The 57,671-nt window shown below is 35.3% G+C and carries 51 protein-coding genes and 1 other annotated feature (1 of these 52 running past the window's edge); of the genes, 21 read left to right on the top strand and 30 right to left on the bottom strand.

Translation table 11 applies throughout. The features are described from left to right. From A9G03_RS01885 to A9G03_RS01875, 3 genes are all read left to right on the top strand, one after another. Nucleotides 1-367, top strand: partial view of an epoxyqueuosine reductase QueH gene (locus A9G03_RS01885; RefSeq protein ID WP_065798280.1) — the 3' portion only. The gene continues 353 nt to the left of window position 1, outside the view; the window shows 367 of its 720 coding nt (coding positions 354-720); its start codon lies beyond the left edge, outside the window; it ends in the stop codon at nt 365-367. 292 nt (nt 368-659) lie between these two features. After that, nucleotides 660-4,934, top strand: coding sequence for an acyl-CoA dehydratase activase-related protein (locus A9G03_RS01880; protein WP_065798279.1), 4,275 nt, complete (start codon nt 660-662; stop codon nt 4,932-4,934). A gap of 556 nt (nt 4,935-5,490) precedes the next feature. Then, entirely contained in the window at nt 5,491-5,754 is a 264-nt protein-coding gene (locus A9G03_RS01875) for an HPr family phosphocarrier protein (protein ID WP_065634652.1), read from the top strand. Between the two features lie 114 nt (nt 5,755-5,868). On the opposite strand, the gene A9G03_RS01870 is transcribed toward A9G03_RS01875, so the two are convergent. Beyond that, nucleotides 5,869-7,230, bottom strand: a complete 1,362-nt coding sequence (locus A9G03_RS01870; protein WP_065634651.1) for an APC family permease — start codon at nt 7,228-7,230, stop codon at nt 5,869-5,871. Between the two features lie 364 nt (nt 7,231-7,594). Here A9G03_RS01870 and A9G03_RS01865 point away from each other — a divergent pair, with 364 nt between their 5' ends. Beyond that, a complete protein-coding gene (locus A9G03_RS01865; RefSeq protein ID WP_065798278.1) occupies nt 7,595-8,029 on the top strand; it encodes a PTS sugar transporter subunit IIA in 435 nt (144 codons plus the stop codon). Then, nucleotides 8,022-9,431 (top strand): PTS fructose transporter subunit IIC, encoded by a 1,410-nt coding sequence (locus tag A9G03_RS01860; protein ID WP_065798277.1) that lies wholly within the window; start codon nt 8,022-8,024, stop codon nt 9,429-9,431. Before A9G03_RS01865 ends, A9G03_RS01860 begins: the two co-directional genes overlap by 8 nt. Before the next feature lie 66 nt (nt 9,432-9,497). Here the strand turns inward: A9G03_RS01860 and A9G03_RS01855 are convergent, their stop codons facing one another. Further along, entirely contained in the window at nt 9,498-11,180 is a 1,683-nt protein-coding gene (locus A9G03_RS01855; RefSeq protein ID WP_065798276.1) for an amidohydrolase, read from the bottom strand. Nucleotides 11,181-11,328: 148 nt separating this feature from the next. Here A9G03_RS01855 and matP point away from each other — a divergent pair, with 148 nt between their 5' ends. The 3 genes from matP (at nt 11,329) to cysB (ending at nt 15,559) form a co-directional block, all read left to right on the top strand. Beyond that, the gene (gene matP, locus A9G03_RS01850) at nt 11,329-11,793 is read left to right on the top strand and encodes a macrodomain Ter protein MatP (RefSeq protein WP_065634669.1); all 465 of its coding nucleotides are present in this window, start codon (nt 11,329-11,331) and stop codon (nt 11,791-11,793) included. Nucleotides 11,794-11,823: 30 nt separating this feature from the next. Beyond that, nucleotides 11,824-14,424, top strand: a complete 2,601-nt coding sequence (topA, locus tag A9G03_RS01845) for a type I DNA topoisomerase (protein ID WP_065798275.1) — start codon at nt 11,824-11,826, stop codon at nt 14,422-14,424. A gap of 163 nt (nt 14,425-14,587) precedes the next feature. Continuing rightward, nucleotides 14,588-15,559, top strand: a complete 972-nt coding sequence (cysB, locus tag A9G03_RS01840; RefSeq protein ID WP_065798274.1) for an HTH-type transcriptional regulator CysB — start codon at nt 14,588-14,590, stop codon at nt 15,557-15,559. Between the two features lie 88 nt (nt 15,560-15,647). Here cysB and hisIE read toward each other — a convergent pair whose 3' ends face one another. From hisIE to A9G03_RS01795, 9 genes are all read right to left on the bottom strand, one after another. After that, nucleotides 15,648-16,277: a bifunctional phosphoribosyl-AMP cyclohydrolase/phosphoribosyl-ATP diphosphatase HisIE gene (gene hisIE / locus A9G03_RS01835; RefSeq protein ID WP_065798273.1), complete on the bottom strand. Its 630-nt coding sequence runs from the start codon at nt 16,275-16,277 to the stop codon at nt 15,648-15,650. Then, the gene (gene hisF, locus A9G03_RS01830) at nt 16,271-17,047 is read right to left on the bottom strand and encodes an imidazole glycerol phosphate synthase subunit HisF (protein ID WP_065798272.1); all 777 of its coding nucleotides are present in this window, start codon (nt 17,045-17,047) and stop codon (nt 16,271-16,273) included. Before hisF ends, hisIE begins: the two co-directional genes overlap by 7 nt. Next, on the bottom strand, nt 17,029-17,781 hold the full coding sequence (gene hisA / locus A9G03_RS01825) for a 1-(5-phosphoribosyl)-5-[(5-phosphoribosylamino)methylideneamino]imidazole-4-carboxamide isomerase (RefSeq protein ID WP_065798271.1): 753 nt from the start codon (nt 17,779-17,781) through the stop codon (nt 17,029-17,031). Before hisA ends, hisF begins: the two co-directional genes overlap by 19 nt. Before the next feature lie 2 nt (nt 17,782-17,783). After that, a complete protein-coding gene (gene hisH / locus A9G03_RS01820; RefSeq protein ID WP_065634642.1) occupies nt 17,784-18,371 on the bottom strand; it encodes an imidazole glycerol phosphate synthase subunit HisH in 588 nt (195 codons plus the stop codon). Further along, on the bottom strand, nt 18,371-19,438 hold the full coding sequence (gene hisB / locus A9G03_RS01815; protein WP_065798270.1) for a bifunctional histidinol-phosphatase/imidazoleglycerol-phosphate dehydratase HisB: 1,068 nt from the start codon (nt 19,436-19,438) through the stop codon (nt 18,371-18,373). Before hisB ends, hisH begins: the two co-directional genes overlap by 1 nt. 8 nt (nt 19,439-19,446) lie before the next feature. Then, nucleotides 19,447-20,505 (bottom strand): histidinol-phosphate transaminase, encoded by a 1,059-nt coding sequence (gene hisC / locus A9G03_RS01810; protein WP_065634640.1) that lies wholly within the window; start codon nt 20,503-20,505, stop codon nt 19,447-19,449. Nucleotides 20,506-20,520: 15 nt separating this feature from the next. After that, nucleotides 20,521-21,816 carry a histidinol dehydrogenase gene (gene hisD, locus A9G03_RS01805; protein ID WP_065798269.1) on the bottom strand — a complete coding sequence of 432 codons (1,296 nt, stop codon included), beginning with the start codon at nt 21,814-21,816 and terminating at the stop codon, nt 20,521-20,523. A 4-nt stretch (nt 21,817-21,820) separates the two neighbouring features. Continuing rightward, nucleotides 21,821-22,720 carry an ATP phosphoribosyltransferase gene (gene hisG, locus A9G03_RS01800; RefSeq protein WP_065634638.1) on the bottom strand — a complete coding sequence of 300 codons (900 nt, stop codon included), beginning with the start codon at nt 22,718-22,720 and terminating at the stop codon, nt 21,821-21,823. Between the two features lie 37 nt (nt 22,721-22,757). Next, nucleotides 22,758-22,883 (bottom strand) — a sequence feature (His leader region). Nucleotides 22,884-23,074: 191 nt separating this feature from the next. Further along, nucleotides 23,075-23,467 (bottom strand): Lrp/AsnC family transcriptional regulator, encoded by a 393-nt coding sequence (locus A9G03_RS01795; RefSeq protein WP_065634637.1) that lies wholly within the window; start codon nt 23,465-23,467, stop codon nt 23,075-23,077. A gap of 107 nt (nt 23,468-23,574) precedes the next feature. On the opposite strand from A9G03_RS01795, the gene A9G03_RS01790 reads away from it, so the two are divergent. Further along, a complete protein-coding gene (locus A9G03_RS01790; RefSeq protein WP_065798268.1) occupies nt 23,575-24,126 on the top strand; it encodes a cysteine hydrolase family protein in 552 nt (183 codons plus the stop codon). Nucleotides 24,127-25,256: 1,130 nt separating this feature from the next. Here the strand turns inward: A9G03_RS01790 and A9G03_RS01780 are convergent. Further along, nucleotides 25,257-25,670, bottom strand: a complete 414-nt coding sequence (locus A9G03_RS01780) for a DoxX family protein (RefSeq protein WP_065798266.1) — start codon at nt 25,668-25,670, stop codon at nt 25,257-25,259. Between the two features lie 140 nt (nt 25,671-25,810). Here A9G03_RS01780 and A9G03_RS01775 point away from each other — a divergent pair, with 140 nt between their 5' ends. From A9G03_RS01775 to A9G03_RS01765, 3 genes are all read left to right on the top strand, one after another. Next, a complete protein-coding gene (locus A9G03_RS01775) occupies nt 25,811-26,713 on the top strand; it encodes a LysR family transcriptional regulator (RefSeq protein ID WP_065798265.1) in 903 nt (300 codons plus the stop codon). A gap of 128 nt (nt 26,714-26,841) precedes the next feature. Next, nucleotides 26,842-27,723: a DUF4261 domain-containing protein gene (locus tag A9G03_RS01770; RefSeq protein WP_065798264.1), complete on the top strand. Its 882-nt coding sequence runs from the start codon at nt 26,842-26,844 to the stop codon at nt 27,721-27,723. A 73-nt stretch (nt 27,724-27,796) separates the two neighbouring features. Next, nucleotides 27,797-28,687: a DUF4261 domain-containing protein gene (locus tag A9G03_RS01765; protein ID WP_065798263.1), complete on the top strand. Its 891-nt coding sequence runs from the start codon at nt 27,797-27,799 to the stop codon at nt 28,685-28,687. 133 nt (nt 28,688-28,820) lie between these two features. Here A9G03_RS01765 and A9G03_RS01760 read toward each other — a convergent pair whose 3' ends face one another. The 3 genes from A9G03_RS01760 to A9G03_RS01750 all read right to left on the bottom strand — a co-directional run bounded on the left by A9G03_RS01760 (nt 28,821) and on the right by A9G03_RS01750 (nt 31,387). Next, nucleotides 28,821-29,105, bottom strand: coding sequence for a hypothetical protein (locus A9G03_RS01760; RefSeq protein ID WP_065634630.1), 285 nt, complete (start codon nt 29,103-29,105; stop codon nt 28,821-28,823). A gap of 233 nt (nt 29,106-29,338) precedes the next feature. Further along, a complete protein-coding gene (locus A9G03_RS01755) occupies nt 29,339-30,166 on the bottom strand; it encodes a phosphoenolpyruvate hydrolase family protein (RefSeq protein ID WP_065798262.1) in 828 nt (275 codons plus the stop codon). Nucleotides 30,167-30,178: 12 nt separating this feature from the next. Further along, nucleotides 30,179-31,387 carry a Tm-1-like ATP-binding domain-containing protein gene (locus A9G03_RS01750; protein WP_065798261.1) on the bottom strand — a complete coding sequence of 403 codons (1,209 nt, stop codon included), beginning with the start codon at nt 31,385-31,387 and terminating at the stop codon, nt 30,179-30,181. Between the two features lie 181 nt (nt 31,388-31,568). Between A9G03_RS01750 and A9G03_RS01745 the strand changes: the two genes are divergently transcribed. Further along, on the top strand, nt 31,569-32,201 hold the full coding sequence (locus A9G03_RS01745) for a TetR/AcrR family transcriptional regulator (protein ID WP_065798260.1): 633 nt from the start codon (nt 31,569-31,571) through the stop codon (nt 32,199-32,201). 558 nt (nt 32,202-32,759) lie between these two features. On the opposite strand, the gene A9G03_RS01740 is transcribed toward A9G03_RS01745, so the two are convergent. Continuing rightward, complete coding sequence (locus A9G03_RS01740) at nt 32,760-33,221, bottom strand: MarR family winged helix-turn-helix transcriptional regulator (protein WP_065634626.1); 462 nt, start codon at nt 33,219-33,221, stop codon at nt 32,760-32,762. Between the two features lie 3 nt (nt 33,222-33,224). Continuing rightward, nucleotides 33,225-33,656, bottom strand: coding sequence for a hypothetical protein (locus A9G03_RS01735; RefSeq protein WP_065798259.1), 432 nt, complete (start codon nt 33,654-33,656; stop codon nt 33,225-33,227). A gap of 763 nt (nt 33,657-34,419) precedes the next feature. On the opposite strand from A9G03_RS01735, the gene A9G03_RS01730 reads away from it, so the two are divergent. Next, complete coding sequence (locus tag A9G03_RS01730; protein ID WP_065798258.1) at nt 34,420-34,749, top strand: hypothetical protein; 330 nt, start codon at nt 34,420-34,422, stop codon at nt 34,747-34,749. A 220-nt stretch (nt 34,750-34,969) separates the two neighbouring features. On the opposite strand, the gene A9G03_RS01725 is transcribed toward A9G03_RS01730, so the two are convergent. Further along, nucleotides 34,970-35,368, bottom strand: coding sequence for a SulA-like leucine-rich domain-containing protein (locus tag A9G03_RS01725; protein WP_065798257.1), 399 nt, complete (start codon nt 35,366-35,368; stop codon nt 34,970-34,972). 105 nt (nt 35,369-35,473) lie between these two features. Then, nucleotides 35,474-35,851 (bottom strand): fluoride efflux transporter CrcB, encoded by a 378-nt coding sequence (gene crcB / locus A9G03_RS01720; protein ID WP_065634622.1) that lies wholly within the window; start codon nt 35,849-35,851, stop codon nt 35,474-35,476. Between the two features lie 463 nt (nt 35,852-36,314). On the opposite strand from crcB, the gene A9G03_RS01715 reads away from it, so the two are divergent. Further along, on the top strand, nt 36,315-36,923 hold the full coding sequence (locus A9G03_RS01715; protein WP_065798256.1) for a riboflavin synthase: 609 nt from the start codon (nt 36,315-36,317) through the stop codon (nt 36,921-36,923). 112 nt (nt 36,924-37,035) lie between these two features. Here A9G03_RS01715 and mmuM read toward each other — a convergent pair whose 3' ends face one another. The 4 genes from mmuM to mfd all read right to left on the bottom strand — a co-directional run bounded on the left by mmuM (nt 37,036) and on the right by mfd (nt 44,459). Further along, nucleotides 37,036-37,977 carry a homocysteine S-methyltransferase gene (gene mmuM / locus A9G03_RS01710; RefSeq protein ID WP_065798255.1) on the bottom strand — a complete coding sequence of 314 codons (942 nt, stop codon included), beginning with the start codon at nt 37,975-37,977 and terminating at the stop codon, nt 37,036-37,038. Further along, nucleotides 37,970-39,367, bottom strand: a complete 1,398-nt coding sequence (gene mmuP / locus A9G03_RS01705; protein ID WP_065634619.1) for an S-methylmethionine permease — start codon at nt 39,365-39,367, stop codon at nt 37,970-37,972. Before mmuP ends, mmuM begins: the two co-directional genes overlap by 8 nt. A 91-nt stretch (nt 39,368-39,458) precedes the next feature. Then, a complete protein-coding gene (locus A9G03_RS01700) occupies nt 39,459-40,964 on the bottom strand; it encodes a YdgA family protein (RefSeq protein WP_065798254.1) in 1,506 nt (501 codons plus the stop codon). Nucleotides 40,965-41,000: 36 nt separating this feature from the next. Continuing rightward, the gene (gene mfd, locus A9G03_RS01695; RefSeq protein ID WP_065798253.1) at nt 41,001-44,459 is read right to left on the bottom strand and encodes a transcription-repair coupling factor; all 3,459 of its coding nucleotides are present in this window, start codon (nt 44,457-44,459) and stop codon (nt 41,001-41,003) included. Between the two features lie 156 nt (nt 44,460-44,615). On the opposite strand from mfd, the gene lolC reads away from it, so the two are divergent. From lolC to lolE, 3 genes are read left to right on the top strand one after another with little or no spacing between them, the layout of a single operon-like run. Beyond that, nucleotides 44,616-45,818: a lipoprotein-releasing ABC transporter permease subunit LolC gene (gene lolC / locus A9G03_RS01690; protein ID WP_065798295.1), complete on the top strand. Its 1,203-nt coding sequence runs from the start codon at nt 44,616-44,618 to the stop codon at nt 45,816-45,818. Next, nucleotides 45,811-46,527, top strand: a complete 717-nt coding sequence (lolD, locus tag A9G03_RS01685) for a lipoprotein-releasing ABC transporter ATP-binding protein LolD (protein ID WP_065798252.1) — start codon at nt 45,811-45,813, stop codon at nt 46,525-46,527. Before lolC ends, lolD begins: the two co-directional genes overlap by 8 nt. A 2-nt stretch (nt 46,528-46,529) precedes the next feature. Next, nucleotides 46,530-47,771, top strand: a complete 1,242-nt coding sequence (gene lolE, locus A9G03_RS01680; protein ID WP_065798251.1) for a lipoprotein-releasing ABC transporter permease subunit LolE — start codon at nt 46,530-46,532, stop codon at nt 47,769-47,771. Nucleotides 47,772-47,825: 54 nt separating this feature from the next. On the opposite strand, the gene A9G03_RS01675 is transcribed toward lolE, so the two are convergent. Both A9G03_RS01675 and A9G03_RS01670 read right to left on the bottom strand, forming a co-directional pair. After that, nucleotides 47,826-48,584 carry a rhomboid family intramembrane serine protease gene (locus tag A9G03_RS01675; protein ID WP_065798250.1) on the bottom strand — a complete coding sequence of 253 codons (759 nt, stop codon included), beginning with the start codon at nt 48,582-48,584 and terminating at the stop codon, nt 47,826-47,828. A gap of 49 nt (nt 48,585-48,633) precedes the next feature. Next, nucleotides 48,634-49,128 (bottom strand): GNAT family N-acetyltransferase, encoded by a 495-nt coding sequence (locus A9G03_RS01670; RefSeq protein WP_065798249.1) that lies wholly within the window; start codon nt 49,126-49,128, stop codon nt 48,634-48,636. Nucleotides 49,129-49,442: 314 nt separating this feature from the next. Here A9G03_RS01670 and A9G03_RS01665 point away from each other — a divergent pair, with 314 nt between their 5' ends. After that, a complete protein-coding gene (locus A9G03_RS01665) occupies nt 49,443-50,078 on the top strand; it encodes a hypothetical protein (RefSeq protein ID WP_065634613.1) in 636 nt (211 codons plus the stop codon). A gap of 934 nt (nt 50,079-51,012) precedes the next feature. Here A9G03_RS01665 and A9G03_RS01660 read toward each other — a convergent pair. Further along, nucleotides 51,013-51,594 (bottom strand): IMPACT family protein, encoded by a 582-nt coding sequence (locus A9G03_RS01660; protein ID WP_065798248.1) that lies wholly within the window; start codon nt 51,592-51,594, stop codon nt 51,013-51,015. A gap of 54 nt (nt 51,595-51,648) precedes the next feature. On the opposite strand from A9G03_RS01660, the gene nfi reads away from it, so the two are divergent. Together nfi and A9G03_RS01650 are read left to right on the top strand one after the other, a co-directional pair. Next, the gene (nfi, locus tag A9G03_RS01655) at nt 51,649-52,320 is read left to right on the top strand and encodes a deoxyribonuclease V (RefSeq protein WP_065798247.1); all 672 of its coding nucleotides are present in this window, start codon (nt 51,649-51,651) and stop codon (nt 52,318-52,320) included. Beyond that, complete coding sequence (locus A9G03_RS01650) at nt 52,310-53,056, top strand: tRNA1(Val) (adenine(37)-N6)-methyltransferase (protein WP_065798246.1); 747 nt, start codon at nt 52,310-52,312, stop codon at nt 53,054-53,056. The genes nfi and A9G03_RS01650 overlap by 11 nt, the downstream gene beginning before the upstream one ends. Before the next feature lie 24 nt (nt 53,057-53,080). Here the strand turns inward: A9G03_RS01650 and A9G03_RS01645 are convergent, their stop codons facing one another. From A9G03_RS01645 to apt, 4 genes are all read right to left on the bottom strand, one after another. Beyond that, nucleotides 53,081-54,481, bottom strand: coding sequence for a basic amino acid/polyamine antiporter (locus A9G03_RS01645; RefSeq protein ID WP_065798245.1), 1,401 nt, complete (start codon nt 54,479-54,481; stop codon nt 53,081-53,083). Nucleotides 54,482-54,532: 51 nt separating this feature from the next. Then, nucleotides 54,533-55,303 carry a dimethylargininase gene (ddaH, locus tag A9G03_RS01640; protein ID WP_065798244.1) on the bottom strand — a complete coding sequence of 257 codons (771 nt, stop codon included), beginning with the start codon at nt 55,301-55,303 and terminating at the stop codon, nt 54,533-54,535. Nucleotides 55,304-55,644: 341 nt separating this feature from the next. Continuing rightward, nucleotides 55,645-55,815: a PTS glucose transporter subunit IIA gene (locus A9G03_RS12290; RefSeq protein WP_082209379.1), complete on the bottom strand. Its 171-nt coding sequence runs from the start codon at nt 55,813-55,815 to the stop codon at nt 55,645-55,647. A 456-nt stretch (nt 55,816-56,271) separates the two neighbouring features. Further along, complete coding sequence (gene apt / locus A9G03_RS01635) at nt 56,272-56,823, bottom strand: adenine phosphoribosyltransferase (protein WP_065798243.1); 552 nt, start codon at nt 56,821-56,823, stop codon at nt 56,272-56,274. Nucleotides 56,824-57,671: the final 848 nt, after the last annotated feature.

The raw sequence follows: 57,671 nt of genomic DNA, 5'->3' as shown, positions 1-57,671 counted from the left end.
TTTGCGAGATGCCCCCGAAGGCGGTGAGCGTTGCCATATTTGTTATAAAATGCGTTTAGATTTGGCGGCAATTAAGGCGCAAGAGTTAGGATTTGACTATTTTGCTAGTGCATTGACGCTCAGTCCTAAAAAGAACAGTCAAAAAATTAATGAATTAGGATTTGAGATCCAAGAGATCTTTTCTGTTAATTATCTCCCTTCTGATTTTAAAAAGAACAATGGCTATAAACGTTCTATTGAGTTATGCAAAGAATACGATGTTTATCGTCAATGTTATTGTGGCTGTATTTTTGCTGCTAAAGCTCAAGGTGTCGATTTAAAAAATGTGATTACCATTGCTAAACAAGGTTTAGAAAAAGCGCTTTAAGCCGTTGCAAACTCATTAGATTACTGATTATTTTATATTTGTTATGACCTGTATTTGTATGATATGGGTCAGATTCCGATTAGTTTTAGACAAAATTACAAATCACATCAAGCCTTCTTGAGATAAATTATTATTGTGTATTACTTTTGTTTTAGGGGATTTTTTATCCATCCCTATTAAAAAGAACCAAGAATTGGTTATAATGATTTATATAAAAATAAAATTAATAATTTGAGATTTATTACATATCTTGTAATAAATTAAATCTAAATTAATAAGATGTGAGTTTATTATGTCAAAAATATATAGGCTCGGATTGGATGTGGGTTCAACTACAGCAAAATGCGTTGTGTTAGATGAGCATGACAATTTTGTTTATACCAATTATGTGCGCCATAATACGCATATCGTGGCAACAGTACTTCAATTGCTGAGTGAAATTAAACAGAAGCTTGGCGATGATATACGCCTTTCCGTAAAAGTGACGGGTTCTGCTGGGATGGGCATTTCCGAAAAAGCCGATATCGCTTTTATTCAAGAGGTGGTTGCGGCATCGGAAGTGGTACAACGCAAATATCCTGAAGTACGAACGTTGATAGATATTGGTGGTGAAGATAGTAAGATGATCTTCTTTTTTCCTGATCGACCACCCGATATTCGAATGAATGGTAGCTGTGCAGGGGGAACCGGCGCATTTATCGATCAGATGGCAACTTTGCTTAATACGCCTGTTCAGCAGTTTGATGCGCTTGCTCAAAATCATGACCAAATTTTTCCTATCGCTTCTCGTTGTGGTGTTTTTGCCAAAACTGATGTCCAAAATTTAATTAGCCGTAATGTCTCGAAAGAAAACATCGCTTATTCGGTTTTACATGCCGTGTGTATTCAGCTAGTCAACACCTTGGCTCGTGGCTATGATATTGTGCCAAAAGTGATGTTAATTGGTGGTCCTTTCTCATTTATCCCAACGTTAGGTAAAGCAGCACTAAATACGTTAAAATTAACGGATGATCAGGTTGTTACCACTGATCATCCGACCTTACTTTCCGCTTGGGGGGCGGCAATTCATATTATTGAGCGAACCGAGCTTTCGTTGACAGATTTTATTGCACGATTAAATGCTTCTACTCAAATTAAAGTTAATGAATCATTTAGATTAAAACCGCTGTTTAATGAGTCGTTGTCATTTGATAATTGGAAAAAGAAGCGCAAATATATCGAAATTGCTAGATGCAATTTAGCCGATTATCAAAAACAGAATGCTTTTTTAGGCATTGACAGTGGCTCTACTACCACCAAAATTACGCTTGTTAGTGAAGACAATGAGTTGTTATTTACACATTATGCACCAAACAATGGCCAGTCGATTAGCGCTTTAATTCATGGCTTAACTAAATTAAAAGATGAAATTACTGCATCAGGTAAAGAGATTATTATTGCTCGCACAGGTGTGACCGGTTATGGTGAAGAACTATTAAAAGCCGCTTTTGCTATTGATGACGGTTTGGTCGAAACCATGGCGCATTTTGCTGCGGCTAAACATATCGATCCTGATGTCAGTTTTGTGATGGATATTGGTGGTCAAGATATGAAAGCCATTTTTATTGCTAATGGTGTGGTTAATCATATCGAATTAAACGAAGCATGTTCATCGGGTTGTGGATCGTTTATTGAGACTTTTGCCAAATCACTTAACTCTAATACTATTGATTTTGCTGATGCCGCGTGTAAATCTTCTAATCCATGCGATTTAGGTACACGCTGTACTGTTTTTATGAATTCTAAAGTGAAGCAGGCATTGCGTGAAAATGCCACCATGGGTGATATTTCGGCAGGACTGGCGTTTTCTGTGATTAAAAATGCCATTCATAAAGTGCTGAAACTGCATGATATGCGTAAACTGGGTGATCATATTGTGGTGCAGGGCGGTACTTTTAAAAATCCTGCAGTATTTAGAGCATTAGAACAGTTAACTGGTGCGCAAATTACCAGTTCTAATATTCCTGAGTTAATGGGGGCTTATGGGGCAGCGTTGGTCGCTAAAAACCATTATCTAGCGCAACCTACAGCTTCGCAATTTATTGGTTTAGATAATCTGCACAAAGCTGAAGACAATAAAGCTAAACCGTCTCGCTGCAAAGGTTGTGAAAATAAATGCGATATTATCATCTATCGATTTGCCAATGGTCAACGTTACTATTCGGGTAATAAATGTGAACGTTTTTTAAGTAATAATCAATATCGCGATAATAGCTCGTTTAATATGTTTGATTATAAAAATGATCTTTTATTTAAACGAACTAATGTGGTTAATGCCGATGCTAAAATTAATATTGGTATTCCTCGTGTATTAGGACAATATGAAAACTTCCCTTTTTGGCATACATTATTGACACAAAGTGGTATAAACGTGACACTTTCACCTTTTTCGACACAAAATATTTATGAAAAAGGGGCTGGAACGGTAATGTCTGATAGCATTTGCTTTCCGGCAAAATTAGTGCACGGTCATATCATGGAGTTGATTGAGCAGAAAGTCGATCGTATTTTTATGCCGATGGTTGTGTTTGAATCAGCCCAGTTTGACAATGCTGTGAATAGCTATAATTGTCCAATTGTCAGTAGTTATGCTGAAGTGATCCACAGTGCGATTAATCCCGAAGAAAAATTTAACATACCATTAGATTATCCAGTTATTAACTTTACCAATAGTAAGTTACTTAGAAAAGGCTGTATCAATTATTTAACTTCGTTAGGTATCGACAAGAAAGTTGCCAACAAAGCGTTTGAAGCTGCATTAATCGCGCAAGCTGAGTTTAAACATGATTTATACAGCAAAGCGGTTGAAGTACTCAATAATGCCAAACAAACCGGGCGCTATGTCTTTATTTTAGCTGGACGACCTTATCATAGTGATAGTTTAATTAATCATAAAACACCAGAAATTTTAAATGCGCTCGGCTGTGATGTCATTACCGAAGATTCGGTATTAGGTGCCATTAATCAATTATCGCCAGAACTGCAAATTTGTTCGCAATGGAGCTATCCAAACCGTTTATATGCTGCGGCTTCATTTGTTGCACAGCAACCGAGTAATATTCAATTTGTACAACTCAATTCATTTGGTTGTGGGCCTGATGCGATTGTCACTGATGAGTGTAAAGCAATTTTAGAATCGAAAGGGAAAACTTGCACGATTATTCGTGTAGATGAGATCACCGCAACGGGTTCTGTCCGTTTACGCTTACGATCGATTATCGAATCAATTCGTATGAATCAACATCAACCATTGAAAACCGTAGAACGTAAAAAAACGGCAGTTTTCAGTAAAAAGGATAAACAGCGTCGTACTATTTTAGCGCCATTTATTTCTGATTTTTATTCACCATTGTTACCGCCGATTTTTGCATTATCAGGTTATAAGCTAGAAACTTTGCCAAAACCAGATAAAAGTTCGGTTGAATGGGGATTAAAGTACTGTAATAACGAAATTTGCTACCCTGCAACGATAATTGTTGGCGATGTGATAAAAGCGTTACGATCAGGTAAATATAATCGTGATGAAGTGGCAATCGGTATTACGCAAACGGGTGGACAGTGTCGAGCGAGCAGTTATCTATCATTGATCAAAAAAGCCATGATTAGTAATGGTTTTGAAGATGTGCCGATTGTGTCACTTAGTACCGATAATATGAATGCAAGTGAACAACCTGGCTTTAAAATTAATTGGCTTAAAACTTTGCCAACTACTTTTTTTGCTATGCTATTTGCTGATTCACTATCGAAAATGTATTACGCAGTCGCACCTAGAGCCAAAGTAAAACAACAGGCTAATCAACTCAAAGAGCTGTATCTTAGAAAGCTAGAGCAGCTACTTAATGAGCAGAAAGGGCATAAAGCGATTTATGCGTTATTGGCGCAAGCTGTTGAGCATTTTAATCAGGTTGAAACCGTCAATAAAGATTGCCCACAAATAGGGATTGTTGGTGAAATCTATGTAAAATATAACAGCTTTGGTAATCAGCATAGTGTCGAATGGTTAGTCGATCAGGGGATTGAGCCAGTAATTCCACCCATGATTGAATTTTTTGCTCAAGTGTTTGTCAATTATGACAGTAATATTGATAATCATCTTTTACCAAAAAGTTATCTATCATCTTTACTGTTCTTTTTTGAAAAAGTGGCTCAACGCTATATTAATAAAACTAATCAAATTTTATCGCATTTTAAATATTATCAACCGTTTCATAATATTCGTGATATCGCTAAAAAAGCCGAGCAAATTCTTAATTTAGCCAATCAATTTGGCGAAGGTTGGTTGATTCCTGCCGGTATTATGACTTTTGCTGAATATGGCATTAATAATGTTATTAGCTTTCAACCGTTTGGTTGTATTGCTAATCATGTGGTGTCAAAAGGTGTTGAAAAACGGATGCGTGATTTTAATCCTAAGCTCAATTTGCTCTATTTGGATTTTGATGACGGCGCCGGTGAAGTCAATGTACTCAATCGTTTGCATTTTATGGTGAGTTCGTTAAAGTATACACAATTGCAAAGAATTGTTTAATAGATATAAACAAATTGTTATTAAGGGCTTTAGGTATTAAATGAAGCCCTTATTAAGCATTCAAAACTAGAAATACTTTAGTTTTATTCTATTTAAAATCGTTATTCGTAACTGTCTGTGATAAAACGATGCCTCATTATTATGACGACACTTTATTTAGATAAAGTGTCTTTTTTCAATTGTTTTAATTTCAATTATCGTGTAAAAATGAACAAATAGCTTTAATACAATCATTTGTATAGCTCTATTTATGGAGCTCAAAAGCATTGATTATTTATGTTGATATTTAAAATTCTGGCAAAAATATAATTTTAATCGATATACTACTTAGTCTAATCGTTTCTCTTTTTTGATATATTGAATTTAACAAAATACTAAAACACAGATAAGCGTACAATTTCGCTATATAATTAGTATAAATTTTAGCTGATCATCGTATAGTTAATTTTTTAATTTTTTATCAAAATTTGTATGCAAAAAAAGAGCAAAATAACTCAATTTATGATATAAATACCATTCATTGTATTAATGTAAAGATATAAATAAGGACTTTAGTATGTTAAAAGAACAAATGGTAGTAAAAAATTCAACTGGTCTTCATGCTCGCCCTGTTACCACGCTTGTTAAATTAGCAGGTCGTTACAAATCATCAATTGAACTTGTTTATAATGACAAAGCAATCAAATTAAAAAGCATGATGGGATTACTTGGTGCTGGCGTTAAAGGTGGTTCAACTGTTGAAATTATTTGTGATGGTGAAGACGAACAAGCCGCAATGGATGAAATTCGTGAATTATTTGCTAGTGGTTTTGGTGAGTAATCGGTTAAACAAATAGTCACGATTACAAGATTATTATTCCGTCGACTTAGGTCGACGGAGTTGTTTTAAAAGGGCAGTAACTAGATACTTTAAAGTAGACCAATTTATAAGAACTTAATCTTTGATGATTGAATTTAATTCATGATGATCAATCGATGGCAATAAAGCAGTAAAGCCTTTAGTTAGATAAAGTAGATAGAAAAATCCAATTGCTAACCAAACTAAACCAACAATCATCGCTGTCGCATCAAGGCTGGTCCATAGCCATAGTGAAAGTAAAACACCAATTGCAGGCAATAATCCATATTTAAATAGCAGTAATACTGTTTTCGCTTTTGAATCACCTAAGTAACTTTTAATCACGCATAAATTGACAAAAGTAAAAGCCACTAATGCACCAAAGCTTATCATCGAAACCACTAAACTAAGATCTAATACTAGCGCTAACAATGAAAAACAGGCGACAAAAATAATCGATAAATAAGGGGTTCTATAACGAGGATGAATTTTATAAAAGATTTTTTTAGGCAAAACACCTTCACGTCCCATCGCATAAAAAATTCTTGATACACTGGTTTGCGCTGTCATGGCTGATGCAAAAACACCAGTTAAGTATGCAGCTTGGAAGAAGTTATACATAAAATTACCGCCTAATTGGCTTATATCACCCACTCGACGAACGACGACTAAACTGGCTGTATCTTTATTATCTACAAAATCTGTCCACATAGGATAAGCTAGATGAGCACAATACGATACAACGAGAAAAATACAACCAGCAATTAGGACTGTCCAGATAATTGCTCTTGGTAATGATTTTTGTGCATCGTTAGATTCTTCGGCTAAAGTTGCTATGGCATCAAAACCTAAAAAGGCAAGACATAATATTGCCGCTCCAGACATTAAGCCACTAAAATCTCCAGCATTAACTTGCAGAGGTTTCATCATTGCTTCAGGAGTAAGATTAACATTAGTTAAAGTTAAAAAGATAAATAACCCTATAAAAATCATTTGTACAATAATCAATGTAAAGTTTACAGAGTTAATCAGCTTAATTCCCAAATAATTTAAAAAGCTTACACTGATTAATGAACCCAATACAAAAACATAAGCAGGAATGCTTGGAAATGCTTCATTCAGGTAGATGCCTAAAACCAAATAATTCAATATTGGTAAAAATAGGTAATCAAGGATTTGTGCCCAACCCACCAAAAATCCAACTTTTCCACCAAAAGTATGTTGTACATACGAGTAGGCGGAGCCAGCAATCGGCAGTTTATTTGCCATTCGACAATAACTCAATGCTGTGAAAAAGATCATGGCAAGGGTGATGATGTAGGCTATAGGTAAGTGACCATTACTATCAACAGTGACTTCCCCATAAGTGGTAAAGATCCCCAAAGGAACCATATAAGCTAAACCAAATGCAATTAATGCAGGTGTGGTTAAAACTCGTTTCATTTTTATTGCGGACATGACTTTGCTCCTCTGTCCCAAAAAACAATAAAAAACTACTAAGTATAGTTTTGCCTTTTTACCCGCTCAAAGCGGCAAGGAATTCTGCCACATTATCATAATTATGCAAGCTAATTTTTAGTAAAAAGGTACTAAAGCGAGCGATTTATAGACTTTAACACACATTAGTCATTATTTTTAAGTTGTTTAGACTGGAATAGCTCGTTAAAACGTAAAATTGAATTATGCATATTTGTGATCTTGCTCTAACTCTTGAGAAGACAAAATTAGTGTCACTGAAAATATTTCATTGTATATTTAATACACATAAATGATAAAAATCAGTCGGTTTGAATATCTATATTTAATTAAAGAGGATCTGTTTATGCAGTCAATACCTGTTTTATCGGTTGAGCTTACCAGTGATATCGTTAATCAAAAATCATCGGTTATTCATTTAATGTCCGATGCTAGCCAAAACTATTTAACCAATGTAAAAACTTTTTTTGATGATGTCATGGCTCATGAGCAAGAGATGGAAACCGATGTGTTACCCGATGTTGCTTTGCCTCATGCCAAAAGTAGCGCAGTAAAAACGCCATTTATTGTGGTGGGAAAATATCTTGATGGCATCATTTGGAATAATGGTAACCAAGTGAAGTTGGTGATTTTGATTGGTGCACCAGAACATGCCGATAAGGCGCATTTAGCGATTATTGCGAAATTAGCGACTCATTTAGCTGATGATGATTTTATTGCAACTTTACTTAATAGTGATACCCAGTCATTAGTAGATAAAGTACGAGGTTTGTATGAATAATAGTGCTATTAACAAAAAGAAGATTGTTGCAATTTGTGCCTGTACTGCTGGTATGGCTCACACTTATATTGCTAAGCAAAAGATTGAAAATGAAGCCAAAAAACGGGGATGGAATTGTAAAGTCGAAACTCAAGGCGCTGCTGGTATTGATAATCCATTAACCGAACAAGATTTAAAAACAGCAGATGTGATTATATTAGCCACTGACATTTCAATTGAAAATGCCGAGCGGTTAGAACCGTATAAAAACGTCATTAAAGTAAGCACAGGCGAAGCCGTGAAAAATACGGTCAACATTTTTAATAATGCCGAACAAATGTCAACTAAAGTAGTAAAAGACAGTATTGGTAAAGAAATATTTCGTGCATTAAATACCGGAATCAGCAAATTTTTACCCGTTATTATTGCTTCAGGTATTCTTTTTTCGATTGTTTTAATGACAGGTGATGTAACCAACGATACGATTTTGCCAAGTAATCAGTTTTTTGCTGATTTACAGCAAGTAGCTATTTATGGGTTTGCTATGATGGTACCTGTGCTTGCAGCTTATATGGCGTATTCTATTGGCGGTAATGCGGCGTTAGCACCCGCGTTTATTATGGGTTATGTCGTCAATAATCCAATTGGCGCTAATCATGTCAGTACGGGGTTTATTGGCGCGATGATTTTTGGTATTTTGATTGGTTACTTTGTTAAATGGTTTAAAACCGTTAAAGTCCATCCTGTCATTGCATCAGTAATGCCTGTCATGATTATTCCAACAGTCACGATATTGGTGATGGCGCCCATTTATATTTATGGGCTATCTTATCCGCTAGATTGGTTCGTAAAAGTAATGGTTGCTACGTTAAAAGGCATGTCAGAAGTCAATGCAGCGTTTTTAGGCATAGGTATTGGTATTCTTGCTGCACTAGATATGGGGGGGCCATGTAGTAAAGCGGCAACGGCCTTTACTTTAGCAGCTATGGCGGAAGGTGTTTATGGACCAAATGGTGTGTTTCGTATGTGCTGTGCAATTCCACCATTAGGATTAGCTATTTCATCACTGATTATTTCTCGTTCTAAATACACTAAAGAAGAGAAAGAGTTTGGCATTACCGCTTTCTTTTTATCATTAGCCGGTATAACCGAAGGTGCAATCCCATTTGCCGCTAAAGATCCGAAACGTGTGATTATCGCTATTGTTGTCGGTACAGCAGTGGCAGGTATGTTAGGCATGATTAATGGTATTGAGTCATTAGTTGCGTTTGGTGGACTGGTTGCCTTGGGCGGCGTAACCAAAGGCGCAATGTGGTATGTTATTGATATGTTTATTGGCGCATTGATTATTGCTGCAATACTGCATTTTACTAAAAAGAAAGCAGTAGAAAGTGCAGAGCAAATTGAAATCGAAGCTGAATAATTGCTTATCACGACGCTACCGTTTTATTGGCGTCGTGATAAATAGCTCAACTTTTTAGATTAACAATTACGATGCTTGATATACCGTTTTACCACCAACGATAGTGGTTAATACTTTAACATTTTGTATATCAGTTGCCGGTATGGTAAATGGATTACGATCTAAAATGATTAGGTCGGCAAATTTACCTTTTTCGATTGAACCAATGTATTGCTCTTGCTTCAATATATAAGCAGCTCCAATAGTTGCACAACGCAGCACTTCTGTTACCGTTAAATTACGATCACTGTTTAAACGAGGATGGTCTGTATCTATTTGTCGGGTCATCGCCACTTGGAAATCGTACCATTCATTTAATGGATCGATTGGCCAATCACTACCAAATGCACAATTCACACCAGCATCGATATACTGGCCATGTGCTTCTAATCCATTATAACGTTCTGGACCAAAAAGCGTATGATATTGTTCAACCATTGTTGCGCTGCATCCAGCCCATTGGAATGAAAACACCACACAAGCTTTTAACTTTTGATAGCGTGCAAATTGATGCGCAGCACTCAGCTCATTGTGAGCAGTACTTGGTCTTATATCCGCATCAGGCAATGCTTTTCGCATTTTTTCAATAGCATTAAGTACCACTTCAATTGCACCTTCTCCTACTGTATGCATATGTGGGTGAAAGCCTGCTTTTGCTGATTCAAGGATTAACGCATCGAGCATTTCTGTTGAATAGTAAAGATCGCCGTAACGATCTTTTTCGTGTTCAAGTTGATAAGGTTTTAACAGCCGTGCTGTCATCAATGGTGCTTGCATAACACCATCAACAAACAATTTAGTATGCGAAATTTTAATACCTGGTTTCGGTTGCCAGTTTTTATCATCATAATGGTGAGCAAATTGCTTAACTTTGTCCAATAACAGCGGAATTTGATCTATTGAAGATACATCATCGGGTGGTAACTCATGTGCACCAAATAGGCGTATTGAAAGTGCGTCTTGTTGCTTAAGGGTCAAAAAAGCATCAGCAATGGTTTCGGTAATGCGAGCATCCATCACTGCCGTTACTCCTTGTTTATTCAATTCTGCTTGTGATAATTTTGCAATATTCACTGCTTGCTTATCGGTCAGTTTAGATATGCTGTCAAATGCACGCATCGCCGGTGCATCTTCTAAAATGCCATTAAGTTCGCCATTATTAGTTCGACCAATCTTACCATCTGATGGCTCAGGCGTATCTTTATTAAGACCAAATTTTTCTAATGCCAGACTATTGGCAACGAGTGTATGGCAATCATTTGAAAACAAAATTACCGGGCGCTGGGTATTAAGTTTATCGAGATCGAAACGTGTAATATCGGTACCTATTGGCAACACTTCTTGACGTAGCCATCCTCGTACTTGTAACCAATTTGTCTCATTATCGTTTGAGTCCTGATCTAAATATTTTTGAATAATAGCTAAAGTTTGGTCAACGGTTAAACTTTGATAATTTAAATTACAAGAAGAGAGCTGCATTCCACCCCAAAAAGTATGCAAATGTGCATCTATAAGACCGGGAATCATCGTTTTTCCTTGTAAATCGTAAACTGTCGTATTATTATCGACATACTGACTGCTATTTATTTGTTGCGTGCTCCCCGTTGCAATAATATAGCCATTTTCGATAGCAATAGCCTGACAAACACTGTCTTGTTTGTCTGCAGTATAAATATAGCCATTAATATAAATAACATCAGCTTTAGCCATTATTGGTGATTTCCTTAAATCAAGTTCTAAATAAAAGTGAACGATAGCAGATTTATAAAAAATTTGTCAAATGCAATAATTTTCTTTATTGTGTGATGAGATTATGCTACAACTACAACCTTTAGTTACAGCGTCACAAGGTGAACAGATGAAATATCAACAACTCGAAAACCTTGAATGTGGATGGAAATGGCACTATCTTGTGAAAAGGCATTTAGAAGGCGAATTGATTACTCGTTATATCGAAAAGAGTGCAGCTCAGCACGCCGTAAATGAATTATTACTTTTAGAACATAATCCAATAGGTGTTGTTGAATGGATAAAACAGCATTTAAACCCTGATTTAGATAATCGCATGAAGCAGACCATTCGTGCGAAACGAAAACGACATTTTAACGCTGAACAACAAAATACACGAAAAAAGTCTATTGATTTGGAATTTTTAGTTTGGCAACGTTTAGCTAATTTGGCAAAACGCCGAGGTTGCACGTTGTCGCAAACCATTACACAACTTATTGAGGATGCTGAGCAAAAAGAGCAATATGCAACGAAAGTATCGACAATAAAAGATGATTTACTGTCATTACTTGATGTGAAACAAGACAGTAAATAACGTAAATTACAGGATAAAATAGGTTTAATTATGGGAAAATCCCTTGTTATTGTGGAATCACCAGCCAAAGCAAAAACAATAAATAAATATCTTGGCAAAGATTTTGTGGTTAAATCAAGCGTAGGGCATATTCGCGATCTTCCAGTAAGTGGTAGTAGCAATCGAGTTGAAAAAACCACAAAAGATAAAGCTGAAAAAAAAGTAAAACGTTCCGAAAAACAGGTCTTAGTTGATCGTATGAGCGTTGATCCGTATAACGGTTGGAAAGCTCACTACGAAATTTTACCTGGTAAAGAGCGAGTTGTTGCAGAACTAAAAAAACTCGCTAAAGATGCCGATATGATCTACCTCGCAACCGACTTGGATAGAGAAGGGGAAGCGATTGCTTGGCATCTTAAAGATGTTATTGGTGGTGAAGATAGCAAATATCGTCGTGTAGTATTTAACGAAATTACCAAGACAGCAATCAAAAATGCGTTTAATCATCCTTCCATGCTAGATATGGATAGAGTTAATGCCCAGCAAGCTCGTCGATTTATGGATCGCGTTGTTGGTTTTATGCTATCACCTTTACTTTGGAAAAAAGTTGCCAGAGGATTATCAGCAGGTCGTGTTCAATCGGTTGCTGTTCGACTTGTGGTTGAACGCGAACGTGAAATTCACGCCTTTATTCCTGAAGAGTATTGGGATCTTTTTGCTGATTTAAGTACAGCAAACAACGAGCAACTAACTTTACAAGTTACTCATTATCAAGATGAAGCGTTTGAACCTAAAGATAAAGTCGCCATTGATATTGCACTTGCTGAATTAAACAACAGCCAATATCAAGTTACCAATATCGAAGAAAAACCAACTAAGAGTAATCCAACAGCGCCATTTATTACGTCAACTTTGCAACAAGCAGCCAGTACACGCTTAGGTTTTGGCGTCAAAAAAACGATGATGCTTGCGCAGCGTCTTTATGAAGCTGGTTATATTACCTACATGCGTACCGATTCGACTAATTTAAGCCAAGATGCATTATCCATGGTACGTGAGTATATTGGCAAAAATTTTGGTGATAAATATTTGCCTAAATCGCCAAATGTTTACAGTAGCAAGAAGAACTCTCAAGAGGCGCACGAAGCAATTCGCCCATCAGACGTTAAATTACTGGCGGATAATATTAGTGATGTCGAAGCTGATGCTTGTAAACTTTATCAATTGATTTGGCGTCAATTTGTTGCCTGTCAAATGACTTCTGCCGAATATAACTCGACAACAATTACTGTTAAATCTGGTGATTTCTTATTAAAAGCTAAAGGACGTACCTTACGTTTTGATGGTTGGACTAAAGTGCAACCGCAATTGGCTAAAAATAATGATGATAAAATTTTACCTGCGGTATCAATTAATGATAAGTTGGACCTGATTACGCTTAATCCTAATCAGCATTTTACTAAACCACCAGCACGTTATAATGAAGCTTCATTAGTCAAAGAGTTAGAAAAACGTGAAATAGGCCGCCCATCGACTTATGCAACGATTATTTCGACCATTCAAGATCGTGGTTATGTGCGTTTAGATAATCGTCGCTTTTATGCCGAAAAAATTGGTGAAATTGTTACTGATCGTTTGAATGAAAATTTCAATGATCTCATGAGTTATGACTTTACCGCTCGTATGGAAGATGCACTCGATCAGATTGCTAATAAAAAACAAGAGTGGCGAGAAGTGCTCGATCAGTTTTTTAGTGATTTTAGTAAACATCTTGAAGTGGCAGAGCAATCTCCTGATAAAGGAGGTATGCAACTTAATCCTTTGGTGCTCACCCCTGAAATTAAGTGTCCTCATTGTGGGCGTGAAATGGGCATTAAAACAGCAGGAACGGGCGTATTTTTGGCGTGTTCAGGCTATGCACTACCGCCTAAAGAGCGTTGTAAACAAACGATTAATTTAATTCCAGAGCACGAAACTCTTAATATTTTAGAAGAGTCGGAAACCGCTGAAACCGATGCATTAAGAGCCCGTAAGCGTTGTCCAAAATGTCATACCGCAATGGATAGCTATTTACTTGATAATGAGCGTAAATTACATATTTGTGGTAATAACCCAATTTGTGATGGTTTTATTGTTGAAAAAGGTCACTTTAAAGTAAAAAGTTATGAAGGTCCGATTATTGAATGTGAAAAATGTGGATCTGAGATGCATTTAAAATCAGGGCGTTTTGGGTTATATATGGGCTGTACTAATCCTGATTGTAAAAATACCCGTAAAATTTTAAAAAATGGTGATGTTGCGCCCCCTAAAGAAGATCCAGTCGATCTGCCTGAACTTAAATGTAGCAAATCTGACGCTCATTTTGTATTACGTGATGGCGCATCAGGTATCTTTTTGGCTGCACATAATTTTCCAAAATCAAGAGAAACGCGCGCACCATTGATTGAAGAGTTACAACGTTTTAAAGATCGGTTGCCTGAAAAGTTTATCTATTTGACGCAAGCACCGAATAAAGATCCGGATGGTAATCCTGCCATTGTTCGTTTCAGTCGTAAAAGCAAACAACAATATGTCACATCTGAAGTCAATGGAAAATCGACAGGTTGGGTGATGCAATACGTTGACGGTCAATGGATAAAGAGTAAAAAATAGGTAACAAAACCTGATATGTTTACCAAGTTGTTTTAGGTAATGCATGCGTTTTAGTATAAAAGTGAGTTTAAGTTTGTGCTAAAGTGTGAAAGGAGTTATTTTGTCCCTTTACCTCTTTGTTAATCAAAAGGGTGAAGGGAATAAAAAGAAAGGAACCTTTGTCATGAAATTGCAACAACTGCGTTATATAGTTGAGGTTGTTAATAATGATCTCAACGTATCGTTAACATCGGAAAAACTGTATACTTCACAGCCCGGTATTAGTAAACAGATTAAGTTATTAGAAGATGAACTTGGTGTGCAAATTTTTACCCGCGTCGGCAAGCACCTTTCCGAAGTCACTGATGTTGGCGAACAGATTATAAGTTTGGCAAGAGAAATTCTAAATAAATCCAATGATATTAAAATTGTTGCCAAAGAGTATAGTCAGCCAAATCAGGGTACCTTGACCATCACCACTACTTATACACAAGCTCGTTATACACTTCCGGTTGTCATTCAGCAGTTCATGAAACAATATCCCAATATTACGTTACATATGGAGCAGGGATCATCACCACAATGTCTATTGCAAGCGCAAACAGGACAAGCAGATTTTGCTATTGTGACGGATCTATCTCAATTAACTGAAGATATGATTGCACTGCCTTGTTACCACTGGAATCAGGCTGTTATTGTTATGAAAGATCATCCTTTAGCAAAAAGTAGTTTGATTTCGATTGCTGAGTTATCTAAATACCCATTAGTCAGTTATGATTTTTCGAATGATGGGTCTGATTTGAATCAGGCTTTTAATAAAGCTAATCAATCACCTAATATTGTATTTAGTACAACGGATGCCGATTTGATTAAAACCTATGTTAAATTGGGGGTTGGTGTTGGCATTGTTGCCAAAATGGCAGTCAGTCAAAATGTGGATAATGATTTTGTGGTACTGAGTGCAGGGCATATCTTTCCTTATAGTACAACGTATATTGCATTTTCACGTTCACTGTTTTTGCGCAGTTACATGTATGATTTTATACAGCAATTTTCTCCACATTTAAATAAATCAACCGTAGATCGTCTTATTTTGTGCGAAAATAACGTTGATGTTCAAACCATGTTTAATGGGGTGAAATTACCGATTCGTTAATAAGATTGAAATAATAGCGCTATCTGTTTAAGTCAGTATTAATGAGATCAAATAAAGTGCGAAATAATTCGCACTTTTTCGTTTAGCACTATTTTTTATGGCGTGCTTTTAAAATACCTATCACATCTTGTAGTGATAGATTTTGATCTTGTAATAAGACGAGTAAATGGTAAACCAAATCGGCTGATTCATTTTTTAACTCTTCTTTATCATGAACGGTAGCCGCTAAAGCAGTTTCAACGCCTTCTTCACCTACTTTTTGTGCAATGCGTTTTGTTCCATCATGATATAATTTAGCTGTATAGGATGATTTTGGATCAGCACTTTTACGCGCTGCAAGCAGCTGTTCTAGTTCGAATAAAAATCCCCATGTCGTTTGTGCCTGAGCAAAACAGCTGTTAGTACCTGTGTGACAAGTTGGACCAACAGGATCAACTAAAATGAGTAATGTATCGTTATCACAATCTGTTGAAATACTTTTTACATTTAAAAAATTGCCAGATGTTTCACCTTTAGTCCATAGACGCTGTTTAGTGCGTGAATAAAAGGTTACTTTGCCACTATTTTGTGTTTGTGTTAGTGCATCTTGATTCATATAGCCAAGCATTAAGACATCACCCGAGACATAATGTTGGATGATAACAGGCATTAAATTATCCACTTTTTGCCAATCAAGTTTGCTTAAGTCTAATTTTGTATCGGAATTTGGAATTAGCATAATCGAATTTCTACCCCATGTTGAGCTAAATACTGTTTAAGTTCACCAATATTGATAATTTGTTTATGAAAAACGGAAGCGGCTAAAGCGCCATCGACATTTGCGTCCCTGAACGCTTGTAAAAAATGTGCCATTGTGCCTGCGCCACCTGAGGCGATTAAAGGTACATGACAAACATCACGCACAGCTTGTAATTGTGTCAAATCATAACCATTACGCACACCATCTTGGTTCATCATATTCAATACGATTTCACCAGCACCGCGTTTTTGTACCTCTTTTACCCAATCTAAGGTATTCCATTTGGTCGCAACTGTACGCTTTTCATCACCTGTAAATTGATAAACATGATAATTTTGAGATTGTTGGTCATACCAAGTATCAACCCCAACAACAATACATTGCACACCATAACAATCTGCTAATTCAGTAATTAAATCTGGATTAGCTAATGCCGGTGAGTTGATCGAAATTTTATCGGCACCAAATGTTAATATCTGTCCTGCATCTTCAACCGTTTTTATCCCTCCAGCAACGCAAAAAGGAATATCAATAACTTCTGCAACTTTTGCCACCCAACTTTTATCAACAACTCGACCATCAGATGAGGCTGTAATATCATAAAATACCAGCTCGTCAGCGCCTTCTTCGGCATATCTTTTAGCTAAAGGTACGATATCACCAATAATTTCGTGATTGCGAAACTGTACACCTTTTACCACTTGACCATCACGAACATCTAAACAAGGGATTATCCTTTTTGCCAGCATGAAATTGCCTCCTGAACTGTAAATTTACCTTCAAGTAATGCTCGCCCAACAATTACGCCTGCTACACCACTGTTTTGTAATGCTTTAACATCGTCTAATTGACCAATACCACCTGAGGCTTGAAACTCGATTTGTGGGTATTTTTGGCTGATTTCTTGGTATAACTCAACATTTGAACCGCTTAAGGTTCCGTCTTTTGAAATATCGGTACACAATACGTGCTTTAAACCAAAAGGTAGATAATTATCAATAACCTGCTCCAGTTTTTGCTTTGAGTCCTCTTGCCAGCCATGTATTGCAATGTATTTATCACCTTGGCTGTCAATTCGTACATCGAGTGCCAATACCAAAGCTTCAGGACCATAATGCTCAAACCACTGTTTAACCATTTCTGGTTGCGTTATTGCTGTCGAGCCGATAACCACCCGTGTAGCCCCGGCAGCGAGTAGGGCTTTGACATCTTCTTGTGTGCGAATGCCACCTCCGATTTGTACCGGTACGTTAACGCCACTTATTAACGTTTTAATCAATGCTATCTGCCGTGCGTTTGGATCTTTGGCGCCGGTTAAATCAACAAGATGTAGTAATTTTGCACCTTGCTTTTCATAAGACTGTAACCGAGTTAAAGGGTCGTTACCGTAATTGCGTTTTTGCTCATAATCCCCTTGATGTAAACGGACAACTGAACCATCGATTAAATCAAGTGCCGGTATAATATTTGGAAATGTTGACATTGTTATATCTCCAAAAAGTTTTTTAGCAAAGTTGCACCGACCGAGCCAGAACGCTCGGGATGAAACTGTACGCCGTAAAAGTTGTCTTTTTGTACGGCAGCGGTAAAGCTTTCGCCGTAATTGGTTTCTGCAATAGTTGCTGAGCATAATGGCATCGCGTATCCATGTACAAAATAAAAATAAGCACCATCTGGAATATCACGAAACAGATGATGTCCGGCTTTAGGATAGACTTGATTCCATCCCATATGAGGTAGAGGTAATCCGCGATCAGGTATTTCAGTTACTGTTTCATGGATAATACCTAAAGTATGAACATGTCCTTCATGGCTAAAATCAGCTAAAAGTTGCATACCAAGGCAAATACCTAATACTGGTTGGGTGCAAACTTTAATGAGATCAATTAAATCACGATCTTTGAGTTTTTGCATTGCTGATGAAGCCGAGCCGACACCAGGTAAAAGCAGTTTATCTGAATTAAGTACCACATTAGGATCAAGACTGATTATCGATTTATAACCTAATCGATCTATGGCATATTTTACTGATGAAAGGTTAGCACAACCGGTATCTAAAATGACAATATTCATTACAGGACTCCTTTTGAGCTTGGTAATCTGTCACTTTCAATCTTAATAGCTTGTTTTAATGTTCTGGCAAAAGCTTTAAACAAGCTTTCTACTTTATGATGATCGTTAACACCTTCAGTTTCGATATGTAAAGTAATTGCCATTGCATAACTTAGTGAGTAAAAAAAGTGTTCAACCATTTGAGTACTCATATCGCCAACTTTTGGTGTAGTAAAATGTGCTGAGAAAACAAGATATGGTCGGCCCGAGATATCCATCGCGCATTTTGCTAAACATTCATCCATTGGAATGACTGAAGCATAACGTGTAATACCCCGTTTATCACCCAAAGCTTTTTTTAAAGCTTCGCCTAAGGCAAGTCCAGTATCTTCAATAGTATGATGATCGTCAACATGTAAATCACCTTTTACTTGAATATTGAGTTTAATTCCGCCATGCGTCGCTATTTGATCTAACATATGGTCAAAAAAACCAATACCGGTGTTGATTTGACTACCACCTTGACGATCAAGCCAGACTTCAACTAATATTTTAGTTTCCTTAGTATTACGTTCAACTTTAGCATAACGATCAGCTGTGGTTAGCCTTTGGGCTATTTCAGTCCAATTAAGTGTTTCGGGATTATAGTGCAATCCTTTTATTTGCATATTTTCGGCAAGTTGCATGTCGGTAAGTCTGTCACCAATTACATAACTATGCTCTTTATCTAATTTGCCACTGGTAAGATAAGGAAGAACCAGTTGTATTTTAGGTTTACGACACTGACAATTATCTTCAGGGAAATGAGGGCAGATCAAGACTTCTTCGAAGTTTACTCCTTGTGATGTAAATATTTGCATCATTAAATTATGCGGTCCATCAAAATCTTGTTGCGGATAACTTTTAGTGCCAAGTCCGTCTTGATTTGTGACCATGACTAATTTATAGCCTGCTGATTGGAGTTTAAGTAGGGCAGGAATAACATTAGGTTCAAAAGCCAATTTTTCAAAACGATCGACTTGAAAGTCAATAGGTGGTTCGGTAATTAATGTACCATCACGATCAATAAATAAATATTTTTGTAACATTATTGCTCCTATTTTATCGCTTTGAGTGCTGATATTACAGCTTCACATTCGGCTTGTGTGCCAATAGATATTCGAATAATATTTTTTTGTCCAATGGATTTGCTTTGATCTCGCAAAATGATACCTTGATTCCAAAGGATGTTAAATACATCTTTATCATCTTGGAATTTAACACATAAATAATTAGATCGACTAGGATAAACTTTTTCTACAATCGATAATTGATTCAGTGCGTTTGCAAATTTTTCTTTTTGGTTATTGAGATTGATAACGTGAAGTTTCATGGTATTTATGCCGTCTTTACTTAAAGCTTGAGCGGCAATGTCTGCTACTGGGGTGGCTAACGGATAGGGAGCAATGACCTTTTGTAAAGCATCGATCACCGGTTTATTAGCGATGGTAAACCCGCAGCGTAATCCTGCCAAAGCAAATGCTTTAGATAAAGTCCGTAAAATCACTAAATGTGGATAGGTAGCTAACCATTTGATTACAGAAGATTCAGGTGAAAACTCGATATAAGCCTCATCAATGACAACCAGCGCACGGTCTTTTGCCATATTAAGTAATGATTTAATATCATCAGGATTAATTAAGTTGCCAGTTGGATTATTTGGTGAACAGACATAAATTAATTTTACGCTATCAAGATTTTGTTTAATTGCGTCAAGATCGAGTTGCCAATCTGCTTTAGTAGGGACTGTTTTGGTTTGAATTCCGAGTGTTTCAGCGCTAACTTGATACATACCATAAGTTGGCGGGCAATATAAAATACTATCTTGTTTTGGCTCACAAAATGCTCGCATTAAAAGTTCAATCGCTTCATCTGCCCCTCGACTGACAATTAATTGTTCATTAGTGACTCCTGCATACTGCGCATATCGGCTAATTACCTGTTCAGGTTGTGGTTCTGGATAGCGATTTAAGGTTTGTTCAGTTAATTCAAAATGAGGCGCAACAGGGTATTCGTTAGCGTTAAGCCATACATCACCTTTACCACCAATACGACGGGCGGATTGATATGGGGTCAGTTTTTGCACATTCTTTCTGACTAGTTGATTAATGTCCATTGTTTATCCCTAATTTTACTTGGTTGTATTTAGTGTCGCTAATCGTAAACTAACAGCTTGTTTATGAGCGGTAAGCTGCTCTGCTTCTGCCATGAGTTCAACAGCATGGCCAATTTCTTTCAACCCTTCTTTAGTGAGTTTTTGCACTGTCATGCGTTTTTGAAAATCAGCCAGTCCAAGGCTTGAGTAAGTTGCTGTGTAACCATAAGTGGGTAGTACGTGGTTGGTACCCGATGCATAATCACCAGCAGATTCCGGCGACCAATCACCTAAAAAGATTGATCCAGCACTGTTTATTTTATCAACTAAGTCATCTGCATTTCGGGTTTGTATAATTAAGTGTTCTGGCCCATAGCGATTACTAATTGTTACACATTCTTCTAAATCTTTAGTCACAATCAAACGGCTTTCTTGTAAAGCTTTTTGGGCGATCTCATGTCGTGATAATGTACTAAGTTGTTTGTCCACTTCAGTGGATACTGCTTGTGCGATTTTTTCATCAGGGGTAAGCAAAACCACTTGTGAATCCGGGCCATGCTCTGCTTGAGATAATAGATCGGCTGCGATAAAGGCTGGATTAGCCAAACTATCAGCAATAACTAAAACCTCAGAAGGGCCTGCTGGCATATCAATAGCAGCACCATCAAGGCGTTGACTCACTTGGCGTTTAGCTTCGGTCACAAAAGCATTACCGGGTCCAAAAAGTTTATCAACTTTAGGGACTGATTCTGTGCCAAATGCCATTGCCGCGATAGCTTGGGCTCCACCTAATTGATAAATTTCACTTATGCCACAAAGTTCAGCAGCATATAAAATTTCGTCAGCGATTGGGGGGGGCGAACATAAAATTACTTTACGACATCCGGCAATTTTTGCTGGAGTGGCCAACATTAATACCGTTGAAAATAAGGGGGCTGAACCACCTGGAATGTATAACCCTACTGAATCAATGGGTCGAGTGACTAGTTGACATTTTATGCCTGGCATCGTTTCAACATTGATGACAGGTTTAACTTGGGCTTGATGGAACTTTTTGATATTTGATACAGCTAACTGCATGGCTTGTTTCAGTTCTTGATTCACTCGAGCAGTTGCCGCTTTTATTTCAGCTTCAGTTAATTTTATTTGTTTAATTTGGACTTTATCAAATTTATTACTAAGTGCTATTAGCGCCTTATCACCGTCTTGTTTTACTTGTTCTAAAATTGTCGTAACAGCTTGACTGATAGTATCTGATGCAGCAATGGCAGGTCGCATGAGTAGTGCTTGCTGTTGTTTATCTGAACATTGTTGCCAATATGAGATTTTCATTTTATTACTCCATCATTTTTTCAATTGGTAATACCAGAATAGAGCTGGCGCCTAATGCTTTTAGTTTTTCCATGGTTTCCCAAAACAGTGACTCACTGCTAACCATGTGCAACGCAACTCGATTTTGTTCGCCCGTCAACGGGAGGATTGTTGGATTTTCCGCACCAGGTAACAGGGCGACAACTTGGTCTAACACTTCAGTTGGAGCATGTAACATTATATATTTTGATTCTCGTGCTTGAATAACACCTTGAATGCGTGTCATTATTTTATCGATTAAGGCTTGTTTGACTTGTGGCATTTCACCTTGTCGCTGAATCAGGCACGCTTTAGATTGGTAAATAATTTCAATTTCTTGTAAACCGTTAGCTTCTAATGTGGCGCCACTAGAGACAAGATCGCAAATCACATCGGCAAGCCCAGCGCGTGGTGCGACTTCGACCGAACCATTTAGCAAGCAAGTTTTAAAGTTGACGTTGTACTGAGATAGATAACGACGCAATAAGTGTGGGTAAGTAGTGGCAATTCGCAAATCATTTAAACATTCAGGACCAGTATAGTCAAAATCACGCGGCGCGGCGATTGATAAACGGCAGCCCCCAAAATCTAAACGACGTAATTTTTTATATTGTGGATTTTCACCTTCTGCTTGACGGTCGAGTACTTCTTCCTCTAAAACGTTTTCACCAACAATACCAATATCTACGACTCCATCAATTACCAAACCAGGTATATCGTCATCACGAACACGTAAAATATCAATTGGCATATTTTCAGCAAAAGCAATTAGACGTTGTTCTTGAAGATTAATTTTAATACCACACTGTGCAAGCAATTTTTTTGACTCATCACTTAAGCGTCCCGATTTCTGCATAGCAATGCGTAAACGTGAATTATCCAACATATTTATTCTCCAACTTAACCAAAATTTATCAACTAAAAACAAAAAACCCTCGGAAGTTTGATCTTCCGAGGGTTTTCTATTTGCTTTTGCGTTATCACCGGAAGATCAAATGTCTTCCAGCACCTATCGCCCGAAGACTATTCAGGAATGATGATGGTGATGATGTTTAATAACTAAAGCGCAAAAACAATTCATAAAATAAACCAATAATTTAATTGACTATAAAAACTGTTGTACAAAATATAACAGTTTTTGCTTACTGGCAACTGTTTTTTTAGTTTTGATCAAAAAAATCTAAAAAAAATTTACTTTAAGGTCGATTTGACATGTTTAGTGTGAATAAACATGACCATTTTATATAATATTTTTTAGCTGGTGACTGACCTTATAACGACAAAAATATTCTAATTTTTCTAAAAAAGTTGTTAGTGCTTGGGTATCAAAACAACTTTTTATAAAATAACAGCCATCTCCAGTAATTTTATAAAATTCAATTATTTCGTGATAAGATTTAATTAGCTGCTCGAAAGATTCAAATTGATTCGTGTTCATGTAAATAGTGATGAATTGCAGATGTTTGGTTTTTTCTTTGATTGTAAATTTTTCAATGATACCTTTAATTTGTAACTCTACTACTCGTTGACCTACTGCTTGACCAGACAGATAGATTTTTTCACCAATCTCTTTCCAGGATTGTCGACTGTTATTTTTAAGTTCATTTAAAATAGCTCGATCTTTTTTATCCATTTTTTCACGCTGAAAGTTAATTTATCTAAATGCTTTCAATACACTATGTTCGGCAATGACAAATTATCGCATAATTTAGTTGTATAAAACAATGACAGGAGAAAACAGTGAAACAAGGATTAGTAATTATTGATGTACAAAATGACTATTTTCCGCAAGGTAAATTTACATTAGTTGATACTGAACGTGTTCTAAACAACATCTTAACAATACAAAAATATTTTACCGAAAATGGCTTACCCATTTTTTATATTCAACATATTAAATTAGATCCTAATGCAACTTTTTTTGCCAAAGGGAGTCATGGTGCCGAAATTCACCCAGATTTGCTAGCTTCGAGCAATCAATATAAGCAAATTATACAAAAGTCTTATCCAAATAGTTTTTTTCAAACCGATTTACAACAAAAATTACAGCAGCAAAATGTTAAACAATTAGTTATTTGTGGCATGATGAGTCATATGTGTATTGACTCCACGACACGTTGTGCCAGCGAATTAGGTTATCAACCAATATTGATTGATGATGCTTGTACTACTCGGGATCTTGAGTTCAATGGTGAATTGATACCGGCTAAAACTGTCCATAACAGTTTTATGTCTGCTTTAATGAATTTTGCATCTGTAATGAGTTGTAAAAAGTTTATTCAGATTAGTTAAAGTTATAGAATAAATAATCATTAAATCGATTCTTTTGATGCTTCTATTGAATTTTATTGTTTATTTGCAATGTGATATAATTTAACTATATGAAAATAGGTTATTTGTTATAAGAATTAGTCATGTTGCATCCTTCAGATCATACCGATAGCTATATATTTGTATGGTTATTTATGTTTCCTTTCTTTTATTTACCGTATTTAAGTGCTTTTTTGTTTTTTGGGATTAGATATCATTGGTTTGTTAAATATTGTTTAGTCATTTTTATTGGTTTAATTTACTTTGACATGTTTGATTATATCTATATGGATATTGGTGTGATGGTATTAGTACTGTTATCCATTTTTACTATTCTTTTTCCGATCATAATTCGATACCATCGTGCTCACAGGTTAAATAAATCTAATAACTATAAAGTTGATTTGTATCGTTGTACTCAAGTTGCGACATTAATTATCATTGGATGGTTATCATATAGTCTATGTTATAGGGAATTTTCGCTTTTATTATTTCCAACGACAGGCATTCTTTTTGCCTTTGCAATTCGATATTATCAATTACATAGAAAAACGTACCAAGGTAAAAAACAGAAATTTTTTGATGTGATCTATTTTATCTTACCGTTTTTGTCTACATGTTTTTGGCCTGTTTATCTGATTATCCCTACTATGATTGAGTAAACTTCTAAATAATGCATGTAAACAAAGTAGCGGTTAGTCTTTTTTCTAACGATACGATTTATCGTATTTATCCCAAGTAGGGTTATGATGCAAAGTTTGGGATAAATTATATCGATGTTTCAACTGTCAATTTTTATGATTGGCTAACCACAGTAAATCAAAAAAATTATTATAATAACGCGGTAACATAAGGGGGATAAACCTAAGCAATTAAGCTTAAATTGTCCCATGATATTGCCCACAGTAATTGGGCATGAACAACGTGGTAAAGTGATTAAAAAAAGCACACAAAGCACACAAAATTGTTAGCGCTATTATTGAAGAGATGAGCGTAAATTAATTTTTTTAATATTTTCATCTAACTGTATTAGGAAAGGCAATAAGCTTGTTGCTTAATTTTGCCTTTCCCCCTGTTTTTTCTTATTAACTTTTTAATTTATTGTTTGATTTTTATAGCTGATTGATTAATTTATACCTTTTAGGTAAAAGGCTAAAGCATCCAGTACCTAATAGCAATAAACTTAATGCTGTCATTGCCATAAATGCAGGATATTCAAAGCCGCCACCCGTATTAGTAAACATCCATCCATTTGCTGAATGAATATAAGTAATAACAACCATCTGAATTACGGCTAAAAAGCTGACTAAGCGTGTTAAGATCCCTAACAATAATAAAACACCACTCCCAATTTCAAACAAAATAGTTAAATACCCCACAAAACCCGGAAAACCAAGTGACTCAAAGTATTGGGCTGTGCCCGCAGGGGTAAACACAACTAATTTAGTAAAACCATGCGCTAAAAACATGACACCAAGCGTAATGCGTAAAATAAGTGAGGCTAAATCAATTCGATATTGTTTCATTTTATTTTTCCTATATGTTAACAATTATTATCATTTAAATGGTAAGTTCATCATAATAGTTATTTATTTGTAGATAAATAAGCTATTATGTGACTTATTGTCTCATTAAGTGGAACAATTACTTGACTAGGTGAAAATGGATGAATAAATCAAATAAATTTTTGGAGATGACAGTTTTTGTCACCGTTGTTGATTGTAACAGTTTTATTGAAGCAGCGGGTAAATTAAATTTGTCTAAACAAGCGGTATCGCGTTATATTCAAGCTTTAGAAGATCGCCTACAAGTAAGATTATTACAACGTACAACACGTAATATGGTTGTAACTAATGAAGGACAAACCTTTTACTGGCAAGCAAAAGCCATTATTAATGCTACACTAGAAGCAGAAGAAAGTCTGAGTTTAAAGCAAGCTAGCCCACAAGGTATTTTACGCGTTAATGTTCCTGTTAGTTTTGGTGTTTTGCATTTAGCACCATTATGGCAAAAATTTAGCAAAAAATATCCTCAAATCATTTTAGATATCACTCTATCAGATCGCTTTGTTAACTTATTGGAAGAGGGATATGACCTAGCTATTCGAATTGGTAATTTAGACAATTCTTCTTTAATTAGTCGTAAATTAGCTACAACTAAAATGATTGTAGCCGCTTCTCCTAATTATATTGCTCATTATGGCATGCCAATTAATCCAGATGATCTTAAACAACATAAAATTATTATGTACAGTCACTGGGCAAAAAAAGAGCAATGGAATTTTTATCAAAATAATCGCTGTTATTCGGTAAATTTGAGTGCAAATGTCTATTGTAATAATGGCGATACATGCCGACAAATAATACTTCAAGGTGGTGGTATTTCAAAGCAGCCAGACTTCATTATTGGTCAAGATGTTAAAGCCGGCCAGTTAGTTTCGGTTTTAACTAATTATTATGTTGAAGATTATAATATTTATGCAATGTATCCAAGCCGTAAATTATTACCACTTCGTACTCGTTGCTTAATCGACTTTTTAATCAGTGAGCTTGAACATGTACAGTGGTAAAGTTGTTGTTGAAAAAAACGATACTATTTGAAAAAAATAGATAAATAATATAATGTATACATAAAATGATTAAAGTCATATTTTGTTATAAATAATGTTATAACACAACAATGTATTAGGAAATTTTCATGAGTATTTTGTCTAGACTGTTTACTTTTAAAAAAAGTAATGTAGCGCAATCAGACAGTGTGATCATTGAAAATTCCGCTATAAAAAATCCGCTTTCATTAACTATTTTAGTTGATCGTACTCTCTCTTTTGATTTCAATAAATTAACTCGATCTCTAGGCAAAGTTGATTCTTCAATGAAGAAAGTCAAGTTCCAGTCTTTGCCTTGTGGCAAGGGTGAAGCATTTAATGCTTTAGCGAGTTGGAACCAACATTTAATTAAAGTTGTTGGTTTTGATACGGCTTGCTCACCCGAGGTAGTAAAGCAAAGTATTGAATTTGCCAAGGATAATCAAGATTTAATTCAAACGATTAAAAATCATAATAGCCATATTATAATCTCTTATCATGGTTATGAAGACGATCTTATTAAACAGTATTTGATATTAACGCAATTTGCTATTGGCTTTGAACATTTTAATATGGTAGGGCTACTTAACCTAAAGGCACATACTATTTTGTCAACTCATGTGGTTAGTGCGTTAGTCGAGAGTGATAATGGGATTGAATTACTTTGTGAATGTTTACCCCTATTTTTTGTCGGTTTTAAAGCCATGAAAGTAGATATTCATACTGGCATCTGTATGCGAACTTATGGTGCTGGTCAGCTAGGATTTCCCGATTTTGCTGCGTTTGCTGAAAGTTTTGATGAAACTGATAAATACCTAAATATATTCAATAAGTTATTATTGTATTTGCATCAGACTCATGCAGAAATAGCAGCAGGGCATACTATCGAAGATGATCGCGGTAAAATAATGCTTTTGCGTGAACCCTCAGCAGAAGAGGGCTTTTTAAAAGATGGAAGTTTGGTATTAGTGGCGCAATATCGTAAAGTATAATTCTCAATAACATCCTGCACTAATGACAATTTAGTGCTTATTTTTTGATTGTATATGATAAAGGAAGGTATCAATGAATTTTTTTTCACGTCTTTTTGGTAAAAAAAACAAATCAATGTTAGAGAGTGGCACATTAGTGGCTAATCCAAATATTGACAATGCCATAAGCCTAAGTGTTTTGTTTAAGGGCAAATTGGATTTTGATAAAAATCAATTAAAAGAAGCGCTACTTAAGATAGATCCTTCAATAAAAAATATTCAATATGAAACACCATTCGAGCAATTAGATGGAGGATGTTACTTGTTAATTGGTTGGGATAAACATGTTATTCAATTAATTGGTATGAATCATCCTTATCCTGCCAATGCGTTAGAGCCTTGTATTGCCTCAGCACATTATAGCCAAGATATCAAAGAACAAGTTCGTCATCACGATAGTCATTTAATGTTATTTTATAAAGGCTATGAGCAAGATGTCCTCGAACAATATTTAGCATTGGCGCGTTTAGCAGCAAGTTTTGCAACGTTTAATGCGTTAGCCGTCATAAATGAGCAAGCTCATACTTCTTTCCCAATTGAATCACTGTTAGAATTAGTTACTGATGAAGATGGAATTGATTTACTATCCACTTCTTTACCAACATTGTTCTGTGGGTTTGTTAAATATCAAGTAGAAAACGTCGACGGTGTCTGGATGCGTACCTATGGTGCCGATGCATTTGGGCTGCCAGATTTTGCTGTATTAGCGAAAAGTCATGATGAAAGCGAATACTACTTTACGTTATTTAGTAATGTGCTCAATTATTTACGTGAAAGTGGTGCAACCATGGTTGCGGGCGATACAATGGAATGTGGCGATGACAAAATGATGTCTCTACGCGCACCAAATAATGATGAATCTTTCCTAAAAGATGAAGGTAATGTGCTCGTTGTTGAAATCCATGATAGTCAAGTTAATTCTTAATTGAATGACTCACTCATTTGCGATGACATTATCAACGTAATGGTTTTTATCATTTTTAATTTCATTATCTATGATTAAATAAATTAAAAAATCATTATAAATTTATGAAAAATGATATCACTTAGCATTGATATCATTTTTTCATGGTAATGACAATATCGCCAGGACTAAGTCGAATATGTTTGCCATGATATTGGTATTCTATCCATAAATTCGGATTGTTCGATTCACAATCATTCATGATTCGGAATTCACTGTAACCGGTGTGCTGATCCAAAATGGGCAAAATGTTGTCAATATGACCTTGAAAATCATGTTTATCGAGATAAATAATTAACTGTTTTATTAACGCTAACTTTCGATCAAATACAGAATGATGTTTCTGATATGATTCAATAAAATTAAGAATGTCTAGCATTTGCTACCTTTATACGAAGTTAAATCAAGTTATTATGTGTAGTTATACTTGGCCTTTTATCTGTTATCAATTATTTTATCAAATTTGATTGAATCTTTATCTCGATCTTTTGGGTACTATGGCTATACGTATTTTATAAAGAATATTGCTTGAGGTATTTAATGTTAAAGTAACGGCTCTAGGATGATTGAGCCGTTCTTTAATAATTTTGTGCAGTTTTTGGCGATTATAGATTAACGACGAATCGCTTTAAATTGCTGGGTGGTCTGTTTTAGAGCAATTTCGGTCGGTAAACGTTCCATTGAGCTTGCACCATAGAAACCATTACAATCTGGACAATTTTGTAAAATATACTCAGCATCTTCAGGGGTTGCAATTGGACCACCATGACATAGTATGATGATATCAGGTCGAATTGCCTTCGCTGCTTTTGCCCATTGATTAATTAGTGGTACACAGTCAGCAAGTTTTAGTGCAGTTTCTGCCCCGATACTTCCGCCGGTTGTTAGTCCCATATGAGGTACTAAAATATCTGCGCCGGCTTTTGCCATATCAATAGCATTTTGTTCACTAAATACATAAGGTGTTGTCAGTAAATCTTTTTGATTTGCTTGACGAATCATCTCAACTTCTAACGCATACCCCATGCCTGTTTCTTCAAGATTTGCCCTAAAGTTACCATCGATTAAACCAACAGTTGGAAAGTTTTGTACTCCCGCAAAACCGGTTTCTTTTAATTTATCTAAAAACTGATCAAATTGACAAAATGGGTCTGTACCATTTACGCCAGCTAGCACAGGGGTATTTTTAACTACCGGTAACACTTCTTTTGCCATATCCATAACAATTTCGTTGGCATTACCATAAGCGAGTAAACCGGCTAATGATCCTCTTCCCGCCATGCGATAACGTCCAGAATTATAGATAACAATGAGATCGATGCCTCCTGCTTCTTCACATTTTGCCGATAATCCTGTACCTGCTCCTCCACCTATGATTGGTTGACCTTTAGCAATCATATCGTGAAATTTTTTTAATAACTGTGCGCGTTTACTTGCCATAATTCTCTCCATTTATTTCATTATTTTTTTAAATTCATTGATAATTAGATCACAAAACTGTGGTGAGTTTATGTGATAAGGAACTTTAATTAATCGTCTTTTTTCGGTGACCATATACGTTTTTTCGAACTCTTCAATAAAGGCTTTGTTAGCGTCAGGTGACCAAAACGCACCGCCTTTTATATCTAAGGCTGAAAATCCTTCTTCGGGGATGATAAAGGTGACATATCCTTGGCATTGGTTAAGTTTATTTGCAATCCAATTCGCCATTTGTTGATTTTCTTCTGGTGTGGTTCTCATTAATGTTACTTGCGGATTGTGTGGATAGAACAATCGATTTTGATATTTTTCAGGAATGGTATCAGGGCTTGCAAAATTAACCATATCGAGTGCCCCACAAGATCCAATATAAGGTATTTGGCTTCTAGCTATCGCATCAAAACGATCATCATCGCAAGCCAATACACCGCCAAATAAATAGTCGCATACTTCGGTTGTTGTAATGTCAAGCACGCCATGTAAAAGGTGGCTATCGGCTAATTTTTCCATTGCCTTTCCACCACTACCAGTGGCATGAAAAATTAAGCAATCATATTGATCATGAAGCTGAGCTGAAACAGATTGTACACATGGCGTTGTCACACCGAACATCGTTAACCCTATCGCTGGTTTATCTTCGACCAATTCTTGCTTTTTAAATAATATTGAACCAGCGATAAAGTTTGCTGCATTGCTTAAAATTTTTCTTGAGATAACGTTTATCCCGGCAATATCAGTAACTGAGTACATCATGGCAATATCACTAGCACCGATATAACCCGAAATGTCACCCGATGCCATGGTTGATACCATCAATTTAGGTATACCAATTGCTAATGACTGCATAGCCGGTGTGATTAATGCTGTGCCGCCTGAACCGCCCAACCCCAGTATTGCACCAATATCGTTTTGTTTAGATAAAAATAGCTCAAAAGCTTTCGCCATTGCGACAATGGCTTTTCCTCTATCTCCACAAAAAACAGCACCACTACCTTCAGGATGAAAACTAGCAATCAGACTGGCACTGACATCAGCTAGATGATTAAAAGCATGGGGCTGCGTTGATAAGTCGACAATTTTACAGCTTAAATTTTTTTCAGCGAGCAGGTTTTTAATATAAACAATTTCTTCCCCTTTGGTATCAAGTGTCGATACTAAATAAATCATATTGTTAGATGTCATTTATCCCTCCTTTATGGATAAATTAAAATTCGATACTTTGACCTATGGGGTGATAGTCTGCCACATATTATAAATCAAAAATGAGACTTTAGTCTCATTTTTGTTAAATCATAAAATTTATTGAATACCAAAAATTGAAGTATGATATATACATTAAAAATGTAATTAGAAAATTGACCGTATGACTCATAACAGCTTAGCTTCATCACCTAAATATAGCGGTGTGAAAAAACGAACGTTTGATCGTTTAATCAATACTGCACTAAATGCCCTAGAGCAGGGGTGTGAACTGACGATTACTGAACTTGCAGATAAATCGGGCATATCTAGAGCCACAGCTTATCGTTACTTTCCAACTCAAAGCGACTTAATTGCTGCTGTTGTAGAAAGCGCATTAGAGCCGATCTTTAACTGGCAATCAGATAATCAAGATCCAGATCAACAAATATTGGATTTTTTAGCTTTTGCCTTTCCACAAATGTTAAAACATGAAGGGGCACTTCGTGCAGCATTAAGAATTTCATTACAACAATGGGCAGCAGAAAGAACAACTTTATCTCAACAAAGTGATAAATTAGTTCGTGGTAATCGGAAGGAGATTTTATCAACTATTTTAAAACCGCTTAAATCTCAAATGCCTGAACAAATCTATAATAATGTTTTGCATGCGATTTCGGTTATTTATGGGTCAGAAATATTTTTAGTGCTTAAAGATATCTGGAAACTCGATAACCAACAGGTAGTATCTTTGTCACAATGGATGGCTAAAGCAGTTATTAATCAAGCTAAACAAGATGCGCTAAAAACTCAATAAACGCAGTATGCTATCCGCTCAACGCTCTAATTAATGGAACTACATTAAAGTTTATTGAATATGTTGATAATGATATTAATCTACAATAAAAGTGTATTATTAGCGCAAAGTAAAATGATAAAAAATACCTTAGCTTTATCTGCACCTATCAAAGTGAGAACATCAACTTAGCTTAATTAAAACAAACAAAAACGTTAAAAGCATATTGGAAAACAGATAGTGCTTATTGCCTTATCTTTTTCCAACAATAAAATTGAAAATAGTATTGAGTATGTAATGCTGATTACCTCTAAACTTAAAGTGCTATGATTTATTATCCAGCGTGTTTATATGTAGACCAACCTAAAATAACTAGATGCAACTAGGCTTTTATCCGCAAAAATGATAATAACAAGTAAAACGCTAGCACGCTAAAACTTAGTACAGACTTTTATTCAATAGTGATTGATGAAGAAGAGGGAAAAATTAAAAATAAATCTGTGGGATTTGCCTCATCCGGTTGTTGTTGTTTATTAAGTTGTTTAATCGACTATGGCTAACTTGTTATATAGCACAAGTTTAATGATTACCGTCTAACAATTTTGATAGCATTTGATGAAAAATTGCAGTGTTATTGCCCAATACCGAAAAAAATTGATTATCGATCTCTTCTACTAAAGATACTGTTTCATTGGCTTTATCTAAACCACTTTGTGTCAAATTAATACGTTTTGCTCGGCTATCTTTGATTGAGGTGGATCGGTTTACTAACCCTTTTTTTTCTAAATTATCTAAAATTTGCGAAATTGTCATGACATCAATATTGGTTTTGGTCGCTAATATTACTTGGGTTATTTCGTCATCAGATTGGGAAAGATAAGCAAGCGTTGCCAGTACAATAAATTGGGGGTGAGTAATCGCGTATTTTTTTAGACATTGTTTAATTTTGGTCTGCCAGGACGAATAAGTTCGCATAAAGACAAATCCTAATGAGTCAGCGTCTTTTACAAATTGTGTGTGAAACTTATTGTCCTGAATCATCATTTACCTTTCAACTAAATTTTTTAATGCATATGTTTTGTCAATAATATCATCAGACAGTTGTTTTATGAAATGATAAGATGCACTATCCGCTACGTTTTGATTAGGCTTTAATGATATTTCTGATTTTAATGCATATTGATTTGTTGCAATTGACACAATTTGATGTGAAAAATAGAAAACACCCATATCAGGCATCTTAAATTGTTCAGTAAATTCTTGATTAACGATAACCTTTGATAAAGTAACGGGCATTTCTGGTGTATTTTGTAATTTAAATATACCTTCTGCACCCGTTTTCATCTCACCGAATAATTTAAAATCCTCCAGATCGGTTTCCCACAATTTTCTTAAAGATAAATCAACATAATATTGCCATACGTGTTCAGGTTTAGCCGTAGTAGGGAGTAAAAACGAGGTTGTAATAGTATTCATAGTGTTCTTCCATGATTTTAATAAGTGTTATTATTATAAGTATACATATTAAATTAGTAAAGTATATTCTTGGAATTTTTTATTATTAATAACGGTACAATAATTGATTGATTAATTCGTTGAATACCAGCTAGATTTTTGCCGTAGCGATTTATTTATCATTTAGGTTTTAAATTAAATTATCTACGGCATACTCATGTTTGCCTATCTAAACCTGTTATTTTGTCAATTAAGGCTTTTATAATGTAAATTAAATGGTTTTTATGGTGGAAAACTCTTGTAAAGAGTAATGGTTAAAAAAATGGTTAACATTTGATTTTAAATGTTTTATAGGTAGATTGCACGATAAGTGTCATGCATGTCATTATCCATTACATTTAATAAACAGTACTAAATAGCTGACAAGTATTGATTAATAGTTTTGGTTTTTAGCACTTTTATCGTAGAATGCCCAGCAATATTTTAACTATATATACCTAGTGATGAATCTAATTATGTTAAGCATTCATTATGCTAGTTAGACTTTCACTTTATCAAATCAGATTTGCTTTTAAACTTAGTAATTCGTAATAAAATTGTTTATTGATCAAATAAGACAAATATTAAGCTCATCAAAATCGTTGATCTTTGCTTAGTATTTGAAAGCAACACATTTTAAATAGTACTTTAATATCAGTTGTAGATTATCCCTATTAATTTTATGTTCAACGTGAACTAAAAATGTTAATTGTCAATTTTTTTGAAATATCCTAGGAGATAAGCAATGAGAGAGGATAGTAGTATCTATAATGGTATAAGCCAAATTTTACTTAATGTCGCGCCAATAGAAGCGAAAAAAGTGATTATGAAAGCTAAATTCTTATCAAATGATCAGCGTTGCCATTATGAATATGATTATATCAACGATCTTAATGAAAGAAATTGGTTTACGACCCCAAGATATGTGAATCTAGGAATATTAAGTTATCTAATCAAATTAAGGCAATTTCATCTCGATAATAATTTAACTAACGGTAAGACAATATGGACAGGATGTGAATTGATGATTGATTTAGATAAAAATAGAGTAAATATTAATTTTATGTACGATTAAATGACCAAGCAACTAAAAAGATCCCAAAAAAAGATCTTTTTAGTTGTTTAAACTCACCCTTGTATGATGTTAACGCTATATTTATTGATTTAACTTTGTTTGCATAAAATAAATATTCGCAGTTAACTATGAATTTTCTTTAAACTTGTCATTAAACAGCTAATAGTAAACTTGGTAATTTAATGACCAAATAAGGTTACGCCGGTAAAACTCAAAATGATTAATGATATTGTAGCTGCTGCTGATATTGTTCATCATTAACTAATAATAAGCATGTATCACTTTCTGAAACAGCTTTTTGTAAGCGCTGTTTATCTTGTTCATTCAAATTATGAATACAAGCAGCAATATAGCTACAAGTTTTGCTTTGCAGGGCTTTTTCGATAGTTGCAATTAAATTTTCATTTTTCAAATTTGCTAATTGAATTACTTTTTGTTTATCAAGCCCAGCTGTATTAAACCATGAACGTTTTAACATCGGTCTATCTGAAAGCCATAATTGCCATTTTTTGGCTTTATTTAATGATTTTAATAAAGATTGCTGTTGTTGTAATAATTGTTGAAAAGGTGATTCAAAATCAACCGCAATAAGTTGTGGAGTTGAATGTTCAATAAACATAATAACCTCTAAACTGTATTTATATACAGTGTATATTAATACAGTATTTTGCGGTTGTAAACTCTGTTTGATGATTCTTTTAAGGTAAATTTGTTAAAATAAAAATTAAGAACGAAAATATTGATAAGACAAAATACCTAAAAAAGTCATTAATATTGAACCAATAACGTGAACAGCAATGGTTGTTAGTGCCCAAGTTATTTTACCTTCTTGTATAAAGTTAACTATTTCGGCTGAAAATGTTGAAAAGGTCGATAAACCACCACAAAAACCAGTAATAACCAGTAGCCGCCATTCTGCTGAAAGATGACTATGCGTAAAAAAAGCAATAGCAAAACCGATAACGTAACCAGCAATCAGATTAGACAATAAGGTACCAATAGGAATGGCAAAGGCAATCACATTTAATTTTAATGATAAAAACCATCTCAATAATCCTCCAGCCACAGAACCCACTGAAATAGCTAAAATAAGTTTTAACATATAAATATCCTTACAAATTCGATAGTTTTATTTAATGATGCTTTATCTGTTTTGTTGACAATAGTGATTAACTATAACCGAGATCATAACAAAATGTATACCACGGGTTATAATCTTATTATTAGCTAAGCAATAAAATTATATGAGACTTTATTTCGATGATTTAATCATCTTCAGGACCAATAATTCAATGACAATTAAGGCAAATAGCTGTCTATAAATAAGCTCTATTTTATTTTCTTAGCGTTACTATCCTGTTTAGTCAATTTATTACTATTTTCAGTCAAAAATATGCAATTAAGCTTGTTTTTGTACCATAAATGACGCATGGATTAGTGGCAAACTGTTTAAACATATTATTTTATAGGGCTTTCAAACTCGGTTAACTATGCTATTTCTAGCTAATTTTGTACTAAATAAGTTAAAATAATAACGAATAACCGTTTTTTATTAAGGATACATTATGTTTACAGGAATTGTGCAAGGTGTGGGGCAAATTATTGATATTATCGATCACGATAAACTACGCACTTATAAGGTTAAATTGCCTGATGAGCTAAATCACAATTTGAAAATTGGCGCGTCTATTGCCAATGATGGTTGTTGCTTAACTGTGACCGGTTTTGAACAAGATTGGGTGTCGTTTGACATTATGCAAGAAACCTTAGCACTTACCACATTGGGCGCTAAAAAAATTAATGATTACGTTAATATTGAGCGTAGTGCAAAATATGGTGATGAAATAGGAGGGCATGTTATGTCCGGACATATTTCTTGTGTGGCAACCATTACCGATATTCAAAAAACAGCAACTAATTGTCAAATGACTTTAGCTATGCCAGCCCAATTTATGAAATATGTGCTCTATAAAGGATTTATTGGTGTTGATGGTGCCAGCTTAACTGTTGGTGATATACAGCAAAATTGTTTTAATTTACATCTTATTCCTGAAACATTAGCAATCACCACGTTAGATAGCAAAAAAATAGGTGATCATGTCAATATTGAAATAGATTCGCAAACACAAGCAATTGTTGATACCGTCGAACGAGTTCTAGCGGCAAGAACTTAAAACTAAGCCCATTTATTGTTGATATAAACCCATCAAATCCCTATTGATGGGCGATAAAACTTTACACTATTCATCTATCACATTTATCAATAGGTTTTATAAGCTTAATGGTTTATTGATGATTTAATAACGCTGTTATTTCTACAATATCCTTTGGTGTGGTTTGGCAACATCCACCGATTAATTTTGCACCGAGTTTTGTCCATATATCAATTTGATTTGCAAAGGTACAGCAATGTTGATGGTTTTTATGCCATTGCTTGGTGTTAGGATCGTATTGTTCACCAGAATTAGGGTAAACAATAATAGGCTTAGTTGTAAGCTTACTTATTACCGCTAATGCTGGTGTGACTTTTTCTAACGCGATGCAATTAATGCCAACACTCACAATCTGATCGACGTTATTTAAATAGTTAATCACCTTTGATATAGGGGTACCATCACTTAAATGATTTTCATCTTTTAACGTTAAAGAAAACCAACAAGTTATAGTTGGGAATTGTGCAATAAGCTTGGTTAACGCTTGAATTTCAGGAAAAGAGGGTAACGTTTCACAAGCAAGAATATCGACTTTAGCCTCAATTAACGCTTTAATTCGCTCAAAATGGAATTGAATAAATTGCTGTTCAGTTAGTTGATAATCGCCGGTATATTCTGAACCATCCGCCAAATAAGCACCATAAGGGCCGACTGAGCCTGCAATTAGCAGTGGCTTATTATCAGTTAGCTCATTTAAATAACGTTGTTTGGCTTGCTTAGCAAGTTCAACACTTGTTTTGATTAAGGCTATGGACTGTTTTAAATCAAGGCCTTTTTTTGCAAACCCGAGCGGAGTAGCTTGATAACTCGCCGTGATAGCACAATCAGCGCCAGCTTTAAAATATTCATAATGGACTTGACTGATTAATTCGGGTTGCTCAATGAGCACTTTAGCAGACCACAAACTATCATTTAAATCACAACCACGTCGTTGTAGTTCGCTGGCAAGCGCACCATCAATAACAATATATTCTTTCTGCTTTAACAAAGCAGCTATGGGATTACAACTATTCATTGGTATGACTCTTTTTTTGATATTTTTCAGTGAAATGATGCGCAATAAAACAAACAATAACAAAAGGAATACCACAATATAATGCAATACGTTGCTCTGGATCGAAGGCGAGCCCCACACAGGCAATTAAGCATAATATAAAACCTAATATAGGCACAATTGGGTATAGTGGGGCTTTATATTTTAATGTTTTTAGCTCAGCGGCTGAAAGTTGTTTTCTAAAAAAGTAGTGTGAAGCACAAATGCTTAACCACACTGCAACTACGGCAAATCCGGAAATAGCAGTTAGTGCAACAAATACCGTATCGGGCGCAATAACACTTGAAAATAGTGCTAACAGCCCACCTAGCATACTGACGGCGATAGCAATAGTTGGAATGCCTTTACGAGTTAATTTGCTAAAGCATTTTGGCAAGGTACCTTGATTTGAAAGTGACCAAAGCATACGTCCCGATGCATATAACCCAGAGTTTGCTGCTGACAAAATTGCGGTTAAGATAACAAAATTAAAGAGATCAGCGGCATAAGGTAAACCAATATTTTCAAATACCATAACAAATGGACTTTTAATTACGCCAGCTTGATCCATTGGTAATAATGCGGCTAACACAAAAATAGTGCCGACAAAAAAGATAATCAATCTTAAAATTGTGGTTTTAATTGCTAACGGTATGCTTTTTTCAGGATTATGCGTTTCGCCAGCGGCAATGCCTATTAATTCGGTACCAGAAAAAGCAAAATTAACTGAAACCATCGTCATAATAATCGGAATAATTCCATTTGGAAACCAGCCATTATCAGTTATATTATGTAAAAAAGGCGCTGGCATGTCGTTTTTCATTGGAATAAAGCCAAATATTGCAGCTGAGCCAGCAATAATAAAGATAATAATGGTGACCACTTTAATTATTGAAAACCAAAATTCACTTTCCGCAAAAAATTGAGCAGTAATAATATTTAGAGCAAAAATCACGACACAGAAAATTAGACACCAAATCCAAACCGAAACATTAGGAAACCAATACTGCATACATAGGCCAGCAGCAGTAAAGCTAGAACCTAGTGCTACAGTCCAAGTTAACCAATAAAGCCAAGCAACAGTGTAGCCTGTGCCAGGACTGATAAATCGCGACGCATAAGTATGAAATGCGCCTGTTTCGGGCATGGCAACAGCCAGTTCCCCAAGACATAGCATGACTAAATAAACAACTAAAGCACCAATTAAATAGGCGATAATTGCGCCAACTGCGCCGGCTGTTGCGATAATATAACCTGTATTGAAAAATAACCCTGTACCAATCACGCCACCTAGCGATAGCATTATTAAATGCCGAGTTTTCATGGTACGTTTAAATTGATTTTCATTGTGAGAAGGGGAGTTTGTGTTCATAACCTGTTTTTACTTAATGATTTAAAAAACATTGCGCCAGAATTGACCGGCGCAATAGCTTATCTGTTATCAGATTTTATGTGATAGGTAATTATAGATTATTTAAAAATTCATCTTTAGCAATTGCTTTACCATTCACTAAAACCTCATCTTTATCTTTAGAAAAATCTATGTCAGAGAATACGCCTTTGATGTTGTCTTTATTAAATACGAATGTATCAGAACCACTTAAGAACATTTTTGCCATGATTTGAACTGTTTGGTTGGCTTTAGATAGTTGATCTGGCGTGACTTCGTTGCTTTTCGGGTTATCCATTTGTGCAGCAAAACGGGCCATGACATCAAATGGTGCATATAGGCTAAATTGCAATGCATTAATATTATCAATATCGCTGATGGTTAAATCATCACTGTCAACACCAGAAATATCAATATTTGCGGTCATATTTATGTCGCCACTAGCATTGTGAAAATTAAACTTATTCAACGTTACTTTAGTATTAGCTGGATTGCTAGAAGCGTCACTATTATAATTATATAAGCCATTTATATTTGAAAAAATAAATCTTTTATCAACACCTTTAAAATCCAGATCTAAAAGGGTTGAGCCTAAGTTTTGTTGACCAAAAATGATAGAACCAATTGTTGATTTTGTTGAACCATCGACAGTATTGGTTGAGTTAACTGAGGATTTTTGCTTCAAATCAAATTTTTGCAGTTCAACTTGTGACATTAAATTTGAATATTTGTCAGTTGGTATAAAGGTAAATTTATCAAACGTTGTTTCGATATCCATATTAACATCATTCGAATCAATGACACCTTTGCTATTAACATTACTGACTTCAACATTGCCCTGTATATCAAAATCATCCATAATAGTTTTAAAGTTATCAAAGCTAATCTCGTAATTTATCTTGCCTTTCTCACTATTTGGCTGTGCTGATAATTTTAATTTATTTAGTGAAATTGAATTATTATCATTTAATTGATAAACAAATTTGTCTAAATTAGCCGTACTTTTAATGCTTGATGCATCACTATTACTTTCAAATGTGTAGTTTCCTTCAGAAATATCGAGTTTACCGTCAAGCCCATCCCATTGAGCATTGGTCATGGTAATGGCTTTATTGGCCAATGCAACAGTCAAATATTGACCATAACTTACACCAGCATGCCCTGTAATAAGTGGCTTGTCACCAGCAAGTTTCCAAAGTTCAGGGTAGGCCTGTTCGGTCATTGTATAATCTATCCAAGCCATCTGTGGTGTTAAACAACCTTTGCTTAGCGCGGCAATTGGGAATGGACCATGATGGATGGTAATATCATCATTAAATAAATTGATGCTATCATTAGGGGAATCGATAGGCGATAGGGTAATGGTTAAATGCATTTTAGTTGAAAAAATATGCTTTTCATAATTGCTGTAAGCAAATTTCACGGTAAAATCATCTTGATATTTATTGGCAATTTCTGTTATTTGCTCTAACTTACTATCGATGTCTCTTTCAATGATATTACCTGTATACCATGCTGTGCCAACGTATCCAATTCCTAATATTGCAATAATACCAACTGCCAGTGTGCTTTTTTTCATTATATTTCTCTTTTAAATTAATGATGAATTATGTTGTTAAGCTTGATGTTTAGCAAAATCAACCAATAAATTTTTAATATATTCAATACGTTCAAGACGTTGTAATTCTGATTTCAACAATTTTAATCGATTTGTGCCCTCTAGGCGATAATTTTTTGGCTCTTTTTGAATCATTTCTATTAAATAATCGACCGAAATTTTATTGTTAGGGCCAAACTCGATGAAACCGCCTTTTTCACCCAATTCAATTTTAGTAATGCCAAGCTGGCTTGCATGATGACGAATTTTAGTAATGTCTAATAAAAACAAAACAGCATCGGGTAATTGACCAAAACGATCGCGCATTTCCACTTGAATATCGGTTAACTCATCTAAATCATCGACACTTGCGATGCGTTTATACAGGGATAGACGTGTGTTAACATCGGGAATAAAATCATCAGGAATTAATGTTGGTAAGCGTAATTCTATCTCGGTTTGTTGATTATTCAGTAAAGATTCGAGTGTTGGTTCTTTACCTTCCTTTAATGATTTAACGGCATCTTCAAGCAATTCGATATACAAATTAAAACCAATGGTCTCAATTTGCCCACTTTGATCACTGCCGAGCAATTCACCAGCACCACGAATCTCAAGATCGTGCGTTGCGAGGGCAAAACCTGCACCTAAATCTTCTAATGTGGCGATAGCGTCAAGCCGCTTTTTAGCATCTTTACTTAGTAATTTAGGGTGCGGCGTTAACAGATAAGCATAAGCTTGATGGTAAGAACGCCCAACGCGTCCGCGCAGTTGGTGTAATTGTGCCAGACCAAATTTATCTGCACGTTCAATGATAATGGTATTGGCGTTAGGAATGTCAATACCTGTTTCGACAATAGTTGTGCAGACTAGAAGATTAAATCGTTGATGATGAAAATCATTCATTATTCTTTCAAGATCGCGTTCATGCATTTGTCCATGACCAATTGCAATTCGGGCTTCCGGTACCAGTTCGGCTAGTTTTTCAGCGACTGCTTCGATATCTGATACATCATTATGTAAATAGTAGATCTGACCACCACGTAAAATTTCTCGTAAAATGGCTTCACGAATAACTAAATCGTCGTATTCCCGGACAAACGTTTTTACAGCTAAACGGCGAGCTGGTGGCGTTGCAATAATCGAGAGATCGCGCATACCACTCATTGCCATGTTAAGCGTTCTAGGAATTGGCGTTGCAGTCAATGTTAAAATATCAATATTGGCACGCATAGCCTTGATCCGCTCTTTTTGTCGAACCCCAAACCGATGTTCTTCATCAACAATAAGTAAGCCTAAATCTTTCCATTTAACGTCTTCTTGCAGTAATTTATGTGTACCGATGACAATATCTACTTTGCCTTCAGCAAGTGCTTGAATTACTGCTTGTTGCTGTTTTGCTGTTTTAAAGCGGGATAAACTTTCAATACGTATTGGCCAATTGGCAAAACGATCGCAAAAATTTTCATAGTGTTGCTGTGCTAATAGCGTTGTAGGTACTAAAACTGCGGCTTGTTTATGATTAATTACCGCTAAAAAAGCCGCTCGAATGGCAACTTCGGTTTTGCCAAATCCTACATCCCCACATACCAATCTGTCCATAGCATAAGGGGAGCACATATCACCAATAACAGCACCAATGGCATTTTGTTGATCTTCCGTTTCTTGATAAGGAAAAGCTTCACAAAAGAGTTTGTATTGTTCACGATCTTGTTTAAATTCAAAACCAGGTTTGCTTTCACGCTCAGCATAGATATCGAGTAATTCAGCTGCCACATCGCGGACTTTTTCAGCCGCTTTTTGCCGTGCTTTACTCCACGCATCGGTACCCAGTTTATTTAAGGGCGCATTTTCTTCATCGCCACCAGAATAACGACTAATTAGGTTCAGCGACGAAACAGGTACATAAAGTTTAGTTTCGTTAGCATAGAGTAAAATAAGATATTCTGCTGTAATACCACCCGTTTCAAGTGTGGTTAATCCTGCATATCGTCCAACCCCATGTTCTAAATGTACCACTGGTTTACCCGGTGTTAATTCAGCTAAACTACGAATTAAAGAATCAGTATTAATTGATTGTTTTGACTCTTTTTTACGGCGAATAATTCGTCGTCCTAGCAATTCATTTTCTGTGATAAACGCAAAATTGTGCTGTAAATCTATAAATCCTTGTTCGCTTGCGCCAATGATGACAAAAAAGCGATTATCGATATTGTCTAGTTGATCTAATTGGGTAATTGTTGTGGGATAAATACGTAGCCGGCCAAGTATTTCTTGAAGCGCTTCTTTACGTCCTTCTGATTCGACTGAAAAAATAATTTTACCCGCAAATTGCTGACTAAATTGTTCAAAATGAAAATAAGGATCTTTATGTTGAATTTGTATTGCAACATCAGGCAATGCACTAAAAGGTAAGTTAATATTTTTAGTTGATTGATTAACCGCTTCGTTTGCTACAATAAGTCGCGGATAATGTTTAAATTGCGCAAATATTTCATCGGTTTTAGACCAAATAACCGAGGGTGATAATAGTGGACGCATTGGATCAACTTGGCGACTTTCGTATCGCTGATTAATGTCTTGCCAATATTTATTGGCAAACTGTTCAATATTTGCCGTATTAATGATCAAAGTATTATCTAAAAAATATGAAAACAGCGGCACCAACGGCTCACTAAAGAATAACGCTTGCCAATATTCAATACCTGTTGGTAGGATGTTTTTACTGACTTGCTGATAAATGCTTTCTGGCTCTAATCTTACTGCAAATTGTTCACGCCATTGACTACGAAATAGCTCAATAGCTGCTTTATCAAATGGAAATTCATGTGCTGGTAGCAGTTGAATTTGCTCAATTTCTTCAAAAGTGCGTTGGCTTTCAACATCAAAAGTTCGAATGCTATCAATTTCATCATCAAAAAAATCAATACGATAAGGTTTATCACTGCCCATTGGAAAAATATCAAATAATGCGCCTCGTGTGGCATATTCACCATGTTCCATTACTTGACTTACTGAGCGATAACCCGCATTTTCTAATTGTAAACGTAGGTGTTCACGGCTTATCTGTAGACCTTTTTTCATCATGAATACATGCCCACCTAAAAAGCTTTGCGGGCAAACTTTTTGCATTAATGTATTAATTGGTAAGATCAGAGCACCTTTGGTTAAATGACCAAGGTGATATAAGCAAGATAAGCGTGCCGATACAATGTCTTGATGTGGGGAAAAACTGTCATAAGGTAAGGTTTCCCAATCTGGGAAAAAAATAGACGGAAAGGGCGAAAATTGTTTTAGTTCTTCGTGTATGCGTGAGGTTTGTTGCATATCATCGGTAATAATCACCACTAATCCGTTATGAGCTTGAATTGCTTGCGCACAAAATAGTGATAAAGCTGAGCCAACTAGTTGACCACAGTGTTTTATTTCCCCAGGCTTTTGTGGAATAAGTGTTGATATATTGATTGTTTTAGGCATAGGAATTTTTTTTGATATCAAAAAAAGTTATCGAAAGATTATAGCGTAATTACGTGGTTGTTTTCTATAATTGTTTAATCCTGTATGATAAGCAAATTCTATTTAACGAGTAAACTTCATTAAAAGTTTTAGGTAATATATACGTTTATGTCAAAAATATTTCGCCCATTAGTTTTTTATATCGGTTTACGCTATGTTTATGGTCAAAAAACAGATGGCTTTGGTCGTTTTGTCTCTTGGTTATCGATGATAGGGATTATGCTAGGCTCGATTGGCTTAATTGTCGTGTTGTCGGTAATGAATGGGCTTGAAAATCAAATGCAAAATAGTATTTTAAAATTCTTCCCCCAAGCACAAATTACTTCAACGCAAGGTCGAATCGATCCTAATCTCACGCCAAGCACGCTTTTTAATAGTATTAAGGGCGTCAATCGAATCACACCATTAGTGACTGGCGATGTAATATTACAAAGTGAACAAAGTATTACCGTAAGCACATTAATGGGCATTACAGCAGAAGATGAAGATCCTATCAATGATTATATTTATAGTGGCTCAATAACTGATCTACAAGCTGGGCAATATAACGTGATTTTAGGGCAGACATTAGCAAATCAATTGGGGGTGACAGTTGGTGATAAAATTCGTTTGATGGTCACAGATGCCAGCCAAATTACCCCAGTAGGGCGAATCCCTTCTCAGCGTTTATTCAATATTGTTGGGTTATTTTCGGTCAATCATGATATCAATCAAGCGCTAATTTATATTAACCAATCCGATGCAAGAAATCTGTTACGTTATCCCGCTAATATGATTACAAGCTGGCGTCTGTTTTTAGAAAACCCTCTAAATATCGCAGCGGTAACAAATACGCCTTTACCCGATGGTTTGATATTTAATGATTGGCGTGCCAAACGCGGGGAGTTATTTCAAGCTATAAAAATGGAAAAGAATGTGATGGGCTTATTGATAAGCTTAATTGTTATTGTCGCTGCATTTAATATCATCACTTCGCTAAGTTTATTAGTGATGGAAAAGCAAGGTGAAGTTGCAATCCTGAAAACTCAAGGATTATCACGATTTAAAATTATGCTGATTTTTATTATTCAAGGTGCTAGTTCCGGCGTGATGGGGACTTTATTAGGCAGTATTATTGGCCTGTTACTTGCTTTGAATTTGAATGAACTTATGCAAGTTTTGGGGTTATCATTTGCAGGTATTGAGTTACCTTCGTTGGTTGAACCATCACAAATTATATTTATTATCATTGGATTGCTTATGTTATCGCTAATTTCAACTATCTATCCTGCTTATCGTGCAGCCAATATTCAACCTGCCGAGGCTTTACGTTATGAATAATTCAGAAATACTACTTTGCGCTAAAAATCTTTATAAAACCTATAAAGAAGGCAAAATGGTGACCGAAGTGTTAAAAAATGTATCATTTGATATCTATCGTAGCGATATGTTAGCTATTATTGGAAGCTCAGGCTCGGGTAAAAGTACACTTTTACATTTGCTCGGTGGCTTAGATAAGCCAACATCTGGCGAAATCTTATTTAAATCACAACAACTTAATCAATTGTCTGAAGTGCAAAAAGCGCATTTACGTAATCAAGAAATTGGTTTTGTTTATCAGTTTCATCACCTTTTACCCGATTTTACTGCACTTGAAAATGTGGCGATGCCGTTATTAATTGGCGGTGTTTCGGCTAACGAAGCTAAAAAACGGGCAATGGCAATGTTAGAATCGGTTAACTTAGTGAAACGAGCAAACCATCGACCGGCTGAACTTTCGGGTGGGGAACGCCAACGAGTCGCTATTGGCCGCGCCTTAATCAATAATCCTGCATTAGTGATGGCGGATGAACCAACAGGAAATCTCGATAAATCAACTGCCGATACTATTTTTGATTTGTTAATTCGATTAAATCGTGAACACGGCACCGCTTTTTTAGTGGTTACGCATGATTTAAGTTTGGCCAAAAAGCTGGATAAACAGTTAATTATGAGTGATGGGCAATTGTTGAGTAATTGTGAGTCAGACAAACCGTTACTGGAAAATTAACTATGAATTTATCATTAATAACGGCTATTAAATTTCGAAAAGGTCGGCGTAAAAGTGGCATGCTGTCTTTAATTTCGATTATCTCAACAATGAGTATCGCTATTGGTATTGCTGCTTTAATAATTGGCTTAAGTGCGATGAATGGCTTTGAACGCGAATTACATAATCGTGTTTTATCGGTTGTACCGCATGGACAATTATATCCGCAATATGGCAATTTAGAACAATGGCGTCAGGTGCAAAAAGAGTTAAAAGAAAATAAGGATATTGTTTCAGCAGTGCCTTTTGTCAATTTTACTGGTTTGATTGAAAATGGTAGCAAACTTGGCGCGGTTGAAGTGCAAGGTATCGATCCTGAACAAGAAAGCCAAACAAGCGCGCTGCCTAAATTTGTATTGAATAACAAATGGCAAAAATTTAAATCTGATAGTCAACAGGTGATTATTGGTGCAGGATTAGCCAAAACATTATCAATAAAAGAGGGCAGCTGGGTTTCGTTATTACTTCCAGTATCAACCAATGACTCAACTCAACTTAAACAACCAAAGCGCGTACGTTTACACGTTATTGGTATTTTAGATTTAAGTGGTAGCTTAAGTAACAATGTGGCTTTAGTGCCTCTAGCTGATGCACAAAAGTTGCTGGACATGGGTGACAGTGTCACGGGTGTTATGGTTAATGTCGATAAAGTATTCGATGCAAGCCGTATTATTGCTCAAGCTACATTGGGTTTGAATATGAATTTGTCTTTTAATAGTTGGGAAAACGCTTATGGTTTTATGTACCGAGATATTCAGATGATAAGACAAATTATGTATCTGGCGATGATTGTAGTTATTGGCGTTGCTTGTTTTAATATTGTATCTACACTTGTTATTGCTGTGAAAGATAAGCAACGTGATATTGCTATACTTAAAACGCTTGGTGCAACCAATGGCCTGATCAAACATATCTTTATTTGGTATGGCATTATTTCTGGATTGATTGGGAGTTTAATGGGCGTAATATTAGGTGTTGTAATTGCATGGCAATTATCAAATATTATGAAAGTAGTCGAATCACTGATGGGACATAAAATTTTAAATAGCCATATCTATTTTGTCGATTTTTTACCTTCAGAAATTCATTTTACCGATGTCGCAATAGTATTTGTTACAGCTATGTTATTAAGCTTAGTTGCGAGTTATTATCCTGCTAAGCGAGCTTGTAAAGTCGATCCTGCTCGTATTTTAAATAGTTTTTAGCGATATATTTTCATTACAAAAGCGCGGTATGAAATGAATTATTCGCGCTTTTTTTCAGTCATTTTTATGATATAGCTCCAGATATTTGTAAAATAATTCTTCATATGGGGTTAATTCATAGACCAATAAAACGAATATAGCCGCTACAATTACAAGTAAAGTTAAAAGCAGTATCATGCCTAATTTACTTGGATAATTGGCCAATTTAAGACAAGTAAAGAGAGCAAAGCTTATGATAAATCCGCTAATTGCGCCCGCTACATGGGCAATATTATTAATAGACGGTAACAATCCCAGTCCTGCGGTTAAGACTAAACTAATTAAGATAGCTTTGATTGGCATTTCTTCGAAATTAGTTTTAAATACTAAACTATAAGCTAATAGTGAGGTGATAACACCAATAATGGCGCCCGACGCACCGCAGCTAACCACATGTTGATAAAGTAAAAAAAAGTCACTGATTAAGTTAGCAAACAAACCGGAAAACAAGTAGATCCCAATATACACAAAAGCTGGTATGCGTTTTTCTAAAATAGGGCCTACGCTCCATAAGGCAAGCATGTTCATTACTAAATGTGTCAAATCAGCATGAACAAACATACTGGTAAATAAGCGCCAATATTCATGGTAAAATAAGGTTAATTCCGCATTATCTGCTCCCCAAAGAATAAGGAATTGTTCATCAGTCATATAGGTTAATGTAGTGAAACCTAATAATCGTGATACCACAAAATAACCCACATTTAACATTATTAAAACATTTGTGATTTTAGCTTGTGATGTAAGTATTTTTAATACATTGACTATGCGCATTAAAAAAAGATCCTTTATAACAGTAGGGAATAATGAGTAATGATGAAAATCAGGGCAATCGCTTACCAAGTATAATTAAGTCACGTTGAACGCCATCAAGCTCTGCAATATTTGGAAATAGTCCCCATTGTTGATATTGCATTTTTTTAAACAACGCTAAGCTTGGAATATTATGACCAAAGATATAGCTCATAATAGCTGTTATACCTACTTTTTGAGCAAATTGCTCAATATGTTTTACTGTATCTTGACCAATTTGTTTACCACGAAAATCTTGGTGGATATAAAGACTAATTTCGACTGTTTTATTATAGGCAGGTCGTCCATAAAAGGATGACAAACTAACCCAACCGCATGGTTGATTATGGTATTGAATTAACCAAAGTGGGCGGTTTTGAGGGTTATGTTGTTCAAACCATGCCACTTTGCTTTGTACTGAAACAGTTTTTGTATCAGCTGTCACCATGCGGCTAGCAATGGTTGAATTGTAGACATCAACGATAAAAGGTAAATCAGCTAAAGTGGCATCGCGGTAGGTGATCATATTTTCAATTATTAAAGACTATTTTCACATCATTGTAATGAGATTATCTATATCAAGCAACTATTGAATTGTACTAATCTATACTGAAAAAATGAACAAAAATACTTTTCAAGATGATTGCTTACGACAAAGAGTTTCGCAGTAAATAATCGTTATATAACGATTAAATTCTTTATATTTTTTAGTCAACAGAACAACCTGTCAAAAAATTCAATAGCCATTTTCGCAAAATAATATTATTTTATAGAAAATATTTTGATTTTTTACAAAAAAGACAATTAAAATCTAAATAAAATAGTAATAAGGAAAAAATAATGAAAAAACAGGTAAAAGAACCCTATATTGCTTTTGATCCTGAACAGGCAACATTTTTATTTGATCGCCATTTTAAATTACAATCACGCGATGAAATCCTCCCCAAAATTGCTAAAATGATTCACCACATGTTTCTCCCTAAAAAAAGGTTTTTATGCTTAGGTGGATCGATCGTTGCGTTTATCCTCATTGTTTTAATCACGGCGACATTTCGTCTGCCAATGAAAATGATGACTAGTGTGGCATTTATTATTATGCTCTTTGGAATTGGTATGGTGTTCTCTTTAATTAGCCATTATATAGCTGTCTTTTCCGAAATAAGACGATTAAAAAAACTTTACAAAAATGCACAATGGCCATGTGAGTCATACTGTGCTTTTTATGAAGAAGGCTTCTATTATAAAGCAATGGACATGGAAGGGGTTTTCTACTGGGAGGACTTTATGTGTATTATGGTAACGCATGAAGTACTCTCTTTCAACTTTTGCCCAGCCGAAACACCAAAAGGCAAAGAGATGAAAAAATTCTATCCGCGCTTAGATACCTTTTATATGTTCATTCATGGCGATCGGCAAATACTAGAACTGATGATAATCCTTAGCCAAGAAATTGGTGATCTGGTTGAGTTTAGGTAGACATAGGAGATTTTGGGTTAGTTTGGTTTTTGGATGTAATTATCGTTATGAAAAAACATTAAACTATTAACGTCTGAAATTCTACCTAATCCAAATTATGCGAGTTTTTAACCCTTTTTTTTGACCTTATTTTAAATCAAATAAAATCAATAATTTACAAGTTCATTAAAAAAAGGGGTTGAACCACCCAAAACACTATTTACCTTTGTCCAAACACAGTTTATAGTATTTGACACGCTAGTTCACTGCCGTGTAGGTAGTTTAGAAAATTAATATGCCCGTAAATGTTGGTGATAGTGAGTTCACTGCCGTGTAGGTAGTTAAATAATCCTCTCAGACTAAAAGTCTACCCAAAATCCAAGGACAGGCGTGCGTTTTCGTATAGCCTTCCTAAAATGACAAAGTCTATTAAAAGATCTAAAATAGTTCCACTCACAAATATAAAAATAGATAAATAAGTTATTGATATTGTTAAATTTAATATTTGCACAATGATAAAACGTTGACAAATGAGAGTAGTGCATGTCTATAGGATGTTAGGTAAGGTACGGCCTTTGTTAGCAACAAATCAGCAAACTACACAACGCGAAGAACAAGGGACGTTGCAGACCCCCTTTCTAGCATTTTGTGGCGCACATTTTTATGGAAAAAATTTGAACAGATGATGGTTCGAAGAGGTAAGTATCCTAGATGACACAGGTAGCTTCGGGGGATTTTTCACAAATCTCCCAATTCGGGCGTTTTTACTGAAAAGAAAAATCACCCAATTATTAGTGCCCAAAAATTAAGAATTAAAGAAACGAATTTCTTAATAAATAGAAACAATTCTTTCTTAGACGTTGAAGTAAAGTGGGCATTTTAGTATAAACCTCAATATCGCCAAACCATTAATGTCCTAAATCATAAAAAATAGTAACATAACATTTTCAGAATGTTATTTCTCTATCACCACTCTACCACGTGTTATATCACTGATATTTTTTTGTAATGTTGCTATTTTATCTTGGGTGATTGCTAAGCTAACTTCTACGCCTTCGGCGTCAAAATCTTGATGTTCGATAATGGCATCAAGTTCTTTTAGGCGATTTTCAATAATCGGCCATTCGTTATAGTAGCAGTGAAATTGTAGAGGAATACGGGTTATGAGTTCGATCAACTGGGCTTGTTGTAAGCAGTGGCTGGCGCTGCCACCGTAAGCACGAATTAATCCACCTGTACCTAATTTTATGCCACCAAAATAGCGCGTAACCACTACCACGACTTGATCGCAATCCTGTCCTTCAATTGCTGATAGAATAGGGCGACCTGCGGTGCTGGTGGGTTCGCCATCGTCATTGAAGCGGTAGTGTTGACCGATTTTCCATGCCCAGCAGTTGTGGGTAGCATTAATATCGCTAACTTGTTCAATAAATTGGCTTGCCTGATCGGCAGTGGTGACGGGCGCAGCATTGACGATAAAACGGCTTTTTTTTATTTCTTCAGTCAATTCAACTGGATTTGTTAATGTATATGGCATACTAATTCTGTTAAAATCACTTTATTGCCGATAATAATACCCAGCAGAATAAAAATGTCTATCAATTTAGCACAATTAAAGCAATCCCAGCAAAGCTTAGCCAATCAGGTAAAATTGGTTGATGATTTTAATCCCACAATAAAGTTAGTGGGGGGGACCGATGTTGGATTTGAAGATGACGGTCATGTCACTCGAGCGGCTATTGTCATTTTAACTTATCCTGATTTTAAAGTAGTTGAGTATCATATTGCACGCTTAAAAACTGAATTTCCTTATATTCCCGGTTATTTATCGTTTCGTGAATATCCCGCTTTACTTAGCGCTTGGCAGCAAGTGAAGCATAAACCGGATCTTTTATTGGTCGATGGTCAAGGTGTTGCGCATCCGAGGCGTTTGGGTATTGCCAGCCATTTAGGATTATTGTTAGATATGCCAACTATTGGTGTGGCAAAAAAACGCTTATGTGGTCAATTTTCTCCGATTCCTAAAATAGCGGGTCAAGTTACCCCATTAGTTGATAAGCAACAACAAATTGGTTGGGTGTTACAAAGTAAAAATAATTGTAATCCATTATTCATCTCGCCGGGTCATCGTGTTAGCCAAGATAGTGCGTTAGAATGGGTAACACGCTGTTTACGTGGTTATCGTTTGCCTGAACCGACGCGTTGGGCTGATGCCATTGCTTCGAATAAACCGTTATTTAAAAAGAGTCTTGATGTCAAATAATCATTTATCACTCAAAAAAGGTGGTTTTACCTTTAAACATTTTTTTGTCGCTCATGATAAAAGCCCGATGAAAGTAACAACCGATAGTTGTTTATTAGGCGCCTGGGCACCGATTACACATGCACCTAAACAGGTACTTGATATTGGCACGGGTTGTGGTGTGATTGCTTTAATGTTAGCCGCGCGCCTTATCAATCATGATTGTCAGATTGATGCTATTGATATTGATAAACAGGCCGTAAACCAGTGTCAGCAAAATGCCTTTTCTGCTGATTTTAGCAAGGTTAACGCCATTGAGGGAGATATCAATCAATTTAGAACAGAGTCATCTGGTTGTTATGATCTGATTGTTACCAATCCTCCCTATTTTGAATCAGCCGTTGATTGCCGTGATCGTCAAAGGCAATTAGCTCGGTATACTGAAAGTTTGAGCTATCAACAGCTTCTTGATGTTGTAAAACGGTTATTAAGCATAAAGGGTAGGTTTTGTTTGGTTTTGCCTTATCACTTATCCAATCAATTTAAGTTATTAGCAAAGTCTAATCATTTATATTTACAGCAAGAACTCAAAGTTAAGTACTCTGCCAACAAATCCTTTTCTTTGTCATTAATGACTTTTGCTTTTCAGCCTTGTGATGCTGTTTTGGAACAGCATCTTTGTATGCGAGATGAGGATGGGCGCTATTCCGATGATTTTCGAGCTTTATTGGTCGATTTTTATCTGTTTCGAAAATAATGCTTGATAATTCGTTTAATAGCTTTACACATAAAAATATAGAATCGCTGTCATCCCTAATATGACAATAGTTATGGCATAGATTTTGTCATGTAAAAAACTAAAAGCTGAAAGTGATCGTTGTTTTCTTGCATAGAGATAAAATAATAAACCTACACTGTATAAAATCATAGAGAGTAATAAGTAAACAATGCCTCCAGCATAAATCAACCAAAATCCATAAATTGAACCAATACTACCAATAAAAATTAAGTAGGTTTTTCGTTGTTTAACCGCCAATTTAAAAACAAATAGCGCCGAAAGTAAGTAGGGGATTAACACCATTGATGTTGAGAGTTGAATTAGGGTGTTATAACCAGATTGATAGAAGTGGGCAAGAATGATTAAAACACTAATTAGCACGGTGGTAAGCCACAATGCATTAACAGGTGTGCCGTTTTTATTGATCTTACCAAAATAACTCGGTACAGTGTGTCTGCTGCCATGTCCGGTTAAAAATAGCATTTCAGCTGCGAGTAATAACCAAGAGAGTAACCCGCCACTGACCGAAACAATTAAACCAATATTTATAAATGTCGCTCCCCAACTGCCAACCACTCGTTCGATCACCCAAGCCATGGATGGATTTTTCATTTCGGCAAGTTCTTGTTGGGGTACGATTCCTAGCGATAAAACCGAAACGCATACTAATAATAGGCTAGTAATTGCAAAGCCAAAAAAGGTTGCTCGGCTAATGCTTAAAATTGTTTTCGCCCGTGATGCATAAACCGTCGCACTTTCGATACCTAAATAAACCCATACCGTGTAAAGCATGGTATGTTTGACCTGATCAATGACCGATCCTAATTGTGGTGTTCCCCAAAAATTGGTGTCAAAGGTATCGATTTTAAATGCAAGAATCACGCAAATAATAAACAAACCAATGGGCACAATTTTAGCCAGAGTAACTAAACAATTTAATAAAAATGCGCGATAAATTCCCTTTAAAATGAAAGTATGGACAATCCATAAAAAGATCAAACCACCTATCACAGCTGGCAATGTGGTACCATTGCCAAAAAAACTCAAACAGTCAAACGAGCCTAATGCACTGAATAAAATGACTAAATAGCTGGCACAAGACATCCAGGCGGATATCCAATATCCCCATGCTGCATTAAAGCCGATATAGTCACCAAAACCTTCACGGACATAGCCGTATAATCCATCATTGATTTTGTAAAATCGAATCGACAAATATTGAAAGATTCGTGTTAGCATTAACATGCCAATTAAGGTTATTACCCAAGCAATTAAAATTGATCCGGCGCCCGATGCTTCGGCCATATTTTGCGGCAAACTAAAAATACCACTGCCAACAATACTGCCCACCACTAACAAGGTTAGTGGCAAAATACCAAGTTTTGTTTTTGTAGGTGTATTCATGTTGTTATCTTTTTTAATGGGTTAAAAATAGCGTCATTTAATACATCAACATTAAAATCGTAGTGACATGCAGCTAACCCCCCCGTCAACTTTACGATATTCAGATGTATCGACTTCGATGACTTGATAACCTAATGCGTCGATTTTTGCTTTTGTGATCGGATAACCGGCTGGCATAATGACGCGATCATTAACCCAAATACAGTTAGCGGCATAGCTTTCTTGCTCAGGAATTTCAATGATATTAAGGTGTTGAAATTCAGGTTTAGTGATAAATTCACCTGCTGCAAGTAAATTATTATTTTCTAAATAGGCAAGGCCTGTTTTTAAATGGAGAACCTTTTCTAAAGTAACAACTGATCCTGTCATGCCATATTTTTTTAATATGGCAATCATTTGATCGGCACCAGCTTGATTGGTACGCGCCGATAAACCAATATAATAATGATCACCAACCATCATAATATCGCCAGCTTCAACCGTTCCCGGTGCTGTAATGGCTTCGACTTTATTTGGATAAAAACGTTCAATGGTATCGGCAATGATAGTTGTTTCATCTCGTCGACTTTCGGCACCAGGTCTTGTGATTATTGCACAATGCGGCGTACAAAGTACGGCATCTTCAACAAATACAGAATCAGGAAAACGTTCATCAGCTGGAAGAATGGTGATGTCAACATCGCATTGCTGTAAAGCGCGAATGTAATCATTATGCTGATCTAAGGCTTTTTGATAATCGGGCTTACCTAAATTAGCTGATGTTAGCCCATTAATTAGTGATTTAGCGGGTGTTCTGGCGATAATATGACTAAATTTTTTCATTTTTTACTTATTTCCTTTTTAATAATTATGCTTTATTTTTGAATAATAATTCACATTAAATGCTTAATCAAGTGTTAATTTGATTTTTTATGCAATTATTTTGTTTGTTTAATTGTTGTTAGTAAAATTTGAGATTATGACATTCATGGGTTTTTATTGATGAAACGTAATAATTAGTCATTTGAGTGCTTGGTTTTGTGATACTTAGCTTTGTTTTGATAATATCAGTAATCGAGCAGGGCTAATCACTGTTGCCTAAGGGTATTGTAATTGTCATAAAATTATTACGGTTGGTTATCGCTATTGCTATTAACAAATTAATTCTATTCTTCTTTATTAAGCTATTGGTATCGAATTGAATGAGTTATCGCTTTTTTAATTTTGTCGCCAGTATTGATAAATGCCTTAAAATATTTGCCTTCCAGCGCAACTGTTTCTTGTCCAATATAGATCAGTAATTCATCCCCTAATTCGGATATTGAACCCAAGGTGTTTGCTATGAAATAGCCCATTCACTATGCCATCAAAAAGTAGATAAATGGGGGCTCCAAGTGGTTCAATGGCAATACCTTTACCAATCTTCTTCAAGAAAGATAGTGTCAGGGGCTTTTTTAATTGATTTAACTGTCCTCAATTGGTGAATAGATGCCTTATTGATTGTTTGTAATGTGGCGCAGTACGTTTTGAACAATGTCATTCAATAATTATTATGTAGGGCGTTATTGACTAATTTATCATGCATAACAAGGTTATTTTCAACAATTGAAATTGCATTTTGACATCTATCCCAATAGTAGGATAATCCCTTTGACATCGAGAGCAGTCTAAGTATTGCATCAATAAGTGGATTTTTTTAGCGGGCTCGATATATAAAAAATTATTTGGATTTTTCAATGATATCATTGATGAAAAAATAGGAGCCTGCCAAGTACAATAGGGCGAAAGTTTCGCCCTAATATTAAGGTGGATTATTTTCCTTCGAAATCAACGAGTGTAAAACAATTAATACCAGCTTGAGTTAATTTGGTTTTACCTTGTAAATCAGGTAAGTTGATAACAAAAGCGGCATCTTCTGCAATACCGCCACATCTCTGTATTAATTTTGCTGTTGCTGCAACTGTGCCACCCGTAGCCAACAGATCATCAATAATTAATACGCGCTCTCCAGATTTGATCGCATCGGAATGAATTTCGAGCGTATCTGTACCATATTCAAGTTGATATTCTTCTTTAAATACATGGCGAGGTAGCTTATTTGGTTTTCTAACCGGCACAAAACCAACACCTAAAGCTAACGCAATGGGTGCAGCGAAGATAAAGCCTCGCGCTTCAGTACCCACAACTTTATCGATTTTTTTATCTTTATAATGATTAATTAATAGATCAACAGAAGTCTTAAACGCGATAGGATCTTCTAATAAGCTGGTAATATCGCGAAATAAAATGCCTTTTTTAGGATAGTCTGGAATAGTAATAATACTGTTTTTAATCAGTGTAAGTTTTTCTTGTATATGAGTCATGTTAGATGTTCTCTACATTTTTCTATAACAATGGCTAATCTTCTATTATATACCTTTGCGCTCAATGCTGGCAATAATCAATGAGTCTTTAGCACTTTAGTAACTATCATTTTATTCGTATCTAATACTCAATATTTTATTAAGTAAAGATTATGTAAATTTAGACATTTTGGAAATTTTATTCGAACAGTTGTTTTAATTAACTGCTACAAACACACTTAGTTAAACTAATAATCTTGATTATTTTATTATATTAAAAAATCTAAGCAATTTACTTGTTAAATAATTGAGTGATATATTTTGTAAAATTAACTTACGAACTAATAAATGATAACCAAACACTATTTTTCTTTTTCTTTATAAATAATTTATACATCATTTATAGCTATTTATTTTTTTGTCATGATCGCCTATGATAGACGAACCTATTAATAGCTTGCCTATTAGAAGAGTGATCTATTATTTTCTTTGTGGTTCAATACATTGTCATAGATCTAAATTAGTTGTAATAATTAGGTTATCAAGTTATATCATCAACTAATTGAAAATGTGTCAAATTTAATAGAAATTGACTACAATCGAAAATAATATGTAAATCTAACGAAATGATTTCAATATTATAATTGATTTTGACATAACTTCTCGTAATTTGATTAATATAATGAGCAGTATATATGCATTATTTGTATTGATGATATCAAAATGTATGTTACAAATTATCAGTAATTTTTTTAACAAATATTCAAAGTAATATAACTAAAATTTAAAATTATTGTTAATAATAAAAACATGTTCCAATAATTTTTTGTAAATGGCTTTTTTACAATTTTTTGCAATTAAATACAAAA

The sequence above is a fragment of the Gilliamella sp. wkB171 genome, assembly GCF_001693755.1.
Taxonomy (GTDB): Bacteria; Pseudomonadota; Gammaproteobacteria; order Enterobacterales; family Orbaceae; genus Gilliamella; species Gilliamella apicola_F.
This window is presented reverse-complemented; position numbering and strand designations above follow the sequence as displayed.

Coding starts and splice junctions, on each gene's coding strand:
- A9G03_RS01880 (WP_065798279.1), top strand. CDS start 660: ATGTCAAAAATATATAGGCTCGGATTGGATGTGGGTTCAACTACAGCA.
- A9G03_RS01875 (WP_065634652.1), top strand. CDS start 5,491: ATGTTAAAAGAACAAATGGTAGTAAAAAATTCAACTGGTCTTCATGCT.
- A9G03_RS01870 (WP_065634651.1), bottom strand. CDS start 7,230: ATGTCCGCAATAAAAATGAAACGAGTTTTAACCACACCTGCATTAATT.
- A9G03_RS01865 (WP_065798278.1), top strand. CDS start 7,595: ATGCAGTCAATACCTGTTTTATCGGTTGAGCTTACCAGTGATATCGTT.
- A9G03_RS01860 (WP_065798277.1), top strand. CDS start 8,022: ATGAATAATAGTGCTATTAACAAAAAGAAGATTGTTGCAATTTGTGCC.
- A9G03_RS01855 (WP_065798276.1), bottom strand. CDS start 11,180: ATGGCTAAAGCTGATGTTATTTATATTAATGGCTATATTTATACTGCA.
- matP (WP_065634669.1), top strand. CDS start 11,329: ATGAAATATCAACAACTCGAAAACCTTGAATGTGGATGGAAATGGCAC.
- topA (WP_065798275.1), top strand. CDS start 11,824: ATGGGAAAATCCCTTGTTATTGTGGAATCACCAGCCAAAGCAAAAACA.
- cysB (WP_065798274.1), top strand. CDS start 14,588: ATGAAATTGCAACAACTGCGTTATATAGTTGAGGTTGTTAATAATGAT.
- hisIE (WP_065798273.1), bottom strand. CDS start 16,277: ATGCTAATTCCAAATTCCGATACAAAATTAGACTTAAGCAAACTTGAT.
- hisF (WP_065798272.1), bottom strand. CDS start 17,047: ATGCTGGCAAAAAGGATAATCCCTTGTTTAGATGTTCGTGATGGTCAA.
- hisA (WP_065798271.1), bottom strand. CDS start 17,781: ATGTCAACATTTCCAAATATTATACCGGCACTTGATTTAATCGATGGT.
- hisH (WP_065634642.1), bottom strand. CDS start 18,371: ATGAATATTGTCATTTTAGATACCGGTTGTGCTAACCTTTCATCAGTA.
- hisB (WP_065798270.1), bottom strand. CDS start 19,438: ATGTTACAAAAATATTTATTTATTGATCGTGATGGTACATTAATTACC.
- hisC (WP_065634640.1), bottom strand. CDS start 20,505: ATGGACATTAATCAACTAGTCAGAAAGAATGTGCAAAAACTGACCCCA.
- hisD (WP_065798269.1), bottom strand. CDS start 21,816: ATGAAAATCTCATATTGGCAACAATGTTCAGATAAACAACAGCAAGCA.
- hisG (WP_065634638.1), bottom strand. CDS start 22,720: ATGTTGGATAATTCACGTTTACGCATTGCTATGCAGAAATCGGGACGC.
- A9G03_RS01795 (WP_065634637.1), bottom strand. CDS start 23,467: ATGGATAAAAAAGATCGAGCTATTTTAAATGAACTTAAAAATAACAGT.
- A9G03_RS01780 (WP_065798266.1), bottom strand. CDS start 25,670: ATGAAACAATATCGAATTGATTTAGCCTCACTTATTTTACGCATTACG.
- A9G03_RS01775 (WP_065798265.1), top strand. CDS start 25,811: ATGAATAAATCAAATAAATTTTTGGAGATGACAGTTTTTGTCACCGTT.
- A9G03_RS01770 (WP_065798264.1), top strand. CDS start 26,842: ATGAGTATTTTGTCTAGACTGTTTACTTTTAAAAAAAGTAATGTAGCG.
- A9G03_RS01765 (WP_065798263.1), top strand. CDS start 27,797: ATGAATTTTTTTTCACGTCTTTTTGGTAAAAAAAACAAATCAATGTTA.
- A9G03_RS01760 (WP_065634630.1), bottom strand. CDS start 29,105: ATGCTAGACATTCTTAATTTTATTGAATCATATCAGAAACATCATTCT.
- A9G03_RS01755 (WP_065798262.1), bottom strand. CDS start 30,166: ATGGCAAGTAAACGCGCACAGTTATTAAAAAAATTTCACGATATGATT.
- A9G03_RS01750 (WP_065798261.1), bottom strand. CDS start 31,387: ATGACATCTAACAATATGATTTATTTAGTATCGACACTTGATACCAAA.
- A9G03_RS01745 (WP_065798260.1), top strand. CDS start 31,569: ATGACTCATAACAGCTTAGCTTCATCACCTAAATATAGCGGTGTGAAA.
- A9G03_RS01740 (WP_065634626.1), bottom strand. CDS start 33,221: ATGATTCAGGACAATAAGTTTCACACACAATTTGTAAAAGACGCTGAC.
- A9G03_RS01735 (WP_065798259.1), bottom strand. CDS start 33,656: ATGAATACTATTACAACCTCGTTTTTACTCCCTACTACGGCTAAACCT.
- A9G03_RS01730 (WP_065798258.1), top strand. CDS start 34,420: ATGAGAGAGGATAGTAGTATCTATAATGGTATAAGCCAAATTTTACTT.
- A9G03_RS01725 (WP_065798257.1), bottom strand. CDS start 35,368: ATGTTTATTGAACATTCAACTCCACAACTTATTGCGGTTGATTTTGAA.
- crcB (WP_065634622.1), bottom strand. CDS start 35,851: ATGTTAAAACTTATTTTAGCTATTTCAGTGGGTTCTGTGGCTGGAGGA.
- A9G03_RS01715 (WP_065798256.1), top strand. CDS start 36,315: ATGTTTACAGGAATTGTGCAAGGTGTGGGGCAAATTATTGATATTATC.
- mmuM (WP_065798255.1), bottom strand. CDS start 37,977: ATGAATAGTTGTAATCCCATAGCTGCTTTGTTAAAGCAGAAAGAATAT.
- mmuP (WP_065634619.1), bottom strand. CDS start 39,367: ATGAACACAAACTCCCCTTCTCACAATGAAAATCAATTTAAACGTACC.
- A9G03_RS01700 (WP_065798254.1), bottom strand. CDS start 40,964: ATGAAAAAAAGCACACTGGCAGTTGGTATTATTGCAATATTAGGAATT.
- mfd (WP_065798253.1), bottom strand. CDS start 44,459: ATGCCTAAAACAATCAATATATCAACACTTATTCCACAAAAGCCTGGG.
- lolD (WP_065798252.1), top strand. CDS start 45,811: ATGAATAATTCAGAAATACTACTTTGCGCTAAAAATCTTTATAAAACC.
- lolE (WP_065798251.1), top strand. CDS start 46,530: ATGAATTTATCATTAATAACGGCTATTAAATTTCGAAAAGGTCGGCGT.
- A9G03_RS01675 (WP_065798250.1), bottom strand. CDS start 48,584: ATGCGCATAGTCAATGTATTAAAAATACTTACATCACAAGCTAAAATC.
- A9G03_RS01670 (WP_065798249.1), bottom strand. CDS start 49,128: ATGATCACCTACCGCGATGCCACTTTAGCTGATTTACCTTTTATCGTT.
- A9G03_RS01665 (WP_065634613.1), top strand. CDS start 49,443: ATGAAAAAACAGGTAAAAGAACCCTATATTGCTTTTGATCCTGAACAG.
- A9G03_RS01660 (WP_065798248.1), bottom strand. CDS start 51,594: ATGCCATATACATTAACAAATCCAGTTGAATTGACTGAAGAAATAAAA.
- nfi (WP_065798247.1), top strand. CDS start 51,649: ATGTCTATCAATTTAGCACAATTAAAGCAATCCCAGCAAAGCTTAGCC.
- A9G03_RS01650 (WP_065798246.1), top strand. CDS start 52,310: ATGTCAAATAATCATTTATCACTCAAAAAAGGTGGTTTTACCTTTAAA.
- A9G03_RS01645 (WP_065798245.1), bottom strand. CDS start 54,481: ATGAATACACCTACAAAAACAAAACTTGGTATTTTGCCACTAACCTTG.
- ddaH (WP_065798244.1), bottom strand. CDS start 55,303: ATGAAAAAATTTAGTCATATTATCGCCAGAACACCCGCTAAATCACTA.
- A9G03_RS12290 (WP_082209379.1), bottom strand. CDS start 55,815: ATGGGCTATTTCATAGCAAACACCTTGGGTTCAATATCCGAATTAGGG.
- apt (WP_065798243.1), bottom strand. CDS start 56,823: ATGACTCATATACAAGAAAAACTTACACTGATTAAAAACAGTATTATT.